This is a genomic window from Nostoc sp. 'Peltigera membranacea cyanobiont' 232, assembly GCF_002245985.1.
GTDB lineage: Bacteria > Cyanobacteriota > Cyanobacteriia > Cyanobacteriales > Nostocaceae > Nostoc.
This window is the reverse complement of record NZ_NOLK01000059.1, coordinates 1-48,924: the sequence shown is the minus strand read 5'-3', so window position 1 is coordinate 48,924 and position 48,924 is coordinate 1. Positions and strand designations below refer to the sequence as shown.

General features: G+C 42.5%; 43 protein-coding genes and 3 pseudogenes. 19 read left to right on the top strand and 27 right to left on the bottom strand.

Features of this window, described 5'->3' with window-relative positions; all coding sequences use genetic code 11:
- Window positions 1-126: 126 nt before the first annotated feature.
- Together CDG79_RS19985 and CDG79_RS19980 are read right to left on the bottom strand one after the other, a co-directional pair.
- The gene (locus CDG79_RS19985) at window positions 127-900 is read right to left on the bottom strand and encodes an SDR family oxidoreductase (RefSeq protein ID WP_094343679.1); all 774 of its coding nucleotides are present in this window, start codon (window positions 898-900) and stop codon (window positions 127-129) included.
- 201 nt (window positions 901-1,101) lie between these two features.
- Window positions 1,102-1,938, bottom strand: a complete 837-nt coding sequence (locus CDG79_RS19980) for a hypothetical protein (protein WP_094343678.1) — start codon at window positions 1,936-1,938, stop codon at window positions 1,102-1,104.
- 84 nt (window positions 1,939-2,022) lie between these two features.
- On the opposite strand from CDG79_RS19980, the gene murG reads away from it, so the two are divergent.
- Both murG and CDG79_RS19970 read left to right on the top strand, forming a co-directional pair.
- The gene (gene murG, locus CDG79_RS19975; protein WP_094343677.1) at window positions 2,023-3,096 is read left to right on the top strand and encodes an undecaprenyldiphospho-muramoylpentapeptide beta-N-acetylglucosaminyltransferase; all 1,074 of its coding nucleotides are present in this window, start codon (window positions 2,023-2,025) and stop codon (window positions 3,094-3,096) included.
- 52 nt (window positions 3,097-3,148) lie between these two features.
- Entirely contained in the window at window positions 3,149-4,468 is a 1,320-nt protein-coding gene (locus tag CDG79_RS19970; protein ID WP_094343676.1) for a hypothetical protein, read from the top strand.
- 523 nt (window positions 4,469-4,991) lie between these two features.
- Here the strand turns inward: CDG79_RS19970 and dnaA are convergent.
- Window positions 4,992-6,374, bottom strand: a complete 1,383-nt coding sequence (gene dnaA / locus CDG79_RS19965) for a chromosomal replication initiator protein DnaA (protein WP_094343675.1) — start codon at window positions 6,372-6,374, stop codon at window positions 4,992-4,994.
- Window positions 6,375-6,538: 164 nt separating this feature from the next.
- On the opposite strand from dnaA, the gene CDG79_RS19960 reads away from it, so the two are divergent.
- Entirely contained in the window at window positions 6,539-7,789 is a 1,251-nt protein-coding gene (locus tag CDG79_RS19960) for an HhoA/HhoB/HtrA family serine endopeptidase (protein WP_094343674.1), read from the top strand.
- A gap of 114 nt (window positions 7,790-7,903) precedes the next feature.
- Entirely contained in the window at window positions 7,904-8,434 is a 531-nt protein-coding gene (gene def / locus CDG79_RS19955) for a peptide deformylase (protein WP_094343673.1), read from the top strand.
- Between the two features lie 145 nt (window positions 8,435-8,579).
- On the opposite strand, the gene CDG79_RS19950 is transcribed toward def, so the two are convergent.
- Complete coding sequence (locus CDG79_RS19950; RefSeq protein WP_094343672.1) at window positions 8,580-10,271, bottom strand: NAD-binding protein; 1,692 nt, start codon at window positions 10,269-10,271, stop codon at window positions 8,580-8,582.
- Window positions 10,272-10,472: 201 nt separating this feature from the next.
- Here CDG79_RS19950 and CDG79_RS19945 point away from each other — a divergent pair, with 201 nt between their 5' ends.
- The 3 genes from CDG79_RS19945 (at window position 10,473) to CDG79_RS19935 (ending at window position 13,029) form a co-directional block, all read left to right on the top strand.
- Entirely contained in the window at window positions 10,473-11,573 is a 1,101-nt protein-coding gene (locus tag CDG79_RS19945; protein ID WP_094343671.1) for a D-alanine--D-alanine ligase family protein, read from the top strand.
- Between the two features lie 202 nt (window positions 11,574-11,775).
- Window positions 11,776-12,432: a hypothetical protein gene (locus CDG79_RS19940; RefSeq protein ID WP_223278220.1), complete on the top strand. Its 657-nt coding sequence runs from the start codon at window positions 11,776-11,778 to the stop codon at window positions 12,430-12,432.
- Between the two features lie 189 nt (window positions 12,433-12,621).
- The gene (locus tag CDG79_RS19935; protein ID WP_094343680.1) at window positions 12,622-13,029 is read left to right on the top strand and encodes a hypothetical protein; all 408 of its coding nucleotides are present in this window, start codon (window positions 12,622-12,624) and stop codon (window positions 13,027-13,029) included.
- 10 nt (window positions 13,030-13,039) lie between these two features.
- Here CDG79_RS19935 and CDG79_RS19930 read toward each other — a convergent pair whose 3' ends face one another.
- On the bottom strand, window positions 13,040-13,729 hold the full coding sequence (locus tag CDG79_RS19930; RefSeq protein ID WP_094343670.1) for a hypothetical protein: 690 nt from the start codon (window positions 13,727-13,729) through the stop codon (window positions 13,040-13,042).
- 605 nt (window positions 13,730-14,334) lie between these two features.
- Here CDG79_RS19930 and CDG79_RS19925 point away from each other — a divergent pair.
- Together CDG79_RS19925 and CDG79_RS19920 are read left to right on the top strand one after the other, a co-directional pair.
- Entirely contained in the window at window positions 14,335-15,108 is a 774-nt protein-coding gene (locus CDG79_RS19925; protein WP_094343669.1) for a hypothetical protein, read from the top strand.
- Between the two features lie 162 nt (window positions 15,109-15,270).
- Entirely contained in the window at window positions 15,271-15,549 is a 279-nt protein-coding gene (locus tag CDG79_RS19920; protein ID WP_094343668.1) for a hypothetical protein, read from the top strand.
- A gap of 275 nt (window positions 15,550-15,824) precedes the next feature.
- Here the strand turns inward: CDG79_RS19920 and CDG79_RS19915 are convergent, their stop codons facing one another.
- The 7 genes from CDG79_RS19915 to CDG79_RS19885 all read right to left on the bottom strand — a co-directional run bounded on the left by CDG79_RS19915 (window position 15,825) and on the right by CDG79_RS19885 (window position 25,288).
- Complete coding sequence (locus tag CDG79_RS19915) at window positions 15,825-16,511, bottom strand: PHP domain-containing protein (protein WP_094328146.1); 687 nt, start codon at window positions 16,509-16,511, stop codon at window positions 15,825-15,827.
- Between the two features lie 462 nt (window positions 16,512-16,973).
- Complete coding sequence (locus tag CDG79_RS19910) at window positions 16,974-18,110, bottom strand: AIR synthase related protein (protein ID WP_094343667.1); 1,137 nt, start codon at window positions 18,108-18,110, stop codon at window positions 16,974-16,976.
- 87 nt (window positions 18,111-18,197) lie between these two features.
- Window positions 18,198-18,404, bottom strand: a complete 207-nt coding sequence (locus CDG79_RS19905) for a hypothetical protein (protein WP_094343666.1) — start codon at window positions 18,402-18,404, stop codon at window positions 18,198-18,200.
- Between the two features lie 258 nt (window positions 18,405-18,662).
- A complete protein-coding gene (locus CDG79_RS19900; protein ID WP_094343665.1) occupies window positions 18,663-20,789 on the bottom strand; it encodes a cytochrome-c peroxidase in 2,127 nt (708 codons plus the stop codon).
- Window positions 20,790-21,237: 448 nt separating this feature from the next.
- Window positions 21,238-21,840 (bottom strand): superoxide dismutase, encoded by a 603-nt coding sequence (locus CDG79_RS19895; RefSeq protein WP_094343664.1) that lies wholly within the window; start codon window positions 21,838-21,840, stop codon window positions 21,238-21,240.
- Between the two features lie 473 nt (window positions 21,841-22,313).
- Complete coding sequence (locus tag CDG79_RS19890; protein ID WP_094343663.1) at window positions 22,314-23,921, bottom strand: bifunctional pantoate--beta-alanine ligase/(d)CMP kinase; 1,608 nt, start codon at window positions 23,919-23,921, stop codon at window positions 22,314-22,316.
- Between the two features lie 263 nt (window positions 23,922-24,184).
- Complete coding sequence (locus tag CDG79_RS19885; protein ID WP_094343662.1) at window positions 24,185-25,288, bottom strand: septal ring lytic transglycosylase RlpA family protein; 1,104 nt, start codon at window positions 25,286-25,288, stop codon at window positions 24,185-24,187.
- 896 nt (window positions 25,289-26,184) lie between these two features.
- Here CDG79_RS19885 and glsA point away from each other — a divergent pair.
- Complete coding sequence (gene glsA, locus CDG79_RS19880) at window positions 26,185-27,168, top strand: glutaminase A (protein ID WP_094343661.1); 984 nt, start codon at window positions 26,185-26,187, stop codon at window positions 27,166-27,168.
- Between the two features lie 52 nt (window positions 27,169-27,220).
- Here glsA and CDG79_RS41150 read toward each other — a convergent pair.
- From CDG79_RS41150 to CDG79_RS19860, 5 genes and pseudogenes are all read right to left on the bottom strand, one after another.
- A pseudogene (locus CDG79_RS41150) lies at window positions 27,221-27,376 on the bottom strand (Uma2 family endonuclease); the annotation flags it as partial.
- A 107-nt stretch (window positions 27,377-27,483) separates the two neighbouring features.
- Window positions 27,484-28,299 (bottom strand): DUF1838 domain-containing protein, encoded by an 816-nt coding sequence (locus CDG79_RS19875; protein ID WP_094343660.1) that lies wholly within the window; start codon window positions 28,297-28,299, stop codon window positions 27,484-27,486.
- 94 nt (window positions 28,300-28,393) lie between these two features.
- Window positions 28,394-28,567 (bottom strand): annotated as a pseudogene (locus CDG79_RS19870) (phosphoribosylanthranilate isomerase); the annotation flags it as partial.
- A gap of 37 nt (window positions 28,568-28,604) precedes the next feature.
- Entirely contained in the window at window positions 28,605-29,789 is a 1,185-nt protein-coding gene (locus CDG79_RS19865) for an AbrB family transcriptional regulator (protein ID WP_094343658.1), read from the bottom strand.
- 156 nt (window positions 29,790-29,945) lie between these two features.
- Window positions 29,946-30,284: a hypothetical protein gene (locus CDG79_RS19860; protein WP_094343657.1), complete on the bottom strand. Its 339-nt coding sequence runs from the start codon at window positions 30,282-30,284 to the stop codon at window positions 29,946-29,948.
- A gap of 1,163 nt (window positions 30,285-31,447) precedes the next feature.
- Here CDG79_RS19860 and CDG79_RS19855 point away from each other — a divergent pair.
- The 3 genes from CDG79_RS19855 (at window position 31,448) to CDG79_RS19845 (ending at window position 34,473) form a co-directional block, all read left to right on the top strand.
- Complete coding sequence (locus CDG79_RS19855) at window positions 31,448-32,053, top strand: DUF3038 domain-containing protein (RefSeq protein ID WP_012406938.1); 606 nt, start codon at window positions 31,448-31,450, stop codon at window positions 32,051-32,053.
- A gap of 252 nt (window positions 32,054-32,305) precedes the next feature.
- Window positions 32,306-33,919 carry a DUF4335 domain-containing protein gene (locus CDG79_RS19850; RefSeq protein WP_094343656.1) on the top strand — a complete coding sequence of 538 codons (1,614 nt, stop codon included), beginning with the start codon at window positions 32,306-32,308 and terminating at the stop codon, window positions 33,917-33,919.
- 269 nt (window positions 33,920-34,188) lie between these two features.
- A complete protein-coding gene (locus tag CDG79_RS19845) occupies window positions 34,189-34,473 on the top strand; it encodes a YiaA/YiaB family inner membrane protein (protein WP_094328132.1) in 285 nt (94 codons plus the stop codon).
- A 125-nt stretch (window positions 34,474-34,598) separates the two neighbouring features.
- Here CDG79_RS19845 and CDG79_RS19840 read toward each other — a convergent pair whose 3' ends face one another.
- The 4 genes from CDG79_RS19840 to CDG79_RS19825 all read right to left on the bottom strand — a co-directional run bounded on the left by CDG79_RS19840 (window position 34,599) and on the right by CDG79_RS19825 (window position 36,716).
- A complete protein-coding gene (locus tag CDG79_RS19840) occupies window positions 34,599-35,060 on the bottom strand; it encodes a ferredoxin (RefSeq protein ID WP_094343655.1) in 462 nt (153 codons plus the stop codon).
- Entirely contained in the window at window positions 35,060-35,446 is a 387-nt protein-coding gene (locus tag CDG79_RS19835; protein WP_094328130.1) for a DUF1257 domain-containing protein, read from the bottom strand. The genes CDG79_RS19840 and CDG79_RS19835 overlap by 1 nt, the downstream gene beginning before the upstream one ends.
- A gap of 39 nt (window positions 35,447-35,485) precedes the next feature.
- Window positions 35,486-35,695: a DUF2997 domain-containing protein gene (locus tag CDG79_RS19830; RefSeq protein WP_012406943.1), complete on the bottom strand. Its 210-nt coding sequence runs from the start codon at window positions 35,693-35,695 to the stop codon at window positions 35,486-35,488.
- Window positions 35,696-36,176: 481 nt separating this feature from the next.
- Window positions 36,177-36,716 (bottom strand): HD domain-containing protein, encoded by a 540-nt coding sequence (locus tag CDG79_RS19825; protein WP_094343654.1) that lies wholly within the window; start codon window positions 36,714-36,716, stop codon window positions 36,177-36,179.
- Between the two features lie 51 nt (window positions 36,717-36,767).
- On the opposite strand from CDG79_RS19825, the pseudogene CDG79_RS19820 reads away from it, so the two are divergent.
- Window positions 36,768-36,866 (top strand): annotated as a pseudogene (locus tag CDG79_RS19820) (DUF2442 domain-containing protein); the annotation flags it as partial.
- A gap of 101 nt (window positions 36,867-36,967) precedes the next feature.
- Here CDG79_RS19820 and CDG79_RS19815 read toward each other — a convergent pair.
- Both CDG79_RS19815 and CDG79_RS19810 read right to left on the bottom strand, forming a co-directional pair.
- Window positions 36,968-37,237: a DUF4926 domain-containing protein gene (locus CDG79_RS19815; protein ID WP_094343653.1), complete on the bottom strand. Its 270-nt coding sequence runs from the start codon at window positions 37,235-37,237 to the stop codon at window positions 36,968-36,970.
- Between the two features lie 101 nt (window positions 37,238-37,338).
- Window positions 37,339-37,980: a ribonuclease H1 domain-containing protein gene (locus CDG79_RS19810; RefSeq protein WP_094343652.1), complete on the bottom strand. Its 642-nt coding sequence runs from the start codon at window positions 37,978-37,980 to the stop codon at window positions 37,339-37,341.
- A 185-nt stretch (window positions 37,981-38,165) separates the two neighbouring features.
- Here CDG79_RS19810 and CDG79_RS19805 point away from each other — a divergent pair, with 185 nt between their 5' ends.
- From CDG79_RS19805 to bioU, 3 genes are all read left to right on the top strand, one after another.
- Window positions 38,166-38,411: a UPF0175 family protein gene (locus CDG79_RS19805; RefSeq protein WP_094343651.1), complete on the top strand. Its 246-nt coding sequence runs from the start codon at window positions 38,166-38,168 to the stop codon at window positions 38,409-38,411.
- A complete protein-coding gene (locus tag CDG79_RS19800; RefSeq protein WP_223278219.1) occupies window positions 38,408-38,758 on the top strand; it encodes a hypothetical protein in 351 nt (116 codons plus the stop codon). The genes CDG79_RS19805 and CDG79_RS19800 overlap by 4 nt, the downstream gene beginning before the upstream one ends.
- A 178-nt stretch (window positions 38,759-38,936) precedes the next feature.
- The gene (gene bioU / locus CDG79_RS19795) at window positions 38,937-39,941 is read left to right on the top strand and encodes a (S)-8-amino-7-oxononanoate synthase BioU (RefSeq protein ID WP_094343650.1); all 1,005 of its coding nucleotides are present in this window, start codon (window positions 38,937-38,939) and stop codon (window positions 39,939-39,941) included.
- A gap of 87 nt (window positions 39,942-40,028) precedes the next feature.
- Here bioU and CDG79_RS19790 read toward each other — a convergent pair whose 3' ends face one another.
- The 4 genes from CDG79_RS19790 to CDG79_RS19775 all read right to left on the bottom strand — a co-directional run bounded on the left by CDG79_RS19790 (window position 40,029) and on the right by CDG79_RS19775 (window position 45,418).
- Window positions 40,029-40,589, bottom strand: a complete 561-nt coding sequence (locus CDG79_RS19790) for a hypothetical protein (protein WP_094343649.1) — start codon at window positions 40,587-40,589, stop codon at window positions 40,029-40,031.
- A 120-nt stretch (window positions 40,590-40,709) separates the two neighbouring features.
- Window positions 40,710-41,933: a type II secretion system F family protein gene (locus tag CDG79_RS19785; protein WP_094343648.1), complete on the bottom strand. Its 1,224-nt coding sequence runs from the start codon at window positions 41,931-41,933 to the stop codon at window positions 40,710-40,712.
- 188 nt (window positions 41,934-42,121) lie between these two features.
- Window positions 42,122-43,276, bottom strand: coding sequence for a type IV pilus twitching motility protein PilT (locus tag CDG79_RS19780; RefSeq protein WP_442937468.1), 1,155 nt, complete (start codon window positions 43,274-43,276; stop codon window positions 42,122-42,124).
- A gap of 135 nt (window positions 43,277-43,411) precedes the next feature.
- Window positions 43,412-45,418, bottom strand: coding sequence for a GspE/PulE family protein (locus CDG79_RS19775; protein ID WP_094343646.1), 2,007 nt, complete (start codon window positions 45,416-45,418; stop codon window positions 43,412-43,414).
- 451 nt (window positions 45,419-45,869) lie between these two features.
- Between CDG79_RS19775 and grpE the strand changes: the two genes are divergently transcribed.
- Entirely contained in the window at window positions 45,870-46,619 is a 750-nt protein-coding gene (grpE, locus tag CDG79_RS19770) for a nucleotide exchange factor GrpE (RefSeq protein WP_094343645.1), read from the top strand.
- A 227-nt stretch (window positions 46,620-46,846) separates the two neighbouring features.
- A complete protein-coding gene (gene dnaK / locus CDG79_RS19765) occupies window positions 46,847-48,805 on the top strand; it encodes a molecular chaperone DnaK (RefSeq protein ID WP_094343644.1) in 1,959 nt (652 codons plus the stop codon).
- Window positions 48,806-48,924 lie beyond the last annotated feature (119 nt).

Sequence of the window (48,924 nt, the reverse complement as noted above, 5' to 3'; positions counted from 1 at the left end):
GGGGAGCAGGGGAGCAAAGGAGAGTTATTGTACAAGTTCTTTCCCCTCTGCCCCTCTGCCCCTCTGCATTTCAAGCTTGTGAGAAATGCGGGCAAGGAACGGGGATCAACCTGCCCCCTGCCTCCTTCAAGTTCGCCGATTAACTAGGGTAGCGCTAGCTTGGTCAACAGGCATCAGCACAACTTCATTAATATTGACATGGGGCGATCGCGTCACGCAGAAAAATATCACATCAGCCACATCATCTGCTGTCAGGGGTGTAACTCCCTGGTAGACTTTGTTGGCGCGTTCAGTGTTCCCGTGAAAGCGCACCTGACTAAATTCAGTTTCTACCATCCCAGGGTCAACGGAAGTTATACGTACCTGCGTCCCTAACAGGTCTTGTTTTAAACCTTCAGAAATTGCTCTGACAGCCGCTTTGGTAGCACAATAGACATTACCACCAGGATAGGTTTGATGTCCGGCAATGGAACCTAAATTTACTACATGACCGCGATCGCGACTCACCATTCCCGGAATGACATAACGCGAAAGGTAAAGTAAACCCTTAACGTTAGTATCAATCATGTCTTCCCAGTCTTGAAATTTACCTTCGTGCAACTTGTCTAAACCACGACTTAAACCAGCATTGTTGATGAGAATATCGATGTCAGACCAGGCAGACGGTAGAGTAGAAATAGCAGATTCTACAGCGTTGCGATCGCGCACATCTAGCTGTAATAAATGAATTTCAGTATTAAATTCTTTACTGAGACTATCTCCTAGCTGCTGCAAACGTTCTAGCCGTCGTGCCGCTAAAATCAGTTTTGCACCCGCACCAGCGAAGATTCTCGCACAAGCAGCACCAATACCACTACTTGCACCAGCGATCAAAATAATTTGATTTTGTAGGGAAGTCATTAGGATAGTTAGGAGTGAGGAGTTAATAGTTATAAATTATGAATTAGGAACGTGGATTAAATAAAGTGTAAAAGTAGGGTGTGTTAGCAAGGAGAGTACGGCACCATTCTCCGTTCCATCAGAATTGCAGGTTATTAAGTTTGCATTCCTAACTCCTAACTCCTGTAGAGACGCGATTAATCGCGTCTCTACTCCTAACTACTACTTCACCACTTGTAGGCGCTGAGTTACCATCGTCATCCCATTACCCCGCAGGATGACAGCAGAAACCCATTGGCTACCAGGGGTAGATGGTGCTTGTGCCGTTTTAAATAGTCCGCCAGATGTCAGTAATTCCAAATCTACAGGTGTGGGGTTGAGAAACTTATCTGGTTGGATAGATTCTTCTAGCGCCGTTCCTAGTAGAAAATCATCACCAAGTGGCTCTTGAACGATCGCATCAAAGTTATACTTCTGACCAACTCGTACTTGCTCTGGTAATTTAATATCAATTTGGGGTGGCTTACTGCCAGAGGTAAGTAGGGTGCGTTCTGTCAAAACATCTTGGCGGACGATTTTGCCGCCTTCAATGCGCTGACGCGATTTAATGGTGGCATTGAGAGCCAATTTATTACCGTTACTGGAGGGTAAGCCAGTTATCTTCGTTTCTGTTTCAGCAATAATCCCATTCCCTTCAGATTTTGAAGATAGCAGTTTGGTACTGTATTGCAATTTGGGATATCGTTGCCAAAGTGAAGTCAAAGACTTTTCCAGAGTTTGGAAGTTTAATCCATCCCCATGAGTGAAGGAAGGGCTGTAAAATTGCAACACCCCTTTGACATCGCCCCGACTGGCAGCTGCATCAACTTGTGTCAACAGATTTTTTAGATCGGCTGGTGCATTTTGAACTGTACTAGCTTGGGCTAATTGCTGTGGTATCGTCGCTTGAGTGCGTTGCCAACCACTTGTTAAACCAAGGGCGATCGGGAACAAAACCAACCAAATACTGGCTTGAAATCTGAGTTGACGTTTCACTAAGGCTGTAATAATTTTAGTCATTGAGAAGAGTTTACTGATTTGATGAGAGAAAGTCAGGAAATTGTTTTATCTTAGTTAAGCTAGACGCTAAACGGTAGAGGTTTGATGGCAAACGCACCGATACGATTATTAATAGCTGCCAGTGGGACTGGTGGACATTTGTTTCCAGCGATCGCACTGGCACAAAAACTTCCAGATTATCAAATTGAATGGCTGGGAGTACCCAATCGGCTAGAAACTCAACTTGTCCCTAAAGAGTATCCCTTGAATACTATTGCAGTTGAAGGGTTTCAGCAAGGGTTTGGACTCGCCTCGATTCGCATCTTCGGTAAACTCGCCCTTTCGATTCTAGAAGTCAGACGAATTCTCAAGCAGGGAAATTTTCAAGGGGTATTTACCACAGGGGGTTACATTGCCGGGCCAGCTGTGATTGCGGCGCGTTCCCTCGGTTTACCCGTGATTTTCCACGAATCTAACGCCTTACCCGGTAAAGTAACTCGCTTTTTTGGCCCTTGGTGTAGTGCCGTAGCCTTGGGATTTGAAGTTGCTGCTAAATATTTGCCCCGTGCCAAAAATGTCTGTGTTGGTACTCCCGTAAGAGCGCAATTTCTGGATGGGGCAATTAATCCACCCCTAGATTTAGCCATTCCTGATGGTGTTCCTTTAATTGTCGTCTTTGGTGGCAGCCAGGGTGCAGTTGCGATTAATAAATTGGTGCGCGAATCTGCAAAAGCTTGGTTTGATGCTGGTGCTTATGTAGTACACTTAACTGGCGATCGCGACGAGGAAGCAGATACTCTCAAACATCCACAGTACATAGCCTTGCCTTTTTACAACCTTATGGCGGCATTGTTACAACGAGCAACTCTTGCCATTAGTCGTTCTGGTGCAGGGAGCTTGACAGAATTGGCAGTGTGTGGAACGCCAGCGATTTTGATTCCTTACCCCTTTGCCGCAGAAGACCATCAATCTTACAATGCAGACGTATTTACTTCATCTGGTGCGGCGTTAACGTTGAAGCAATCAGAGTTGACGGCCCAAGAATTGCAAAGTAATGTGTTGAATTTGTTGCAGTCACCACAAGAGTTAGCAAAGATGAGGAAAAATGCAAAGGCGATCGCAGTTCCCGATAGTGCCGAAAAATTAGCGCAATTAGTGCGTGAGGTGGTAGAAACTTAAAAAATTCAAAATTGAAGATAGTAAGAGACAATAGGAATTTATTCTCTAGGTTATGAATATCTTATTTAACCAAAAATTCCGCCTCACAGTAGGTTTTGCTGCCTTATTACTTGTCAGTTTAGCCAGCAACTATCTATATACTCAGCCAAAAACTAAACAGCTAGTCCAACAAAATCAGTCCTTGACTCAGCCCGACAAATTTGCCCCACTTCAATCACAGATTTCTCTCACCTCAAAGTTTCAAAATTCTTTTGTAGCTCAAAAAATATCTTCTGATGAAATTATTGGGAAGCAAAATGCTATTTTGTCTCGGCAAGATTTGATATCAGCTTCTGCACCTTATTCAGTTGTCGATGAGTTCAAAAAATATAAATTTAGCATTAATGGCAGCCAGGTTGTTACCCCAAGCAAACTACCAAGTAGTAAGGTTAACTTCGAGCAAGAAGATTTATTAACTGTTCTTGTTAATACTAGAAAATATTTTCAAGACCACTCCTCAGAAGATCCAGATATTCTCCGTACAGGAATGCTTGCAACTCAAGGTGTAACTGTGCCAGATGTTCTCAATACTTTGAATTTCATGATTGCTGTCTTAAAGGAAGATATTGCTAATAATCGAGCTACTCGTTTACAAGATCCTAACTTTATCAATACCAATTTTCGAGTTATTAAATGGTCTGCATACAACCCAAAGAATAAACAGCAAAAACAATTACGAATTACTAAATATGCTGTTTTCACTCATCCTGGTTCTCGCAAGAAAACCTCTACTTTTAATACACCAATTTATAGCTTAAAAGAAAACGCTAATAACGATAAATTCTACACTAAGTATACAAAGCAAGACGTTTTGTCAGGTATTTATGAACCAGGTGGTAGAGAATTTGGGAAAGTTACCAGTCTTGCTTATCTAACTAGAAATGGCTTAGAAGAAGCAATTATGGAAGGAACAATACTGATTAATTTTACAGATGGTTATAAGGCATTTTTTAATGTAGACAGAAATAATGGAATGGCTTATATTCGCGGATTGAAGGCAACAGCACAAAAGCGTTACTGGTATTTTAGAGAAGTTGATGCTATTAAAGGCTATGGATATAAAATAGATGCAAAAATTTCTATCAAACCCGGAGTCACTTTTGCTGGAGATGTTTTGAATATCGGTTTAGGTAAAGTGGTTGTAATTGAGCATACTAAAGGTGGTCGCAAATATCTGCGAATGGGAGTCATTGCTGATACAGGCGGAGCCTTTTTACCCAATCTTTATCAACTTGATTTTTTGGCAGGTATATTTAAGAATAAACAAGAATTTGGACAAAATATCGCACAATTGCCAGAGTATGCTACAGCATATTTTTTAATCAAGAAGTAATGTAGTATTTTGATAGAAAATTGAAGAAGAATTTAGGTGTCAGAATGCAATCAGTCACTTAATTCTGACTCTTGATTGTTCCCATACTCCTAGAGGTAGAGTATGGGAACGAGAGAATTAACCTTACTAGGCGCAGAGAACGCAGAGAGGGAAATCAGAGATTTTCACGACTCATTTAGGATTGCTATATACATGACAATACTTGGTCTACACCGTAGCCTTACCAAAGAGAGGGATTAAAGTCAGGAATTTGTGTTCAATGGGATATGATATTAGGCAAGTTTACCTTGTGGAAAACTTGTGGAAAAACTTATGTAGTTTTCCACAAGGTAATTATACTTAATTAAGTTTTATCAGCAAAATATCAAGTTTTTCCCAGATTTATCCACAAAAAGTAAGATTTTTTCCCCACTTTAAGTTAAATTTAATCAATTTTTAGACGTTACTTAATATTTCCGACTAATTATTTAGCCGTCAACCCTAGCGATCGCAGTGCAGGTTGTGGAAAACTGAAAATACATCTTCAGGATGGTTTTTGAGAACGGCTAGTGAGATTGATGCGATCGCTCAGTTGGCGGAGAGTTTGTGCTAAAGTGCGATCGCTCTGGTGGAGTTGAGTAATTTTATCGCAACTATAGATTACCGTTGTATGGTCTTTACCACCAAACTCTTCCCCAATTCTCGGTAAACTCAGAGACGTATGTTGGCGCATGAGATACATTCCTAATTGACGCGCCCAGCTAATCTCTCTTCGTCGGGAGTTACTTTTGAGGTCATCTATTGAAACATCAAAATTATCCGCCACAACCTTTAAAATCGCTTCTGGGGTGGCTGCCATTTTTTCGTTAGGCGGTTCTAAAACTGGTGTGATATTTTCCACCGTCATGGGTAAGCCCCAAATAGAAATATAAGCCACCGCCCGAATTAAAGCTCCTTCTAATTCTCGAATATTAGAAGTATAGTTAGAAGCAATATACTCAATTACATCGCGGGGAAGACGAATATTTTCATCTTCGGCTTTTTTTTGCAAAATTGCCATCCTCGTTTCTAAATCCGGCTTTTGGATATCTGCGATTAACCCCATAGAAAACCGAGAACAAAGACGTTCTTGCAAACTAGGAATCTGGTTAGGAGGGCGATCGGAAGCAATCACAACTTGTTTACCAGCTTCATGTAAAGTATTAAAAGTATAGAAAAACTCTTCTTGGGTGTATTCCTTTCCTTCTAGAAACTGAATATCATCAACTAACAAAAGATCGGCGGCTCGATAATGTTCTCGAAAACTTTGCATACTATCCTTACGAATGGCTGTAATTAAATCATTAGTAAACTGCTCCGTAGAAACATAAAATATTTTACAATCAGGCGAAATTTCCCAGCGATAATGTCCAATAGCCTGCATGAGATGAGTTTTACCTAAACCCACGCCCCCGCATAAAAATAAAGGATTAAACTCTTTACCAGGAGATTCTGCAACTGCCAAAGAAGCAGCATGAGCCATTCGATTGTTGGCACCAACTACAAAGCGTGAAAAGACATATTTAGAGTTTAATTCAGTAGTTTTCTGATTGCGATGAGAAACAGCTTTAGGAATACTGCTAGAATTTTGCGATTCCCAAGAAATCTCTCGTTCACTAAAATGAGAAACCTCATCACCTTGAGCCACAGTAATGTAAATTCCTACAGGATGACCGAGAATATCTTGGACTACATGAGCAATGGTATTGATGTAATACTTCTGTAACCAATTACGAGCAAATGGGTTAGGAGTGCGGATTACCAAGCAATTATTTTCTAATCGCTCTGCACTAGCGGTTTTGATCCAAGTTTCAAAGGTGGGTCGGGATAGTTCAAGCTGTAGGCGCTCTAGTACCTGACTCCACAGACTTTCTATGGGAATTTCCATTATCCACCACCTTTGCTGCTAATCGTCACAATAGAAGATAAAGCATCAATTTAGCATTGACACACGCTAGACCTAGAATAAGCTTTTAAGTTGTAATCATTTTGGGACATACCCAGTAGGCAAGATCCTAACATCCACTGACTGACACGGAGAAGCAACGACACATGAAGACAACAAACCATGACTTAGCACCCAAAAAGATCGATCCCAGGGGTTTACCCCAGAGGTTCTGGATGCTCTTATATGGGGTAGCAGTGGTGTTCTTGGGAAGCTGCTCTCTTGTACCAACTAAGACCTTTGAGACTCGACAAAGCGACACTCAAGCCCCAAAAACAATAGAACCCAATCAACCCAATCCGGGAATTGTCCCCCCGCCGATTTTATCGTCATCTGAAGACCCTAATTTTGTGGTAAAAGTAGTCCAACAAGTAGGGCCTGCGGTAGTTCGCATTGATTCTTCCCGAACAATCACTTCTCGCGTACCAGACGAATTTAACGATCCATTTTTCCGGCGATTTTTTGGAGACGCAACGCCACAGCCTAGACAACGAGTAGAGCGGGGTAGCGGCTCTGGATTTATCATTAATTCTTCTGGTCAAATTGTGACCAATTCCCATGTGGTAGATGGTGCTGATAGAGTGACTGTCACCCTCAAAGATGGCCGGACTTTTGATGGGAAAGTACTGGGTGAAGATCCGGTAACTGATGTGGCTGCGATTAAAATTGATGCCAACAATCTGCCAACCCTATCTGTAGGTAACTCCGATGCTTTGCAACCAGGAGAATCGGTAATAGCTATTGGCAACCCGTTAGGCTTAAATAATACCGTTACTTCTGGAATTATTAGTGCTACAGGACGTTCTAGTAGCGATATCGGTGCTAGTGATAAGCGGGTTGATTACATCCAAACGGATGCTGCGATTAACCCTGGTAATTCTGGTGGGCCATTGCTTAATATTCGCGGACAAGTAATAGCAATGAACACAGCTATTATCCGAGGCGCTCAAGGTTTGGGATTTGCTATCCCCATTAACACCGTGCAAAAAATCGCCCAGCAATTAATTGCTACAGGCAAAGTCGATCATCCTTATTTGGGTGTTCAGATGGTGACACTGACACCAGAAAATAAAGAAAGAATAAAAAATATAGCAGGCGATCGCTTAAATATTACAGCAGATGACGGCGTTTTGCTCGTTGAGATTGTGCCGCGATCGCCTGCTTCTGTGGCTGGACTACGAGTCGGTGATGTGATTAAAAGCATTAATAGCCAGCCTGTTACTAAAATTGAAGAAGTGCAAAAGCTAGTCGAAAATAGCAAAATCGGTACTAAGTTACCAATACAGGTGGAACGCAATGGGCAAATTGTCCAACTAGGAATCCAACCTGCTGCTTTACCAGCGAGACGTGAAGGATAAAGTTGGTCATTTGTCATTTGTCATTTGTCATTTGTCATTTTAAAAGCAACTGACATACTTACTCTACTCCCCATTTTCCATTCCCAATTCCCCATTTATTAAAGGAGTTCCCCAATGAATGAATTAGCACCAATTATTCAATTAGGCAATCCAACATTGCGCCAAAAAGCTGCTTGGGTTGAGAATATTCAAGATGAGCATATCCAAAAATTAATTGAAGACTTAATCGCCACTGTTACCAAGGCTAACGGCGTGGGAATTGCTGCACCTCAAGTAGCACAATCCTATCGTTTATTTATTGTGGCTTCCCGTCCTAATGCCAGGTATCCCAACGCGCCGGAAATGGAACCTACTGCTATGATTAATCCCCAAATCATTGCTCATTCTAGCGAACTTGTCAAAGATTGGGAAGGTTGTTTAAGTGTTCCAGGAATTAGGGGGTTAGTTCCTCGATATAAATCCATTGAAGTGGAATACACTGACTATCAAGGCAATTTACAAAGGCAAGAATTAACCGATTTTATCGCTCGGATTTTTCAACACGAGTTCGATCATCTTGAGGGTATCGTATTTGTAGATCGGATAGAAAACACTCTCGATATGATTACTGAGCAAGAATATCAACAACGAATAGTTAACAAATAAATGGGAGTGGGCAAGAGACGCGATAAAATCGCGTCTCTAAGGAGTGGGGAGTAGTATATCAATTACGAATTACGAATTACGTTAGCGTAGCGGTAGCGAGTCCGCGAGCGTCATTACGAATTACGAATTACGAATTACGAATTATTTAAGCGTGTGTTTCGCAAACTCGCTCGTCTCGCCACAATTGATATAGCTGTGTTGCTGGCATTGTCATATACAAAACGTCACCAACACTAAGGTTAGTTTCTAGTAAATCCCAGCCATGAAGGGTTTGGTTGTTTGTTTCTACATACAAAGGTACACAGTCAGATGACATTGCTACATCTTTCACCCACTGCCCACAAAAGGCGTGTGAAGCTGTGATCGCGGTTGCAAAAGCTACCCAAAGACTATCGGCTGTGATGCCATTGCCAAGGATGCGTCCCCCTAGTGCAGCAGCAGCAAAAGCTGGGGCTGCTAGTTCAGCCGGACTCAGTACGGCCTCGAAGCCAAATAGCTGTTGCGCTATGCCGGCAAAATCGGGATCGGCATAATGAACAATCACCGGAATGCTAGGTGTCAAGCCTTTGGCTTTGAGGGCAATTTCTAGATTGGTAGCATCATTGCTAGTAACGGCAAGGACGGCTGCGGCAGAGTCTATATTGCTGGCTTTAAGTATTGTACGGAAGCTGGCATCGCCCTGAATTACGGGAATACCGAGTTCACGGGCGGTATTAATATATTTATTGTTGGAGTCGGGTTCAACTACTACAACTTCATATCCACTGGCGTGGAGTTGCTGGACAATTCTCACCCCAATACCACTCAAGCCACAGACGATGTAGTGATATCGCTGGGGAATTCGGGCTGCATCCCAAAATTGCTTAAAGCGGCTTCCCAAGACAAAATCGGTGAGCATTGCATACCAAATACCAATCACTACTGCTCCAACCAGCATCATCACAACGGTAAATAACTTAATACTGTTAGGAGCATTTTCTACTACTTTGTCATTACCACCGGCTCCCGTAATCATGCCTACAGAAAAATATAGAGCATCGACAGGAGACAAACTCAACTCAGCCGACATATAGGTAAATGTGGCGATCAGAATAACCGCCAATAGCGCAATAGCACCCACCAAGACTGAGCGCCCGTGTTGCTGAAACAGCCTAATATTAGTCAAGACTTTCAGCAATTTTCTAATCAACGATCGCCTGGGAGAACGGATGCGGGGTTGCGTACCAACAATTAAGCGATCGCCTACTTGGATCTCTTGGCCAGATATGACACCTGATATCAAATCCATCTCACCTTTTACTGGCAAGTAATAAATCAGCATCCGCGAGCGATCTTCCCACAATTCACTCAGCTTTAGACCTTTCCAGAAGTGGTTTTCATCAATGTACTCTTCGTGAATTGGCCAAGTTTGCTGAAATAATTTGATTTGTCCGATCGCTCGGTTTCCCAGTGCTGCAAAGGTGAATACAGGTGCTGCTAATCCGACAACACTCATACTCAAATGGTCTGGCAAACTTTGATCTAGGCGCTCACCCAAATTTGTATTATAAAAACGGTTGATAATCCGAATCTGGGGATTCAGCACCCGCGCTTGCATCATAATAGACAAATTCAAAGCATCTTTAGATCCGGCGATGACTAAAGTGTGTGCCTGTTGAATTCCTGCTGCTGTTAGGGTAGAAGCTGCTTGTAAATCGCCAACAATCACATCTCCTGCCGTTTCGCCAGGGATAGATTGGTGATGAATACCAACAACGAAGGTTCCCTGATGTCTCAGCAAACGAAAGGTTTTATATCCGGTACGTCCTAAGCCACAAACAATAATTCTGGGTTTCATGAAACGGCAGCATCTTTTACAGGTAGGGCTGCATTTCTAGTTATTTATCAATATTGTTGCCCATTTTGCTGAAATATAACTGTAGCTGACAACACGATTGTTTCAATTGGGAGCAGGGGGCAATAAAATAATCTAGAAAAATATGGCAATTTTTGTAGGTTGTGATACGCTATCTGCTTGAGAAGTGTGGAGGAACCGAAAATGACTAAGCTGCGCGTGGGATTACTGTTTGGCGGTCGTTCGGGAGAACATGAAGTTTCAATCAAATCAGCACAGGCGATCGCTAAAGCCTTAAGTGCAGAGCAAAATGCTAGTAAGTACGAAATACTGCCTTTTTACATCCAAAAAGATGGACGCTGGCTAGCAGGAGAAGCGCCCCAAAAGGTTTTAGGAACCGGCAATCCGTTACTAGAATCCGAACAATCAACTTCCGAAGGAAATCTGACATCCAACCCTCAAGCCCAAACCTTAAGCAAGTGGCAATCTCCCTCTCAAGTTGCCCAAGTAGATGTTTGGTTTCCCATTCTCCACGGCCCCAACGGTGAAGACGGAACAATTCAAGGGTTACTAACTTTGATGCAAGTCCCCTTTGTTGGTTCTGGGGTGTTAGGTTCGGCAATGGGGATGGATAAAATTGCCATGAAAATTGCCTTTGAGCAAGCGGGGCTACCACAGGTAAAATATAAGGCGATAACTAGAGCGCAAGTTTGGTCTAATCCTTGCATATTTCCGAAATTGTGTGATGAAATTGAGGCAGCATTAGGTTATCCTGCTTTTGTCAAGCCCGCTAATTTGGGTTCATCAGTGGGAATTGCCAAAGTGCGATCGCGCCAAGAATTAGAAGCCGCCTTAGATAGTGCTGCCAGTTACGATCGCCGACTAGTTGTCGAAGCTGGTGTCGTCGCCAGGGAAGTTGAGTGTGCTGTTTTAGGAAACGATCGACCCCAAGCCTCTGTCATTGGAGAGATTAGTTATGACAGCGATTTTTATGATTATGAAACTAAATATACAGAGGGTCGGGCAGATTTACTGATTCCGGCATCGATTCCAGATGCGATCGCCCGTAAAATTCAGGACATGGCTTTGCAAGCCTTTGCAGCTGTTGACGCTGCGGGATTAGCAAGGGTAGATTTCTTCTATGTGGAAGCGACACAAGAAGTTTTGATTAACGAAATCAATACTTTACCAGGCTTTACGGCGACGAGCATGTATCCCCAACTCTGGGCCCATAGTGGAGTCTCCTTTCCAGAATTAGTCGATCGGTTAATTCAACTTGCTCTTGAAAGGCATTCTCCTAGCTGACGGAAGAAAATAAGCAAACTAATTTCAGATTATTAGGGCAAGAAGTCACAATAAATACACAACTTTGACAAAAGTTAGCCGGATTTGGTAGCCTCTGTTTTACAAAAAAGCTACTGGAATCGGAAATTTTGTTACGGATACCCGATGCTTGACTCCTCCAGTACAATTTATTGACTAGAGGGGTACAAATCTGAAAGTAATCATGGAAAAAAGTCAGAGTGTACAGCGCGAGCCAACCCGACTCAGAAGGGCTACTCCAGAGCTGACAAACAGGAAATCGAGATTAAAACAAAGCTCGAATGTTCTGATATATCTGGTTGCACACCATCCTTGGCTATTATTAACTGGGTGTTTAGCCATGTTTTTAGGAGGTGGTGTTTTTGCCGTGTATAGCTTAGGTAATGCTGGCCCGGTAGCACAAGAAGAACCAGAAAAAATCCCAGTTATCGTTGAAGAACCAATCAGTATACCCTCTGAGAATAGCAATCCTACGCCTTTATGGATGGTGGCTGCGATCGTCCTCAGTTGTGGTGGTGGTTCCTTGCTCATTTTCAAAATGCTCAACCGGAAAAAGCAACCGCAAAAAGTCCAAAAACAGGTTAACCGCCATCAGGTACGCTTGGCACAGAGCAATTACCAAAAATTGGAACCACGCCTTCCCAAGAACCAGCCAATTTTTGTGCCACAGCCACAACTGATGACGATGCCGATGATGCAGATGCAACCGAAAGCAAAACATCTAGTTACGGTTCTACCAGCAGAACACAAACACCACTTGGATACGCGCCCGGATTCTTTGGCAGACTTGATGGATCTTCGTAAAGATAGTTCATTGTCTGCAATTTTACGTCAGTATTAAATTTCCTGTAAAGCAAAAACCTTTCAAAATAATACTTTTTGCGAATTAGGGCACGGTTCTACCGTGCCTTTACTAATTATATATCTAGCATTTATATAGCATAAGACTTAGTTACTCAATGCTAAAAAAGTAGCAGTTCGTCCGGTTAAACTGATAAAGAAGAAAATATCAGATTAGGCAGTGCATAAAATAGTGCGGTTAGTTTTGACGGCAATATTGCTGGTGCTAGTTACAGCTTGTGGCAGTATTGGACTGCTACCGACTAGCGAGTTAGTGCAAAAAGCGATCGCACTTGGGCTAGAGCAAACTCAACAAAAACTTAGCCAACAGTTGGATCTAGATTTTCAAGGATTTGAAATCAAGCGGCTATCCATTACCCAGCAACAACCCCTAACCATTGAAAACTTACCAGCTTTCCGCGTTCGGGGAACTTACGATTTGATTCTCAAGCTACCAAAACGGCGCTTAACGCAACCAAAACAACCCTTTGACGTTTACTTGCAAATTCAGCAAGAAGGTAAAACTTGGCGATCGCTAATTCCAGAAAAAGGTAGTAAAGGTACTCAATCAATTTGGCGCAGTTATTTAGTTGAGTAAACCTGTGTCATCAAAGTACTTTTTTTCGGTTGCGTAAGAATTGCAAACCATTAGCGTAAACACCAAATGCCAGTAAACCTGACATAAAACCGGGTTCAGGAATACTAGCAGTAGATACAGAATTGATACCTACAGCAAAATCTTTATTCAAGTCTACATTATCAGCAAATGAACTGTCGGCAGCACCAATAAATATAAATTTTGCATCAATCGGAACTTGTACAACAGCACCATTAAAATCTCCACGTGAGATGTAAAAAATACTATTGTCTAAACATTGAGACGGAAGACAACCGTTAGTAAGAATTGCATTAATAGCGCCAGGAACTCTATCAGTCGTTGCGCCATCATACTCTCCGGTACTTGGTAGCAATCTATTGTCAGCGCTGAAAGTAGCCCACATTGAACCAAAGTATTCGTCAGTCGGATCGCCAAAGGGTGAAAAACTGCCAAACCGTTCCAGTTTAATTGTGTCCCCTGAATTAATTCCCAAGTCTGTTAGAGAAAAAGGTACGCTATCAGGACTAAATGTATATGAAGAAATAAAACTTGCACTGGGGTCGATATTAAATTTAGCTGCCAAAGCTTGAGCCGAATCAATTTTGAATAGTAGTACTAAGCTGAAGGCAGTTTTAGCAGTTGCAATTGATAACTTGGTGAACAATTTAGAAATTTTTTGATTTTTCAAAAAGGCTGACATAATAATTTCCTCCAAATTGTTAATTACTGGATTCAGACATAAAGTGAGGTATCAAGTTATAAATCAGCTATTTTACTATTTAATTTATATTTGCGAGTATATTTAAATACTTAGTCGTTAAAATATATTATTAAAGATAAAATTGTCAATCTACCAAGAGCTAGTTGACAATTGATAACAATACTGAAAAATGGATTTTTATCTACGTTTTGCTTGATGAATTGAAATCTTCTTTTCTTAATAAGGGCAAAAGTTCTGCGCCGACTCTCCCAAATTCTGATAAACGATGCATGAGGCTATTGTTCCGAAGTCAAAGCTATGAACTCTTCGGATAGAGAAACTTTTCATCGGTAATTAACACTTAAAAAGTTCCTTTGTCGCAGTTGCGGAAGAACTACATTCAGGATTTTTAAATTTTGAATTACCTACAGTGGAATAATGTGCTGCTAAAAAAATTATCACAAGGATTCTGAACACAAAAATTTTTCAGTCTGAATTCTGCACAGTGTGATATGTGCAACTAGAAAAACCATCACAAATATATTTGTATAATTGAGAACCGATAGCCATAATCGAGGTGATAGTTTCACCGGAGACAGGGCAAGATGTATATTAACTTTTTCATCAGTTCCATCGCTGGAATTGTGGTTGTAGTGCTAGCGGCTTTTGGCTTACTGCAATGGTTGCACATCCCTGCTGGTAACTTTCTTGATTGGGTGATTGGTGGTGCAAGTTTTTGGTGGCTGTTAGTAATTGTTACCGTACCGTGGAATGTGCATTTTCAAGCCAAAGAAGTCTTAGCAGAAGCAGCACAATCAACTGAGAAAGGAATTCCAGTCGATGAGAAACAAGTGAAGTATGTCACATTATTAGCAAAGCGATCGTTCTGGGTTGCCATTGCTTTCCACTTATTCTCAGCCATTGGTCTTTATACCCTTGCTGCCACTGGTATTAGTACGGTGGGATATATAAGTTCTGGTGCAGCTTTGTTATTAACGATTCTGCGTCCAGCTATTCGAGCTTATGAGTATTTATATGCGCGGTTAGCGATGATTCGCCAACAATGGAAGTATCCGCGCGAAGATATTGTTGAACTGCGCGATCGCTTCTCGATATTGGAACAAAAAATCCAGTCGTTGGAAGATCAACTCAACCCCGAACAACCCTATTCCTTATCTGCAACTCAACAACGCTTTGCCGAAGAGACTCGCAGAGATTTAGCCCGGATTGCAGCTAATTTTGAGGAATTACGGGCAACAAATCAAACAGAACATGAGCGTTTGGCAAGAGAAGCCCGAACTGCGATCGCGCAACTTTCCACTGACGGGCAATTTCTCGATCATGTCCGCGAAATTATTCGATTTTTTAAGACTGCTTAATTATTACTTTCATAGCTAACTGAACTTTAAATTTTGGATGATGGTATTGAATATTCATCATCCAAAATTTAAAAAGTTTCTCCAAAGGGGATTGTTGAGGCGTGTACCTAACTAGAAGAGGAAAGGCTATAGTGAACTCACAAAACTTCAGGAGTACTCACAATGAATCAGATACAACTTACTTTAACTATTGGTTATCTGTTAATGACAGGCTATTTTTTTAGCAATTGGTTAATATTTTCTCTACGTCATCCTGTTTCCACTCCAGAAGATAAATTTTTATCTGTTGTGATGTTTATGGTGACAACTCTCTTCTGGCCTCTGATGATTCCGATATCTTGTTTAGAAATAGTTGAAAAAAAGCGAATAGACTTTAGTCAAATTATTCCTGTTCTCTTAGCAATATTTATATTTAGTATTTCATATTATTTTACCGAATAATTCATAACTAATCTTTGCCAATCACATCTCATCCTTATCATGATATATATTTCCTGGTAAGCAATTAATAAGAAAATAATTGTTGATTCGTCATACATCTAATATTTGTCTTTACTGTGTAAAAAATTAATATTAGATGCAATCCTTATCAACCGCCTTATATCCCGCCACTGATTCCGAGTACAGAATTCAGTGGGGGACTTACGGCGTAATAGTTAAAAAAGATAACCTCCTGGCGGATTGAACCAGGAGATTTAAAAAAAATTGATTCATCTCTACAAGCGTTGTAGCAGGCTCAAACCGTGGGTATCAGTACCACAGGTATTGAAAAGAAAGTATTCATCAGCCAGCTTTTGCACTTGTTCTGATTCCAATATGCTGGGTTTCCAAGGGTTAGGGTTGTTGTAAGCATAGAAAGTTTCCACGCCATCGATCCCTTTTTGGGATGCGGCTGGAATTAACTCAAAATGCGATCGCTTGTAACGCGCTGGATGAGCCAGAACTGCCAATCCACCAGCTTCGTGAATAGCGGCAATCACGTTACTTGCCTGATATTCTTGGCCTGTAGTTGGCCTTCTTTGCAGATAGGGTTTCATACTAGAGTGTTCTGGAGCAAAAGCATAAGCCAAAATATGAACTTCTATATCCAGAAGGTTTGCATTGATTTCCACGCCACTCCACAGATAAGGAGTTGTTGCACCAGAATTACTCCACTTCCAATCTTCTAACCAAGCAAGGGCCGCTTGATAGCCAAGAATGCCATGATGGTCAGTGATCGCCAACCCTTTTAGTCCAATTGCGATCGCCTGCTCCATCAATCCACTCGGCTTTAACCTGCCATCCGAGTAGATAGTGTGCATGTGAAAGTTGAATAACCTTGGACAACTATATGCATCAATGTTCTGGAATACTTGCTTCAAAAGTTCTGCTGAAGCAGTAGTCTGGGCCAAATTTATAGCCATAACCCCCTCTAAATAAAAATATATATTTTTAACACACTAAAACGCCCCATCTACAGATGAGAAATTTCCAACACTGTAAATTAGTATTGGTGGCTACTTTCTCAGCTTTCTCAGCAAATTTTTCAATATGTTAAGACTACGTTAGCAAATCTTAACCTCAGTAGTCATGGGTAATTTGTACTACTTTAAACGTAAGTAGCAACAAATATTACATATAAAATTTTGTAAATACACTTATACTATTTGTGCGAAATGACTTATTTTGAGAGATTTAGGAGGATAATTTTCTCTAATAAGCCTGAGATGTAAATAGATATCACGTGTCAAAAAAACCTATTGCTCAGTAATTGCACTAATTTTATTTAATCCAGTAATAAATTTAGCATAGGCGTAGCCCGCCGCAGGCATCGCATGAGTGAGTTTATAATGGTTCTCAAAAAACTAGCGATCGCTTGCGGCTGATTATACTTCCCGCGCAATCCCAAAAGAATCCCCCTTCAAAGTTACCCCAAGGGGTTCTATCACCACCTCGCGGCTAAGGGAGGCTTCAACCTTTCCAGCAATCACAGCCGTTAACTTATGTTCTCTCGCGAGGATGACAATCCTTTCTGCATCCGCCTCTGATTCTGTATAAAATGCAAATCCGGCTCCGTAGTTGAACACCGAAAGCATCGTTTCTGCCCCGCCCTCAAGATGACCCTCGACAAACGTAAATATCTCTGGTACTGGGAGCATCGTTTCGACAACATATCGGAGTGGCTTCACCGACCGCATCAGCTTTTGCCATCCATGTCCAGTGATATTCTCCATCGCGGTGGGGCGAATTCCTTCGCCAAGTACCGCCTGTACAAGCGGCGTGTAGAGATATGAAGCAGCATTCATCGCTTCCCAGAACTCCTGCCCACTTGGAAGCTTTGTTCTATACCCATCAGGAAGGGATTCAGCAAGCTTTCGCAGTGGGGTAAAGCCGTTCTCATGGGGGCCAGAACTCTCAACGAGAACAATAGTATTTCCGGCATCCAGACGCGAGCTATCAATCGGAGCAACACCAGGCGGCATAACCCCAAAAACCGAACCTGCAATGTCGAGCCGACCTGGAATCATCTTAGTTTTAAGTTGAGGAGTTTCCCCTGAGAGATAGACACACCCCACTCGTTTGCACCCTTCAACGACTCCATCCAGAAACCCATCAAGAAAGACAGGGGTAAAAATTGTTTCAGGAGTACTTGATGGCAGATAAAGGCCAAGAAGTAGAGTCTGCATCCCTGAAGTTGCTGCATCGTTCGTCAGACACGAGATGATTTTGATCCCGATGTTCCACCAGAATCGCCGAAGTTCTTCTTCGGAAAGGTCGTCAGGACGAGTATCGTCTGCCGTTCCTAGTCCTTCAGGGACAAGTGTTAGAGAAATTTCTGGAGCGCCCGCTTGAATAAATGGAGCGAGGTTGAAGCTGAAAGCGTTAGCACTTGCTCCAAGACCCGATGCGGGGACAGTACCATAGGCGCTTGCAAAGGTAAGCGTGCGTTTTGCAGCATCGATGAAGCATCTTTTTGCGGCATCGAGAGTATCGTAATCGACTTGATCGAGAGCTTGAGCCATCAGGTTGCGTTTTAAGTTAGGAGTAGAGACGCGATTAATCGCGTCTGTGCAAGAGTTAAAAGTTAGGAAAAGTCATAACTCCTCACTTTAAAATACCTCATCTTCAATACCGCGCCACCATTCCCCTAAATTCATCAAGTCTTGGTAAATATCTTCTAATTCTTTGGTGTAGATATCGTTTGTCAGGGTGGCTCGACGCTCTTGCAATTTCTTGAGGCGCAGTTGTACCAATACCCAAGGTTTAGTAATGCTATTCGTTGCTTCGATGTATTGCGCTAGTTCTTTGCTATCCATATAATATTTTAATTTTTATGCTACTACTTTTAAGATACAGGAGGCAGTTAAGGCTGATGAAAAAGGTTTTTGAAAAAGAATTATCAGAAAGATAATATACTGAAAACCCCACCTCGAAGAAGCGGGGATGAAAGCTATTTACAGAATTTATCGAGATAAATTTTAGATGCGTTTATCCAGGGTAAAGGGATAAAGTCGAGTTAAGAGGGTGTTTATAACACCCTCTTAAAAATGGAAATTAGCCCCTACTGTTTAACATTACTCAAGAAAGTTGGGACTACGACTAGTGCGACCATTACGACCAATAGCTGGAATCTCCAGTAAGGGGTTGATATCAGTAGCTTTCCCTGTACCGTCGTTGGTAACGGAGGTTTCGTTTCCTGGATGTCCATTAGGAACGAACAACTGCGGATGGTCGAAGGGCGCTTTCTCGTAACGAACTCGCTCGTCAGTGAGCGCCTTCAGAAAAGTTATCAGGTCATCTTTATTCTGATCGCTCAGGTTAAGATTCTCGATATCCGCATCTAGATTGGCAATGTTCTGCTCGTGGAAGTCGCCACCCCGATTGTAAAACTCAACTACTTGGTTGAGAGTTAACTTTCCACCATTGTGGAAGTACGGTGCGGTGAGTTCCACGTTGCGAAGTGTAGCTACCTTGAAGGCTCCGTCCGCGGCTATTCTCTGGTTGGGGCTGACCGTGATATTGGGATCTGCGCCGAGAAGCTGCTGGAATTTTCCTTGTTGAGCTACTCGTGACTCTGAGAGCGGATTACCAAAGGGGTCTTTACCACCTACGCCTAAGTCATCTGTAGTCGGTCTGACACCAATGTTGTAAAACCCGTTGTCATAGACCGCTTCTTGTCCATCCCCTACTATCATGCGTTCGAGTCGTTGACCCTGAACATTTTTCACGGAAGCGTTGGTGAATTCTGCACCACCGTGACAGTTGATGCATTTGGCAGCTCCCTCAAAGAGGTGTTTACCCCTTAATTGCTGTGCAGTTAAGGCGTTTTGGTTGCCATCAAAGTACTGATCGATAGGCGCATTGTCAGATACTAGTGTGGACTCATACAGTTGAATCGCCAGCCCGAAGAAAAGCGAAAAGTTGTACTCCATTAACGTGTATGCTTTCTTGTTTGAATCGAGAATACTCCCTAAACCCAAGAGGACAGGTTGCCGACTACCGTCATTTTTATCAACCTGAATTGACCATGTGGAATTCCACCACTCTGGCTGGAAGGCAGCTTCAATTAGCTGCTTGTAAGTCTTATTAAGACCTTTTCCATCAGGCGTTTTGTAAATACCCAAAACGCTATCATCAACAGCCACCTCCTGTTGTGCGAGTGGTTTTAGATTCGAGGAGAGTAATTTTTGACCAAGATCCCTTGGAAGCTTTAATCCTGTAGGAAGGCTTTTTAAGAGATTTATGATGTCACCCAGTAGGCTTGGCGTTCCAACTGCCTTTTTACCGACATCCTGAAACGTGCGACCATCAGCAGACATTTCAAATGAACTAAGCGGCGGGCCCACTGCCTGGGAAGCTAGAGATGAGTTCTTGAGCTTCACACTAACTGTTTGTGGTGGAGTTACAGAAGTTGCTGCTTTGTAAAGCTTGGCGTTGGGATCTCTTAACCCAAAGGGATTAACCCCATTGAAGGAGTTTTGAGCGCGTCCATCCCAGAAGTTGCGGAAGTTGAACACCGCATTGATCGTGGTTGGTGTATTGCGCGGCTCTACCCGACGCGTTTTGATGCCTCCAACGTTGAAGATTGGATCGTTGAGTTGAGTCACATTGTCTTGAGGATTACCAGGAGTGGTACTCACGAACTTGGTATTGAAGACTCCTTCGGAGGAAGCAACATCGTTAACATCAGAAATCACAGTAGACTTACGGTCGTTTACATCTGCCAATTTGTGAAATGGGAAATCTGTTGCCTTCAGCGTGTAGTTTGGCCCTCCGAACCTGAAGGTATTATCGGGATTCGGATTGCCGCTTGCATCCACACGCAAAATGCCTGGATTAATCTGGTTTTTAACCCTGTTGTCCGCTCCGGCATGGAAGTGACAAGTAGCACACGATGTCCTACCATCGCTGCCGACCTGCATATCCCAAAAAAGAGCTTTTCCCAGGGCGATCGCTTTGCTCTTATCTTTTACGTAGCCTGTATAGTCTGGCCCTGGAATCGGCACGGTCTTTAGTGAAGCTAGTGGCTGGGAAGGCGGCGTTATCTGTGCCGATACAGTATGTCCGGCTAGCACTGCGATCGCCACAAATGCTGCGATCGTCACACTGCTTTTTATTCTCCTTGAGAATCTTGATGCCAGATCGCGAAGTCTGGCTACCACAGCAGCCACAAAAGTGAGAGTAAGTTGGATTTTCCCCATATTTTATGTAAACGTTAATGTTGTCAAAAGTTGAAGCATTAATGCTCCCCTCTCAAATCTGAAAATTTGTTGTATCTCATGACACATAAATGTTAAAGTATCAGGTTTCTTATACTTAAGTAAGTAGGTAAGAATAAGTCAAACTATATTACGTAATATAAAATCATTAAATTAGCTCATAGTAAGGATTAAAGCGGCTTACTGTAACCTTTAATTATTCATACCCACTTACTTTTTTAAGTATAATTTTTCTTAATATAATTTTTTTTATGAATTAAGCCAGTGTTGCTGCGTAGCAGCTTAGAATATTCCACCACATCTACCCAGCAAATTAAAAACAGCCACGAATACTACTCGTGACTGCAATTATTGATAAATTAACAGGTTGTTTTTGCTTTACATATCTGGTAAAAGCTACTGTTACAACCGATTCAACACTGGTACATGATTAAGCTTTGGCCAAGTTTTCAGCAGCAAAGTCCCAGTTTACCAAGTTATCTAAGAAATTCTTGATGAACGCTGGACGAGCGTTTCTATAGTCAATGTAGTAGGCATGTTCCCAAACATCCAAGGTTAGGAGTGCCTTTTTACCATGAGCTAGAGGGTTTTCTGCATTGGGTGTTTTGATCACCTTCAGCGTACCACCATCATCAATCAGCCAAGACCATCCACTGCCAAATTGAGTTGCAGCCGCGTTAGAAAACTCTTCCTTGAATTTATCGAAGCTACCAAAATCTTTATCAATCTTGGCTGCAAGTTCACCAGTGGGTGTGCCACCACCTTTTGGTTTCAAGGAATTCCAGAAGAAGGTGTGGTTCCAAACTTGGGCAGCGTTGTTGAATATTCCCGCCTTAGAGGAGTCTTGGAAGGAAATTTTGATTACCTCTTCCAGAGACTTATCAGCAAGTTCTGTACCTTCAGTCAGCTTGTTGAGGTTGTCTACATAAGCTTTGTGATGCTTACCGTAGTGATACTCGAAAGTTTCAGCTTTCATGCCATCTGGCTCTAAAGCATTAATGTCGAAGGGTAGCGGGGGCTGTACAAATGCCATTGTGTCAAATCCTCTCTTTACCGGTTTCCAGTTTTAAGCTATTACAGAAGCTTGGGAAATTAACAGCTTTTATTTTTGAGGTTTTATGTCTTTAATGATTGAGCATAAAACTTAACATCGCCATTCTACTACCAAAGTGAAGATGAAAACAAAGTACTTCAGTGATAAGTAAAATCGCTAGGGATTCACGGTTATAAATAAAAATGGCTAATATCTTGTAGCAAAAGTCCAATCTATAATTAGCATTTAGCAATTAAAGCTTTCATCCTTCTATCTTTAGTAGGATTAATTGCGATGTGGAAAATCAGTCGAAAGCAAGATGATTTAATCCTGAAATAATTTAATATTTCTAGAACAAGACTTAATAAATCACTAATGAAATTATCTTATTTTTAAATACTGTTTTGAGGATGGTAAGTAAATAATCGCTCACCATCCTTTGAAACTAAAAAGCTAACAGTGAATACTGGTGATTACCACTGAGATAAACGCTGCTGGTAATAGTTAACAATTTGTGCTGTGACTTCAGACACATCCAAACCATCGGTTTGAACTTCGATCGCATCCGCCGCTTTTTGCAAAGGTGAAACTTTGCGTGTACTATCTTTCCAGTCACGTTCGGCAATATCCCGTTCCAGTTGTTCTAAATTGATTTCGGATTGACCTTGTTTATTAAAGTCTTCCTGGCGGCGACGGGCGCGTTCGCCCACAGAAGCGGTTAAGAAGATTTTTACTTCGGCATCGGGGAACACGTGAGTACCGATGTCTCGTCCTTCAGCGACTAAACCACCTTTTTTACCCCAGCTTTGCTGTTGTTTAACCAGTGCTTGACGGACAGCGCTTTGGGCTGCGATCGCAGATACAAGAGATGTTACCTCAGTGGTGCGAATTACCTGGGTAACATCAGTACCATTAATCCAAACCCGCACGGACGATTGTAAATCCTGGTTAGGAGTAAGTTCAATTTTAGATTGGTTAGTTAATTCAGCGATCGCACACTCATCATCAATAGCAATCCCCTTTTCCAATACTAACCAAGTGACAGCACGGTACATTGCTCCTGTATCTAAATAGACTAAACCCAGGTTTGCTGCCACTTGTCGCGCCACTGTGGATTTTCCAGCACCAGCTGGGCCATCAATGGCGATAATGGGTTGACGATCGCGCAATATCGTATTGTCAATCAAACGTGTAGCACCAAGACGAGCTGCGATCGCCAACATTCCTTCCTCCTCAACTTTTTCTAAAGACATCAACGTAGTCGGTTCAACTAATTCAATATATTCCACTAAAATTGTGCTGACCATTGCCACTTCTTGCTGTACCACTGCTATCAACTTGTTGCTATTGCGATCGCCTGCCCGAAACGCAGTTTCAGCTCGTCGCAAGCCGCGATATAATGCTGCGGCTTGCTCTTTTGCCGTTGCAGTCAAATATTGATTGCGAGAACTGAAGGCAAGACCCGATGCTTCCCGCACTGTTGGACAACCAACAATTTCTACTGGCAAATTCAAGTCAGCTACTAAGCGTTTAATAATTGTCAGTTGCTGACCATCCTTTTGACCAAAGTAGGCACGGTCAGGCTGTACCAAGTTGAAAAGCTTGGTAACAATCGTTGCGACACCTTGAAAGTGACCCAGCCGAGAACGACCACACAAGCCTGTCATCATAGCAGATGGTGGTATAACTTGTGTAACCTTTGATTCTTGTATACTCTTCTGGGGAACTGCCATCTCTTCAGGACTCGGTGCAAAAATGGCATCAACCCCAGCTTGTTCGCAAAGTTGTTGGTCTTGCTCTAAAGTACGAGGGTAGCGTTGATAATCCTCGTTGGGAGCAAATTGCAGGGGATTGACGAAAATACTCACAATCACCGTAGAATTTTCTTGCCGCGCCCGTTGGATCAAGCTTAAATGACCTTGATGCAAATTCCCCATCGTTGGCACTAAACCAACTGCCGTCTGATACCAGCCAGTCATCTCATCTAGTCTCAGATCCTCAGTAACTGCAATTAGCTTGTTTTCTGAGCAGCGTTTAGTTAAATAGCAGCGTAAAGCTGCGACTGTTGTCAGCAGGCGCACAAAAATACCCCTAGTTCTTATCGATCCCTCCCCCGCTAGTTTATATCTGAAATAGAGGGAAGAGTTGATTGAACTAGGGGAATTAAGTGATACGGAACTGGGGATTGGGATTGGGATTAGGGATTAGGGATTAGGGACTGGGGACTGAGGACTTTGTAGAGAAGGAAGAATTATTAAAAAAGTCTCTCATTTTTCTATCCCCAGTCCCTAATCCCCAATCCCCAATCCCTAATACCCAATCCCTAATCCCCAGTCCCTAATAATTATTTCCCCAAGACTTCAATATGTACTGGTGCAACGCCACTGCCCATCATTCCTAAAATCCGAGCCGCGCCAGCAGATACGTCAATGATTCGACCCCGAACGTATGGGCCTCGGTCATTAATCCGCAGTACTACAGAACGACCATTACGGGTGTTGGTTACACGCACTTGTGTACCAAAGGGTAAACTGCGATGGGCGGCAGTCATTTCTTCTGGGTTGAATCTCTGACCGCTAGCAGTACGAGTACCAGAACCGTCATAGCCATAATAAGAAGCCATGCCTCTCAAGGTGGCTTGCACTATTCCGACGGCAATTTGCCGGGGTAGCTTTGGTATTGATACTGGTAAATTCGCAATTTCTTTTAGGGGAGATGCATTGCCTAGTAGTCTCCGTAGGCGATTGGTTGCTTGCAATGCATCTTGCGCCAGATTGTTGGTGGAACCTGCTAGTCGTGTACCTTCGTTAATTTCGACCAATTCTTCGCCATTAATTTTGATTACATAGCGATCGCCATCTTGCTGAGGGGGAGCGCTTTTGTTTTGCGCTTGATTGGCATTAGATTTTTCCCCTGCTTTCCAACTGACGGTAATCTTACTGCCGTCAACATTTTCCCGATTCAACTGGTTGATCTTGGCTGCTATTACACCAGCTATCTGAACCGGGTCATTGTCATCGGAGCTAATCTGGTTACTCACATCTGTTAAGTTGCCAGTATTCAATGTATTTGATGAATTGCTAGCAATAAGGGCGTACGATTGTACGCCCCCAGTATTGACCATTGCACCAACTTTTTTAGTTTCAAGATTCGTATTTGATACAGAACTCAAAAAGGTGAGAACAGGTATATTTCGGATAAAAAGGGTTGCCGCCTTACGTCCTCTAATGTTGTGAGGATGAATTTCTGTAATCACAGCATCCAAGGTTTGTTTCCCTGCTCTGGATTGGTACTCTCCCACCTTAACCACTTCAGGGTTAGGTGATTTTTGGGAAGCTAGCGCATTTCCCTTGGTGGTTTGAGTGGTGGTTTGAGTACAACCGACTGAAGGTATGCCCAAAACAGCCATAGACAGGGCAACAATAATCCACAAATGTCTTTGATTCATGCGTCCGTTTTTGAAAGCGACTGTAGAACTTAAGTTTTATAAATTGCGGGATTTTTCTACTAGTGAATTAGTTGAAAGTTACTTCCCTTCTGAAAAACTCGAACTCGTTCCGTTTTCACTTTGTTCTTTATAACTGCAACAGACTAACACGAACCTTTTAGCTTGGGGATCAGGGTTTTAGCGTAATTATCGACAGCTTAATCAAATTAAAGTTCCAAATTTAAGGGTGAAACCTTTCTCAAGGGCGGACTTTGGCTATGTAACGCTTTTTTATGCAAGTCAAAAGTTTCTTAAAAAAACTTTACACTTATTGCAAGCCAAAGCAACGATACCCTATTGATTTCTCTTCTAAAGGCTCGCAACTATGCGTGTATTCTATATTACATTTATATTGCTATTTCCTATAAGAAGATAATATAACCTCAATTAAATAGCATCGGCATAAATACTTAAAATCATTTATTTAATTAAATATTTAGATTTCCCTATGAATAAGTCGTGATAAGAGTTACATCTGAAATAATTAGGCAAATTAGTTTGAGTTTAATATGTTTTTTATACTTAGATTAATGATGACTTTTATTCCCAATGACTAGACTGATACAGGCAACAAATGCAACCCATAACATCAGTATTACTGAGTATAAAATAAAGAAATATACTCAACTTAATATTTTTTGTGATTAACGATGGAAAAATTAAGAAATCTTTGCGATCGCTTGCACAAAAAATATCAGATGTGTTTAAAATAACAACTTTATCTTATAAACCTCAGTAATTGCTCAAGGATGATTTTTGACAGCAAGCTGTCTTTGACAAAATCTTTGTGGTTGTAAGTATGTACGGCTGCACCCCTACTATATATAGTGAGTATTTTGGAGAATACTATCAGTCTGATGACAAGCCAAGTAAATCAAAGAGATTTAGAAATAGATTCATCGCCATTATTAGCTGTTCTTAAGGAATTGCATTCCCAATACAAGTTACTGCAAGAGGGTGCAGTAGCTAAATATATTCCAGAACTGGCGAAGGCAAACCCGGATTTGTTCAGTATTTGCATTGTCACAGTAGATGGTCAGATTTACAAAGTTGGCGATTATGACCAACTCTTTACCATTCAGTCTATTTCCAAAGTCTTTGCTTATGGACTTGCCTTAGAAGATCATGGACTGGATTATGTTTTAACTAGAGTTGGCGTGGAACCGACGGGGGATGCATTCAACGCGATTGTTTTGGATGAGCAATCGAAGCGACCTTATAATCCAATGGTAAACGCTGGAGCGATCGCAACCACCAGCTTAATTAAAGGTTCTGGCCCAACGGAACGTCTTAATCGAACGCTGGATATGTTCAAGCGATATATTGGTCGCGATGTGTTCGTTGACATTTCAGTTTTTACCTCAGAACGCAGTACCGGACATCGCAACCGCGCAATGGCGCATCTGATGCTCAACTTTGGCATGATTGACCGGAATATTGAAGAGTCGCTGGATCTTTATTTCCAGCAGTGTGCTGTGATAGTGAATTGCCAAGATTTAGCAGTGATGGCGGCTACCCTGGCTAACAAAGGTATGAACCCCATTACCAAAGAACAGGCGGTAGATAAGCGTTACATCAAAGATATTCTGAGTGTGATGTACACCTGCGGAATGTACAACTTTGCAGGTGAGTGGGCTTACAAAATTGGGATTCCGGCGAAAAGCGGTATTTGTGGCGGGATTATCGCCGTTGTACCCAATAAGATGGGCATTGGAGTTTTTTCACCACTACTGGATGTGCGTGGTAACAGTGTGCGAGGGGTGAAGGTGTGTGAAGAACTTTCCCAACGCTTAGGTTTACATCTGTTTGATTGTTCAGGTCAAGAGGCGAAATTCGAGTAAATTAGAACAGCCAAAAAACTATAATAATTGGTGTGTATGGATGCAATATAAATTAGTTAGCCGCATTAAAAATCTGCTGTGCAGTTAAATTTAATTGAGGAAAAATAGGTGATGAAATCGTGGTGTTACCTTGAAATGGTGTCATTTGATATTCACCATCAACTCATTCGCATACAAAAATAGTGGGTTGTTTGGGATTGCCGATGAACTATGAGTAGAATTTTATTCTCTGTAGAGACGTTACAATGCAAGGTCTCTACAAGCGTTATCAATAGGTAACTTATCTTATCCTAACCGGATTGAAATGATTTATTCTCATAACTCTTCTGCTTGGGGAAGCGGGAAGATTTCACCAGCTAAGTAAGCTGGAAAGTGCTTTTGAAAGTACAACCAGGAAGTCATATCTTCACCATCTATCAATGCTTTTGGGGCTTGCTTATATAGAGGAATACGGTTATTAATTTCATCTTGCAGCAGTTGGGGCAGTTCTGTTAAACCATTGACTTTGCTGCCAACAGCACTATAGATTAGTTGACCGGGGCGATCGCCCATTTTCATCCAGGGAAGCCATTGACCAATCCGATCCCAACTCAGTTTTAGTTCAGAAACTGACGGAAGGGCTGTGTTAAATAAATCTGCGGTTGGCACAGTTAATTTAAACAATTCTGCTGCCTGATAAATTGGATTTGGGCTGTATTCGGCAAATTTGCGATCGTCTGCTAAGGGATTGGGGTAATAGGGAAATATATCAAAAACGAAGGTTGTACTGTCACTATCTACTTGTGCGGGAAAATTTCCCTCAAACCTACCCTGCACGGGATTATTGGCGACGTGAATTACCGGAACTGTCTCGCCTGTCCAAGGATTCTCCCATTTGCGTAAGACTTCATCTGTTTTTGGATTGAGGTAGTAAGTCAGTTCTCTAGAAGTAAAATCCCAGCTACCCTCTGCTGTGGGAATACATCGGCTAACACTCAATCCCAGCATCTTGAACAGGAGTTGTCTTTTCTCGCCAGGGATAAAGGCATAAATCTTACCTTTCCAAATCAGGAAAGTCGATTCGCTAGGGTCGAGGGAAGAACGAGTTTTAACCCAGTGCTGCGCTTCAAGTTCTTGGATTTGGGCAACCATCTAAAGCATCCTTAGTGTTTGGATAACAAAAGGATAAGCTAATCAGCATTCAAGTTGCATCTTTGTCATTGGTTAAAAATTAATGCCCGATGCCTTATTTTAATTGCTGGAAGAACAGCTTCAGCTTATTCTCATCTAATTTGCCGTTGGTGCGAACGGCATTAAACAAATCAAGTCCGAAAGGGGCAACTTGTTGGATTGCGATCGCAACATTTTCAGTTTTCAGCCCTCCAGCTAAGAAAATCGGCACGCTTACTTGCAAACAAGTATAAAAACTCCACTCTTTTGCCCAATTCCCTCATCAATTAAACTGATTCAGAAACTTGCTCATCCAGACGGCGAAACAAAAACACCCAAAGAGGTAGGGAACTATTAATCGCAATCAACCGCACTAAGTGACCAGTTGTGACAATTTCAACATTATGATTTAATGCCAGGGAAACCAAAATCATTTCTGCCGATCCTCCTGGTGCTGTGACTAAGAGACAGGTTAACCAGTCCCAAGAGGTTAATTGCATGGCAAGTATAGCAGCGATCGCTCCGGCGATGAGAGTCATTCCTACAGACATCAAGGTATAGCCGACAGTCCGCTTCTTAAAGTTGGGTTTGTCTCCCCAATATTCACCAATGGTAATTCCCAGCAGCATTTGACCCAATAAGTTAATTAAAGGCGGCGGACTAAAACTAATATCGCCCACAAAAGGCAGCCAATGTAGCAAAGGATTAAACCCAATACCAATCAACAATGCACCAAAGAAATCGCCTGCGGGAATTTTAAATAATATAGCTGGATAAACTACTAATCCAGTGATTAGGAGTACTAACAAGAGTAATTCTAGTTGAGATGGATCGAGATTGAGCCAAACGCCGTTGATTGGGAGTGGTTGGGGAGAGTAATTACTAGCTGATGTCCTAGCGATGAAGGGAATCAAAACAACTACTGAAGTGACGCGAATCGCCTGAACTAGAGCAACTAAGCTGACATTTTTATTGTAATCGGCTGCGATCGCAGCCATAATTCCGACACCACCAGGAACTGTCGCCAGCATTGCTGTCAATAGGTTGGTTTTACTGAGGCGGGCGTAAATATAACCAATACAGGTTCCACTCAGCAGCAGAAACAAGGTCAGAAAAATAAATATGGGAATACTAGAAGCAATACTAGCTAGATTACCGTGGGTATTGGAAGCGCCGACAGTTAAACCTACAAGTGCCATTCCCACTTTTCTAGCAGTGCGGTTAGGTTGGGGGGAATATTGATAAAAAATTCGACACCCTTGAAGAACTACTGTACCAGCAGCAATCCCGCCAAATATCCAGGCAATTCTACCAATTTGGAACTTGGCGAGGAGTAAACCCAGAGGTAATGCTAGAAGCATTTCTAAGACAAGGACAATTAGTTGCTTCGTAAATAGCTGTTGTTTGGTAACAACAGCATTTTCATGAGTGTGTTCTTCCAGGCTGGAAGCAACACTTGGGCTTTGATTCATCAATAGAAAGCTTTTTTATTAATTTAACTTATGTACTTGAGCTAACGCGATCGCATAAATCAACTTACACAAGAATCGCTATAGAGACAGGATAGGGGCACAACGATTATGATGCCCCTACAAATAATTTATATTCCTTTCTAATGGTTCAGCCGTTTAATCTTCATCAAGGGCTGGGAAAGCTTCTTCAAGCTGCCACAACCTATCTTTGTTTTGAACGAACCAAATACGAGTTTCGGGAGTTAATTGACTCCAAATGACTTCAACAGGGATGTGAGGAGATGCATATTGGTACTGTTGACCAAGGGTTCTGAGATTGTCCGCCACATCATGGGGAATTCCGAATTGTTCCCAGTCAACTGTTATATGTCTTCCCGAAACACCTGCTGTGGGGTCGAAAATCAATTGTGCCGATCTGACTAAATCAGCAAAGTGTTTCGGTTTGAGTTTGGTGATCTCTTGAATTTGGAGTGATTCGTTATACTCTTGAGACATTATCGCCGCAATGGTAAAGATTAGTGGTGTATTGAACTTACTGCCAGAGATTTTGATCCCAATATTTTTACTTTAGCGCAGAGCCGCTAACTCGATCGTGACTCAGATTTATAGATTAGGGATTAAATGTTGGGAATAATTCTGATTCCAATCCCCAATCCCCAGTCTCTAGTTCCTATTTTAGTGACGAGTGTAGGAACGCTCAAAGTGAGTTTTGAGTCTTTGTGCCATACGGAGTTCTCGTTCGCGCGGCTCATAACCGCAGTTTAGAATTCTGCGGCTATTGAAGTCCTCAATCCCCTTCAAATTCACGTTTTAAAAGCCAAATTACTAAAACTACCCAAGGTGTTAACAGTTAGTTGGGCGCTTGGTTGCGATCGCTCGTTTAGGCGGTTATATCATGTCTGGATAAATACTTGTCATTACGAACGCAGCGATAGCGAAGTGAAGTAATCGCAGAGTCCCCAGCGATTGCTTCGTTCCACTCCGTTTCACTCGCAATAACATATCGTAAGTGATTAAGCGGACTTGATATTACTTAGAATATCGACGTAATACTTCCATTGGCATCCAGGTACTGTGGCGAGGCTAGTTAAAATTGCACGATCTCTGTGTTCGCGTAGCGTCTCGTAGAGAGGGTTGGCAGCTTGCTAGAGAGACTTAACGGGAAAAATCAGATCGCGATCGTCCTGATGCTGCCCAGCGTGTCCTGAAATAACAGGCTGCACACAAGTGAAACTGCTCCTTAGCAGCAAGAAGCACCTTTAGCAAACAGCCAAAATATTTGTATAGTAATTATGTATACATTAAAAACAAGTAATAAGCATCAAGAAATTTCACAATTTCAAACTGCAAATAAATGTAGGAGGTATTCTACATAATTACTTAACGATAATTGGCAGTTAGCATTCAAAACATAGTTTATTTATACTCTTGTACGGAATTAGCAATGAAAGTTGGGTAAACCTTAATTAGAATTGATCCTTTTCTACTTTGTTGAAAATAAATTTTCATCTAGAGTAGGACAAAGATACATGCTGTTTACCACATAGAAAAAATCTAGCTGAAGCCTCTGGCTCATAGCTATGGGAAACCAAGCTTGATGCTTGAGAGTCTGGTTTCAAAATGGGTAACAGCAACATCCCCTATCCGCTCGATCACCTATGCTAAAAGTTATGCACTCGGCCGCCAACTCAGCCACTCCAAATTCCCAGTGGGAGGATTTAATCAAGCTTCCAGCCCCAAACACAGTTCAATGGGACAATATCAAAACCCAATTAGACTTGGTGCTGTTGGCGCTAGAAACCTTAACTGGGATTGGCTCAGAGGCTATGCTTTCGGCGGCAACCGATCTGAATTTAGAGTCAAGAGTGCCAGACCGCGTAGCTTTATGGCGACTGCGCCAGTCAAATCCCCTACGCAAAGGTCAAGGAGGGCGAAAAAAGCTAGATGTCGAAGAAGCGCGATCGCTTGTTCTGATTATCTGCTACCTAGCCAAACAGCACCAGGAATTGATTCGCCGCGCTGTCGGTCTGTTGGAACAAATGGCAGAAAATAACCGGGAACCTCACCAGGCTGCTTTACTTGGAGACTATATTGATGCTTTTTGCAACACCTACCAAGAACGGATGGAAGAGGACGAGAAAATCTCAACGGATTTACTTACCAACCTGGCACTAAAACTGCTTGTAGATTTACTTTTTTACAGCGCCCCTGGTGGGCATCGCCGTCTCTGGCTAGCACTTATAGACCGTTCGACAAAATTTTAGATTTGAAATTTGAAATTCCTCAATCAAAATTCGCTTGTGATTTGTTTGCTAGATCGGGAAACCTTTTTGATAGCCGTTAGCCCTTGGGCGATGCACTATCAGCACTGCTTCCTCCTGGCACAAGACTACACAACGGAAGAAACCTGACAAACTTCCTTGTGAGTGAAGGAATCCACCGTTTCAACTTTTCTTTGCAAGCAACTGGCTTAAATTTTTGCAAAATCCCAAATAGTCTTCCTCGCAGTTCCTGCTATGCCTCTATCAAATTCTGTAATTCGTCGCTACACCCCCCCTACTTGCACGCTAGAAGTATTCGCGCAAAGCTCGCCTCTGTCCCGTTGGATGGGGAAAACTGTCCTCAAACACCTCAGCTTTGAGCTACGTTTTGACGATCCCCGACTACCAGAAGAACACAGAATCCCAATTCGGGGCGATCGCGATCAACTTGAAGCTTTGTGTGATGCAGTCACAAATTACGTACAGCAATTTCTCCAACAGTCTCCAGAGAGCTTTTGGGTCAGTTTCTCCGGTACTCAAGAGTCAAGTACAGCATTGGGTGAGCCGGAATTAAAGTCCTCAATACAAACATTAAATTCTTTTAATACCCAACTTCCTGGGGCAAATATCCGCTTAGAACCAAGCAGCTATTTAACTCACAACTTAGTTCTCGGTTCTCTCGCCAACCACTCATCCGGCCCTGTAATTCAACTCACTCTGCTGCAATTATTCGATTTGGCCAGTGCTTTAGATGAATACTCAACTGATGTCATGGCACTCCCAACTCTCAACAGCACGAGTTCGACTCTGAGGTTCCCTGCTTGGGCACCTGTTGCCGCAGTATTAGTCTTAGGTGTAGGTTTCTTACCAGTTACTTGGCAATATGCTAATAGCATTAGAGAAAAGGAACAGCAGACAGCGAAAACATCAGATTCAGCAGCAGTAAAGACTGCTTTAGAACCTTCAACTTCACTAAACTTCCCTACACCTGAACCTGGACTCACCACTCCATCAGATAATTTGTTAGGTTCCACTCCTCCACTTCCCACATCGACTTTGCCCCAAGCACCTCTAACAGCCCCAGCCCCTAGTTCTAGTTTTGCTGCACCGCCACCTCTATTTCCAAATAGTGCAGTGACAACAACCCAGGGTAAGACTTCAACCTTTGCCACCAATCGAGCTAACGCACCATCTAGCAAAAACCCAGGCCAGGAGATTGCCATAATACCAAATTTGGGACAGAACTCTACAGGGTCAAATCCCCAAACTGGTAATCTCCCTCAACTGCGGAATTTGCCACCCAGACTATCTTCTAACGCAGGCAGCTTACCAACTAATATTTCACCAATCTCCCCCCCGTCTCTTAGCACTATTCCCAATAATGGTGGCAATACTCGTACCCAAGCCTCGCCACTAACTTCACAACAGCTAGACGAAAGAATCAATTCCCTACAGCAATCTTCTCCCGGCGAAAAACCTGTTTCACAACTTCCCTCCTCTAGAACTGCGGATAATAATCCATTCATCGATCAATTAGGGGACACACGCAAAACCCCTAAATCCAGAGAAGTGGCTACTGGTACGTTATTTGATACACCTCAAGTAGCAGAAGCTAGAGAATACCTCAAAAAGCGTTGGCAACCACCTACTGGACTAGGACAAACATTAGAGTACAGTTTAATAGTCAGTGTTGACGGCACAGTTGAACGAATTTTTCCTCTCAATAAGGCAGCAAGAGAATTCGTTGATAACGCTGGGATGCCCGAAGTTGGCAAACCTTTTGTTTCCGCTAATACACGCGGACAAAATGTCAGAATTCGAGTTGTTCTCAGTCCTGATGGTAAGGTACAGACTTTTCCAGATGAATAAGTAAATTAATCCGTTTAATGCCACTTATAAAACTGGTACAAACTTTGTGCCAGTTTCTATTTGCTTCAATTGCTCTTAAGCTTACTTTTTAGAGTCCAGTTACCAAACTGGTCTTAATGTTGATACCAGTAAACCTACCAATAACTACAATTACTTTTAACACCACTTTTCCCAAATTAAACCACAGATAGAAGTCTGGAAACCCAGATTGAATCTGATGCCTCTTAATTACGAATTAGTATAAATCACTTATATCAAAGGCAGGAGATATGCAAACAATTGGTACTCAAAAAGACAGTCCAGCTTGGGTTATTCAAACTTGGGCAGCTTTTGTGATTTCTATTTCTATGACCACCTTCGGTATTGTCAACTTACCTGTAAATGGCTGGGTGAAGGGCTTTATGGGTATGGGTATGGCTTTCTCTGTTGGCTCAACTTTTACTTTGGCGAAAACTACTAGAGACTTGCATGAAAATAGAAGATTAACTGCTAGATTAGACGAGGCAAAAGTAGAAAAATTACTTTCACAACACGATCCTCTAAATTTCAAATGAAGCCAACCATAACAATTTTGGATTAAAAGACTTTACCGAAAAGCTGTCAGAAATTAACTATATTACTAAAAGCAAAGGACTGGATATACCCAGTCCTTTATTTATATGAATTTAACGTTTTTATCTTAATAACGGGATTTTTTGGTCTTTAACTTTTGCTTTTTACGCCGACTTTCGCTAGCAGCAACCGCATGTTCCACCGGATAACCCACTATGGGAATTACCTGATATTTGCGCTCGTCTTCTAACTTTTTCAGTTCAGTGTAATCAACCCAATGAATGCAATCAACCGGACAAGTATCAATTGCTTCTTGGATAATTTCTTCAGCGTCCCCATCTTGGCGAACCACGCGCGATCGCCCGTAATCTGGTTCAATGTAAAAAGTGTTACGCGCAACATGAGCGCAATGCTTGCAACCAATACAGGTGATTTCATCAACATAGACACCATTTTGGCGCAGCAAACCACCCAATTCCGGTTCTAAACCAGAACGTTCCGGGGCATCCCGTAAAAAACCCCCTAATTCTGGTTCCAAACCGGAACGGTTGTCAACTTGTTCTTCCGGCGACGGCAGAAAATCAGCCATTACGCACTCCAGCGCTGTACTACCAGGCGAATTGAACCATCTTCATTTTTTTGCTGTTCAGAGACTTGAAAACCAACACGAGCGGTTTCTTTCACAACTGTTTGATAAGCATAGCGCTGTGTTACCTGGCGCAAAAATCCATCCACAGACAGGTTTTGCTGCCAATATTGCAAGTCAGCCACCAATTCATATTCCTTGCCATTCCATCTAAAACCGATATCGTAGCCATTTTCCTGCTCAATACTAACTTCCGCAGGATGGGTTTGACCCCGATAGCCACGGACTTCGCGCGGGCCGGGTTTCCAGTCTACGCCCAATTCAGTCAAAGCATCTTTCAAAGAATCAAGGTTACGGATTTGAGTCTTAATTTGGCTAAAGTGTGACATGGTGGTTGTGAATTAATTACACTAAACTACTGTGAAAACTTACCAATCGCTGTAAGTGGTGTGTGTATTCGCCACATTAGATTGCTGCACCTTCGCGGCGAAATATTCTGAGGTTGGCTCATGATTAAGTACTTGCCCCAGCTGTGCCTCTATTGCTGCTGTAACCTCAGCGCACGAAGCACCCACAATGCCAGTGACTTTTTCTTGTACCCGACCGTCTGGATAGATTATGAACTCTAATGTCTCCATGCTCTTGGCCAACCACGATAAGTACGCTTAAATTTTACTGCCTTAGCAGAAGGCTATAAATATAGCCGTAGGAACATTTTTACTTAGATACAAACTTGCCATTTGTTAACTAATGTTCCATCTATCAACATATATATCTCAGAATCTTTACAAAAATTATTAATTTTGTAAGTACACACATCAGTATTTAGTTAGTTTCTCTTAAACCTCATCGATTAGTCAAGGTAAAAAACTGAGTTGGCTAGGTAAGCGGCAAAAGTGCTAAGAATAAGCACTAGACGTACTATAGCCAGCTAGATGGTTACAAAAATATATAACTTATTGAAAAACTTTATCATTATTAAGTTTGTCCTATTCCTCCAGGGTTTCCTGCAAGATAGTGGCTATCATAAATTGTTGTAAATCCTTCCGGTTCACCAGTCATAATGCGATCGCTAGCTTTCTACTGATTGAAGCGTGCGTTTAGTGTAGCAAAATGTTATCACGCTTGACTACGTAACAACCTCGAATCACCTTCCGCAGCAATTATCTCAAAACAAGAATCCATTTCAAGAAATAATTCCCAGTAATCTTTTCTACACTGGTTAGCTAATCTTTTAATTACAATATCTTCAAGTTGAGTATTACGCTTACCTTTCCAAAGGTTATCAGCTAAAGCAACAAGTAACTCCTCAAGCGAGCATTCCATTGTTTGCCATTGCCCATGAGAACGACAACATCGTGCAAGGTTTGGATTAATACCATTACTAATTAGCAACTTTTCACCGTCGGCTTCGTGATTATTTCCTTTTACGACAAGCTCATCTGGATGAAGAATTTTTCCTGCATCATGAAACGCAACGCCAAGACGCACAAAGCTTTGATCGAATGGAACACGTAATTGTTGCAGTTTTGTAATCAACAAATCAGCAGCTTCACCAACTAACATAACGTGGAGAATCAGCTTTGATGAAGCTCCCAAATGTTGAAGGATATCGTAAGCATTTTCTAGTCTTTGAAAGGTTCTAATCTGGCTACTCATTTAGGATTTTTCACAGTAGATAAAATTTCACCTTGATTAAAATGGGAAACCTGCGGAGGCGGCTACGGTATTCATTGGGAAGAAATTGATGAAGACCTTAGCACAGAAGGAATGCTGCCTGGCGCACCTGCACCAAGAGGCAAAGTGTAAGTTAAGCGATGCCTACGGCTGGCTACGCCTACGCACTCAATCCTACATAATGCGATCGCACAATCTTCTCTGTGTATTATGTATAGAAAGCTTTCTATCGCTTACGCTGTCACCATTTCCGGGACTGAATCAGGGGATGCTGGCTCGAAATGTAACACCATTATTTGCTCTGGGCGTAAACCAACAGATTCATAAGTGCGTCCATTGCGTAGGCATAGCCCGCCGCAGGCATCGCTAAATTCCACTTCAAATGCAGCACCGCCAGCTAATAATTCTACTACTGTGCCAACTTGACCACGGTACAGGTTGTATTCAGGCAAATCAATTGTTAGTGCTACTACATCCAGCAACTTGATTGTATTTTTACTCATCTTCTATCACTTCCAAATATTTACAGAAGATAACAGGTTGTTAATCTTGGGACATCATAACCATTTTCTATAATATTGTTGCCTCACTCCTGGAGGCAAGCTTATTTACGACCAAAATCTGCTGGAATGTCGCCCCAAGAGACAGTATTCCATTTGAGAATACGATTAGTATACTCATTATTTTCCAACCACTTTAATGCTCTGTCTACCAAATTAAATATTTCTTCGTTGTCCGTGCTTGAGGTTAGCTTTGTTCTGACTCTCTTGTTGATTACCCAAAGAATACCTACCTCTGAATCAGAATAAATAGGTATATCCCTACCTTGTTTATTGAGGTATGCAAGAGCATGAACAATAGCCAAAAACTCTCCAAGATTATTTGTTCCGTTTGGCATTGGACTTTTATGGAAAATTACTTTCCGTGTTGCTGTATCAATACCTCTATATTCAACGTACCCAGGATTACCTAAACATGAAGCATCAACACAAACGCTATCCATAATTAACTCTTTTTCAGGAAAAATTTTTGTTTTTGTTTCTTGCCACTTTACTTCTTTCTGCTCACTTGTAATGATAAAATTCTGTTCTGCAAGCTCCAATGCTACTTCTGCTTCTTCTCTAGTCTTAAAAGATTTGTACAACGCACCACTAAAACCTGTGATATGTTCATCACATTCCTCCCAGCTTGTGAATATACCTGTCTTTCGACCTTTAAAAACGGCGTAGTATTTGTTGGATGCCATAATGACCCTTCCGAATAAGACGATGTTATAGTTCCCCTGAATACCTTTGAATTAGGATAAGTAAATTCAATTGATTAAAATTCATTTTTCCAGATTTAGCCAGCTATCCGTGTGGGAGTACTGGGTTTTGTCCCTTGGCGATCGCCAAGCAGCTTAGAATAGTAGTGATAGACAGGATTATAATTATGAACGTCGTCATTCCTAGTGAAATACTAACCGCAACTCGCATAACTGAAGGCGAAATGAAGCAGGAAATTGCGGTGATGCTCTTTCAAAAAGAAAAGTTAACCCTTGCTCAAGCCAGCCGATTTGCAGGCATGAATCGTATAGCATTTCAGCATCTACTCGCAAGTCGTCAAATTTTAGTGCATTACGGTGTGGAAGATTTTGAACAAGATATAAATAACTTGCGGGCGATGGGTAGACTGTGATTATTGTCAGTGATACTTCACCCATTAATAACCTCGCCGCCATTAACCATCTTCATTTACTACAACAGCTTTACGGAACAGTCCTAATTCCTGAAGCTGTCTACCGAGAACTAACTGATCCCAACTTTCCAGTTGCAGGTGCAACTGAAGTACAAACTTTTATATGGATTCAAACTCGTCCAGTTCAAGATCGTATACTTGTTGAAGCACTCAGCAATGAACTGGATATTGGTGAAGCTGAAGCGATGTCTGACGACAAGCCACTCCGTGTCTACGCTCTAGCAGTGGAAATGAAAGCAGATCAAGTGTTGATGGTATATTCAGATTTTTGCTGCTACTTCGCGTGAAAATTTGCTCAAGCCTAAATCACTCAACAAGAATTTCTGGTGAAAAAACTGATTTGGTTAGGGGAGAAATCAGGATAATGAAGCATAATTAACCTTTATAGCTAAAAGCTGTCAGCCATCAGCCACAAGCTGAGATGGTAAAGTTTGAAGGCTTGTGATTCAACTTAACTAATTGACTATGAGTACAGCAAATATTTCGTCAGCGATACGCATAGGAGTACTAGGTTTCGGCGGACTCGGACAAGCCGCCGCTAAAGTACTTGCTGCTAAACAGGAAATGATTTTAGTCGCAGCCGCAGATCAAAAAGGTTACGCTTACGCTGCTGAAGGTTTAAATACTCAAGATTGCATTGCAACTTACCAGTCCCAAGGTTCAGTAGGTTATTTAGAACCAGTTGGTACGTTAACAAATCAAAGTATTCAGGATGTAATTGCGATCGCTCAACCTGTGGATGGGTATTTTCTGGCTTTACCCAACCTACCAAATGATTTTATCCCCTCTGTAGCCAAAGAGTTTATTAAATCTGGTTGGCGTGGGGTGCTAGTGGATGCAATTAAGCGCACCTCTGCCATAGAACAACTACTGGCGATGAAAGAAGAACTCCTTGCAGCCGGGATTACCTACATGACAGGCTGCGGTGCTACACCCGGACTGTTAACCGCCGCCGCCGCATTAGCAGCCCAAAGCTACGCCGAAATTCATCAAGTCGAAATTACCTTTGGGGTAGGAATTGCCAACTGGGAAGCTTACCGCGCCACTGTGCGGGAAGATATTGGCCACATGCCTGGTTATACAGTGGAAACTGCTAGGGCGATGACTGACGCAGAAGTAGAAGCACTACTAGATAAAACCAATGGCGTGCTTACCTTGAAGAATATGGAACACGCTGATGATGTGATGCTAGAGGTAGCGGGAATAGTGGGGCGCGATCGCGTTACAGTTGGTGGTGTAGTCGATACTCGCAATCCTAAAAAGCCCCTCAGCACTAACGTTAAGGTAACAGGGCGTACCTTTGAAGGCAAGATTTCCACCCATACCTTTACTCTGGGAGATGAAACCAGTATGGCAGCCAATGTCTGCGGCCCTGCCTTTGGTTATCTCAAAGCTGGTAGACAATTGCACCAACGCGGCATTTATGGTATCTTCACTGCTGCTGAAATTATGCCGCAATTTGTTAGGTAATAGTTAGGAGTTAGGAGTTAGGAGTTAGGAGTTAAAAATAGAAACCTTCAAAACTTCAAAGACCTCACTATTAACTCCTAACTTTTTCTACGCTGGTGGAATTTCTGGGGAAAAAATCCCTGTAAAATTTTCCTCAAGTAGCAAATCTGGTGTTTGGATAATAAATGGAAGTTCGGCTCCTACGAGTCCTCGTTGGATGCGTTCTAAGGTATCACTAAAAACGACAAACAGAGGATATATTGTATTAGCTCCCTCACTCAAAATATGACTGTGGCGCAGAGGCATCAACCACTCATAATCATTATCTAGAAAAACTTGGGTTTGTCGCCAACGTCCTAACAAATCAGAAAAGTCTTCGTGAGCGCGATGAATAAAGACTAAGATTTCGGCTCCGGTTTTGATTTTCCATTCTGGATCGCACATCAAAATTGCCACATCACAGGGTAAACAGATTGTTTGTGGAGTTGTTGTAGCTGTGTTGCGAAGACGGACAATTGGCAAAGGGATAGTAATGACACTTTCATCGGGACGGCGCAAACTAGGAATCATCTCTAAGTATGGCCGATATTGCTTTAGTAAGGCGATCGCAGCTAGATGATTGCTGTACTCTGCCAAACTCGCTTCGTAGTAAGATTTTTGCACAGTCATAGTTTATTCAATAGTTAGGAGTTAGAAATAAAACCAAGTAGTTAAGAGTTAAGAATCAGGATGAGAAATAAAGAGCTTAAACTCCTAATTCCTAACTATTAACTCCTAACCTTTAATCCCCTATCCCAGCTTTTCAAATACCGCAAACATCGGCAAATACATTGCTAGCAAAATGGTTCCAACCATTCCCCCTAAAACTACAATCATCACTGGTTCCAAAATACTGGTCATTGCTTTTACCGCTTGCTCGACTTCATCTTCATAGAAATCAGCAACTTTCATCAACATTCCATCTAATTCTCCAGTTTCTTCTCCGATACTAATCATCTGAATTGCCATAGCTGGAAAAACGGCATCTTTTTGTAAAGCAATGCTAATCATACCTCCCTGTTGAATCTCCATGCGGGCTGCGTCTATGGCATTAGCAATTACTTGGTTTCCTGATGTATCTCGGACAATTTCTAAGCAAGTTAAAATTGGTACGCCTGAACGAGTCAAAGAACCAAAAGTCCGGCTAAAGCGGGCGACTGAAGATTTTTGAATTAAGTCACCAAACAACGGCATCTTCAGGGAAAGGCGATCGATTGTTATGCGACCAACAGGAGTTTTACCATATTGTGTAAAGGCAAATTTCAATGCTATAAGAATACCTAAAAGTACGAAAGCACCAGGACTTCTCAAAAATTTACTGGCATCCATCAAGAATTGCGTTAGAGGTGGTAATGAGATTCCAATTTGCACAAAAATCGTGGCAAAAATCGGAATCAGAAAAATAGTCATCCCGAGAAAGATCGAAACTGCGATAAAACCCACAACCGTTGGATAAGACATTGCTGATTTAATTTGGTTTTGTAACCGGGCAACATCTTCTAACAACTTAGCTAAACGATTCAATACTTCATCTAGAACACCACCCACTTCGCCAGCTTGAATCATACTCACATATAACCCATCAAAGCAGTCAGGATGCTTCCGCATTGCCTCTGAAAGGTTCATTCCGCTTTGAACATCAGTACTAATCTCAACTAGGGCTTGTTTGAGTTTAGTATTACTACACTGTTCAGAAAGTACACCTAGACTTCTAACGATCGCAACCCCCGCATTCATCAAAACGGCAAATTGACGGGAAAAAACAGCTTTGTCTTTCACAGAAACCTTAACTAAGGAATTCTGGAATTTTTTTAAGGCAACATCTGGCTGAAATCCTTGAGATTGCTTGAGTTCTTGGATTACAAGACCTTGTTCTCTGAGATTAGTCCGAGCTTGTGACAAGGATTCAGCAACAATTTTTTCTGTTCGGGATTTTCCTTGCGAATCCCGAACACGGGCAACAAAGTTTGGCATAAATAAATTCAAAATAGTTGTTATTTATTGGGCATGGAGCAATTTTATTTTGGATTTTGGTGAAGCAGCGCGGTCTTGGGGGTTTCCCCCATGAGTGACTGCTGAACCCGAAGGGATTGAGGATTTTGGATTAAATTTCAATCTAAAATCCAAAATCTAAAATCTAAAATTATTACTCCCCACTTCCCTTAATGGGCTTTGGCAGCTACACCAGGTTTCGCACCTGCTGCCTGGGGTGGTACAGAAGTACCGATGAGACGTTGGATTTCATCTGGCTTAGAAGTCTTAGACATCGCCGCTTCAAAGGAAATCGTTCCTGCTTTGTAAAAATCGGCTAAAACCTTCTCCAGAGTTTGCATACCCAATTTGCCGCCAGTTTGAATAGCTGAGTAAATTTGAGATGTTTTACCTTCTCGAATCAAGTTTGAAATAGCGGGAGTGACAATCAGAATTTCTTGAGCCATCACCCGACCATATTCACCAGGTTTAGGGCTTTTCTTGGACACCAAGGTTTGGCTAAATACTGCCACTAATGAGTTAGACAACTGCACCCGCACTTGGGTTTGTCTTTCATGTGGGAAAACGTCAATAATCCGGTCAACCGTCTGGGCGGCGGAACTGGTGTGTAGTGTCCCAAATACCAAGTGTCCTGTTTCTGCGGCAGAAATTGCCAAAGAAATCGTTTCCAAATCGCGCATTTCCCCTACCAGAACGATATCTGGATCTTCCCGCAAAGCTGCTTTCAACGCATTAGCAAAACTCTTAGTATCTTCACCCAGTTGTCGTTGGTGAACCAAGCTTTTAATTGGTTCGTAGACAAATTCAATTGGGTCTTCCACCGTTAAAATATGCTCTGCCTTAGTGCGGTTAATCAAGTCAATCATTGCCGCTAGAGTAGTAGTCTTGCCGGAACCTGTAGGGCCTGTCACCAGAATTAGTCCTCTGGGTTTATCTGTCATTTCCCGCACGATATCTGGCAAACCTAATTTTTCAAAGTTAGGAATCTTAGAACTTAATGCCCGTAAGCAAGCAGCATAAGAACCACGTTCTTTATAGACATTGACTCGGAAGCGAGCTAAACCTTTAACTCCATAAGAACAATCCAATTCCCAGTTCTGCTCTAAGGTTTTACGCTGGGTGTTGTTGAGCATACTAAAAATCAGCCTTTGACACTGATCGGCTGTCAATATATGCTCACCTATGGGGGTGAGTTTGCCACTGATGCGGAAGTAGGGAGGCAAACCTGCGGATAAATGCATATCCGAGCCACCCAATTCAATCAACTGCTCCATCAAATCTTCGATCATCATTTCCATAGTTCTGCTTCCTTTTAATGTTTTTATTTGTCATTTGTCATTTGTCAGTTGTCCTTTGTCATTTGTCATTTGTTTTAAGTTAGTAAGCATCAACTAATGACCAATGACTAATGACTAATGACTAATGACCAATGACCAATGACCAATGACCAATGACTAGTCTCAAAACCGAGATGTCATACAGTATGGACAATCCAGCCATTCTTGTTTCAATGTGGCCTCGCAACTCCGGCAGGTAAGACCAGTCTTGCGTTTGGCTTTTAACTCTGCTTCTAAACCCGTATCAGTAAACGTCACTCGTTCTACTTCTTCTAAAGTGGTGGAACCTTCGCGCACTAAATCCAAACTGTAAGCCAGCAAGGTTTTCATGCCCTCTTCTATTGCCACTTCCTTAATACGTTCGGTGGGTGCATCTTCGTTGATGAGAGTTTGGAGGTTTTCGGTGACTCGCATCACTTCATAAACACCACAACGCCCTTTGTAGCCGCCGCCATTACATTTTGGGCAAAGCTGATTTTTGGCTTTGGCATCGGCGATCGCATCTAATGTCAAGGTGTTAGCTTTATAGAAGGTAACTCCAACATCAGAAGAAGCTGATAAACCATACCGAGCCAGTTCCTCAGTTGTAGGAGTGTAGGGAATACGACATTCAGAACATACGCGCCGCACCAAACGTTGAGCTAGAACGCCAATTAGGGAACTAGAAACCATGAAAGGCTCAATGCCCATTTCTCCCAAACGAGCGATCGCACCTGGGGCATCATTGGTATGTAAGGTAGTTAATACTAAGTGACCGGTCAAGGCAGCCTCAATTGCTGTTTTTGCCGTTTCCTTATCCCGCGTTTCACCCACCAGTAGCACATCTGGATCTTGTCGCAAGAAAGCCCGCAGTGCGGTAGCAAAATCCAGTCCTTTTTCTCGAATCACCTGTACTTGAGTAATCCCTGGAAGGCTGTACTCAATTGGGTCTTCCACAGTACTGATATTAATACCGGGATCGTTCTTTTCTGAGAGTGCAGAATACAGCGAGGTTGTTTTTCCAGAACCAGTTGGCCCAGTCACCAAAATTAGCCCAAAGGGGCGGCTAACCATATCCTGGACAATACGTAAAGTCTCTGGATCGGTAATTAACTTATTCAATCCCAGTTGGGTTGAAGAGTTATCCAAAATCCGCAGCACTACCTTTTCCCCGTAGCGACTGGGTAAGGTATTCACACGGAAATCCACTTTACGTCCCTCAAACAGCCGGCGGATGCGTCCATCTTGGGGTAGACGGCGTTCAGCAATGTCTAGATTGGAGATGATTTTAAATCGGGCTGTCACCGCCGGGATGATTTTTTTCGGTAGGGGATCGAAAGCTTCCTTCAGTACGCCATCCTTCCGAAAGCGAATGCGTAAGTTTTCTTCTTGCGGTTCGATATGAATGTCAGAAACGCCCTCATGCAAGGCTTTAGCAAGGATTCTGTTCACTAGGTTGATGACTGGAGCATCCTCTGCACCCTTCATCGCTGCTCCAAGATCGGCCTCCATTTCTTCAGGAGCATCCGAAATATCGAGATTTCCGAGGTTTTCTAAATCCTGATTAATATCTGTAAACTTTTCTTGTTCCAGATGCTTTTGCTTAACAGCCATTTCATCCAGATATTGGTTGATTAGCTGCTGGTAGTCTTCCTGTGTAATCACCATGCGCTGCAATGCCAAGCCTTGGGGGCGCAAGATGCGGTTCAGGTCATCGGAAGCCTCTAGATTATCTGGAGCGACCATCGCCACTAAAACTGAGGGCGGGGTTTGGTCTTCGTGTTTCGACAGTGGTACTAAACGATGGCGACGGCAGATATCTACTGGGATGAGGGTTTCAATCAGGTTCCCCATCATCGTGTTGCCAACAGAGCTGACTTCCGGATCGAGGAATTCAACACCGTATAGTATTTTAAGTTCAAATAGCTGCTGTTTTTTGTATTGCCTGAGCAACTCAGGTGATAGTTGTTGTCCAGTAATTGACTCTAGTACTTCCGTTAAGGGTCGGCCAGATTTGCGGCTTTCAATTAGTGCCTGCCTCATCTGTTCGGTATTGACATAGCCAGATTGCACTAGCTTGTTGCCGAAGGGCGAAAACTCTGTTCTGGTAGTTAGAGCGGTACTGCGCCGTTGTGGTGACGAGTAAGTCATAAATGAGCGAATGAGTAGGGGAACCTCTGCTTAAAGTATTCCCAGCCTGTGAGATAGAATTCTCATTTGCCAAAAAAGTCATTGAACTTCTGAGCAACAAAAACTGTTGTTCGGAGTTCTCGCTAAATGGTGAGTGAAAAATAAGTAATAGTAGAGAAAATATCAATTCCTAAATCACTCAAGCAACAAATTTTTAGTCACAGGGGCGAATGAGATTAAGCGCCACTCTTTCAAATTACTTACTCCTAGAGGTACACTACTCGTTCGGGTTCCCGCCTTGATGGTGTCTACGCTAAGGTATTCACCATTTGTCACAATAAGAAAACGGTTACATCACTTCCAGAAACTTGTCGGCAACAAAATCAGCCTTAGTTGCAAGTCGTGGATGACGACGGTTGCAAGCTATGGAGATACACTGCCATAAATAGCAAGCATCTGGAATGAGTGGACAATGATGGATGAAAATAAACAGATAAACAATACTAGCCAGCAATTGGGTGAACCAACAGAGGTAAAGCAAGCAATGAAGAGTGACTCCCCAGCCCAAATTAATTTCAATGAATCTGGTAATGAGGTGACAGAGCAAGTGACATCCCAAGCTAATGTACCGGGAGATGCGGCTACTATCAATGCAGAAACTGGCGTTGCTGCAACCGATAATACTGGTGTGGAAACGGCAGCTTTGGCAGAACTAACTCAACAAATTGAGTCTCTCAAAACGCAGTTAGAAGAGCGTAGTACTCAATATATGCGGATTGCTGCTGATTTTGAGAATTACCGGAAACGTACTAGCAAAGAAAAAGAAGAGCTAGAGACGCTGATGAAGCGGAATACGATTCTAGAATTGCTACCAGTGGTCGATAATTTTGAGCGGGCCCGATCGCACCTCAAACCGCAATCTGATGGCGAAATGACCATGCACAAAAGCTATCAAGGGGTTTACAAACAATTAGTCGATAGCCTCAAACGCTTGGGTGTATCACCAATGCGTCCTGAAGGCCAAGAATTCGATCCTAACCTCCATGAAGCAGTAATGCGGGAACCTACGGATGAACATCCTGAAGGAACAGTGTTAGAAGAGTTAGTGCGCGGATATTACTTGGGCGATCGCGTGCTACGCCATGCAATGGTCAAAGTAGCTGCTCCAAAGGAAGATACACCTTCTACGGAGGAAGATCAGTCGAGTCAAGCCTTCAGTTAAGCTGTAGTCGCTCGTCTCGCTGACCAAAAGTGCCTGGCTTCTAGCAAGGACGAGCATCGCGTACCTAAAACTTGGACAAGGCTTTGGATAACTCTCTGTGTTTCAACTTCTCTCTTGCTACCAGCAATATGGGTTCCACAGACGTTATCCGCTAGCCTTGATTCGGAGCAAAAAAGTTAGTCCGCGACATATTACAGCATAAAAAATCAGTAAAAATACTGCCAATTATGGGAAAAGTTATTGGAATCGATTTAGGCACTACCAACAGTTGCGTCGCAGTTCTGGAGGGCGGTCAACCACTGGTGATCTCCAATTCTGAAGGCGGACGAACTACTCCAAGTATTGTGGGATTTGGCAAGAGTGGCGATCGCTTGGTTGGTCAATTGGCAAAGCGCCAAGCCGTAACCAATGCGGAAAACACAATTTACAGTATTAAACGATTCATCGGGCGACGTTGGGAAGACACTGAAATAGAACGCGATCGCGTCCCCTACAACTGCATCAAAGGTCGAGATGATACCGTTGATGTTCAAATTCGCTCAAAAAATTACACGCCACAAGAACTATCCGCGATGATCCTGCAAAAGCTCAAGCAGGATGCGGAAAACTTCTTGGGTGAAGAAGTCACGCAAGCAGTGATCACGGTACCCGCATATTTCACAGATGCTCAAAGACAAGCCACTAAAGATGCTGGCACGATCGCCGGATTAGAAGTTCTGCGAATCATCAATGAACCAACAGCTGCGGCTTTAGCTTTCGGATTGGAAAAGCAAGACCAAGAGCAGCTAATTTTAGTATTTGACTTGGGAGGCGGTACTTTCGACGTATCGATCCTGCAACTTGGGGATGGCGTTTTTGAAGTTAAAGCGACTTGTGGTAACAACCACTTGGGTGGAGACGACTTTGATAATGCGATCGTGCTTTGGATGATGGAACACTTCCAGCAACAGGAGAAAATAGACCTTTCCAAAGATAAGATGGCACTGCAACGCCTACGGGAAGCAGCAGAAAAGGCCAAAATTGAACTCTCTAACATGGTCAATACCTCCATCAACCTGCCATTCATCACAGCTGATGAAACCGGCCCAAAGCATTTAGAGATGGAACTCAGCCGCTCTAAATTTGAGGAACTGGCAGGGAAATTAATTGAAGGTACTATTGAACCAATGATCCAAGCGCTCAAAGATGCGGATCTCAAACCAGAAGCGATAGATCGGATTATTTTGGTAGGTGGTTCTACCCGTATTCCCGCAGTCCAAAATGCGCTGATTAAATTTTTCAATGGCAAAGCTCCCGATCGCTCTATCAACCCTGATGAAGCGGTAGCATTGGGAGCAGCAATCCAAGCAGGGGTATTGGGTGGCGAAGTCGATAATCTCTTACTATTGGATGTCACCCCCCTGTCTTTGGGAATTGAAACCTTGGGTGAAGTGTTCACGAAAATTATTGAACGCAACACCACAATTCCCACCAGTAAGTCACAAATCTTTTCCACAGCCGTTGATGGGCAAATCTCGGTAGAAATTCACATTCTCCAAGGTGAACGGGCAATGTCACGAGATAACAAGAGTCTCGGTAAGTTTCTCCTAGCAGGAATTCCCCCATCGCCCCGTGGTGTGCCACAAATTGAAGTATCCTTTGAAATCGATGTTAACGGCATCCTGAAGGTTTCTGCCCAAGACAAAGGCACAGGTAGAGAACAGAGTATCAGGATTACCAATACAGGTGGTTTAAGTACCAACGAAGTCGAACGGATGCGCCAAGAAGCCGAACTGTTTTCCGAAGAAGATAGAAGACGTAAAGAACTGGTTGAACTCAGAAACCAAGCAGATAATCTCTTGTTCAGTTACGAATCCACCATCAAGGATAATAGCAGCTTTATCGGCGACCAGATAAAAACCTTGGCTAGTGAAAAAGTTTCACAACTCCAAGCTGCAATGATTGACTCCAGCATCTCCACGGTGGAATTTAAGCAGCGTTTAGACGACTTCCAACAAACTTTGTTTGCCATTGGTGCTGATGTCTACAATCGAGCTAACAGCCAAAGTGATGAGATTGAGGAGGCTTCAGCTAGTGCTTTTACTTCAGAAGGAGACTCACCAATGAACGGTACATTAATACCACAATTCAACTTTGATTTTGACGAAGAAAGTACCGCACAGGCTGATTATGAGGCTATAGATTAGGGATTGGGGATTGGGGATTGGGGATTGGTTACTGGGGACTGGGCACAGTATCTGGAGATTAGAGGTTTAGTGGAGAAGGGTTCAGAGGGATTTTCGCTCTGCTTTCCTGCTTCTTTCCC

Excerpts from the sequence above, each read along its gene's own strand:
- bioU (WP_094343650.1), top strand. The coding sequence starts at position 38,937 with ATGAGTACAGCAAATATTTCGTCAGCGATACGCATAGGAGTACTAGGT.
- dnaK (WP_094343644.1), top strand. The coding sequence starts at position 46,847 with ATGGGAAAAGTTATTGGAATCGATTTAGGCACTACCAACAGTTGCGTC.
- CDG79_RS19860 (WP_094343657.1), bottom strand. The coding sequence starts at position 30,284 with ATGTCTCAAGAGTATAACGAATCACTCCAAATTCAAGAGATCACCAAA.
- CDG79_RS19950 (WP_094343672.1), bottom strand. The coding sequence starts at position 10,271 with ATGAAACCCAGAATTATTGTTTGTGGCTTAGGACGTACCGGATATAAA.
- CDG79_RS19970 (WP_094343676.1), top strand. The coding sequence starts at position 3,149 with ATGAATATCTTATTTAACCAAAAATTCCGCCTCACAGTAGGTTTTGCT.
- glsA (WP_094343661.1), top strand. The coding sequence starts at position 26,185 with ATGACAAGCCAAGTAAATCAAAGAGATTTAGAAATAGATTCATCGCCA.
- CDG79_RS19930 (WP_094343670.1), bottom strand. The coding sequence starts at position 13,729 with ATGTCAGCCTTTTTGAAAAATCAAAAAATTTCTAAATTGTTCACCAAG.
- CDG79_RS19825 (WP_094343654.1), bottom strand. The coding sequence starts at position 36,716 with ATGAGTAGCCAGATTAGAACCTTTCAAAGACTAGAAAATGCTTACGAT.
- CDG79_RS19840 (WP_094343655.1), bottom strand. The coding sequence starts at position 35,060 with ATGGCTGATTTTCTGCCGTCGCCGGAAGAACAAGTTGACAACCGTTCC.
- CDG79_RS19900 (WP_094343665.1), bottom strand. The coding sequence starts at position 20,789 with ATGGGGAAAATCCAACTTACTCTCACTTTTGTGGCTGCTGTGGTAGCC.
- murG (WP_094343677.1), top strand. The coding sequence starts at position 2,023 with ATGGCAAACGCACCGATACGATTATTAATAGCTGCCAGTGGGACTGGT.
- CDG79_RS19815 (WP_094343653.1), bottom strand. The coding sequence starts at position 37,237 with ATGAGTAAAAATACAATCAAGTTGCTGGATGTAGTAGCACTAACAATT.
- CDG79_RS19985 (WP_094343679.1), bottom strand. The coding sequence starts at position 900 with ATGACTTCCCTACAAAATCAAATTATTTTGATCGCTGGTGCAAGTAGT.
- CDG79_RS19830 (WP_012406943.1), bottom strand. The coding sequence starts at position 35,695 with ATGGAGACATTAGAGTTCATAATCTATCCAGACGGTCGGGTACAAGAA.
- CDG79_RS19850 (WP_094343656.1), top strand. The coding sequence starts at position 32,306 with ATGCCTCTATCAAATTCTGTAATTCGTCGCTACACCCCCCCTACTTGC.
- CDG79_RS19920 (WP_094343668.1), top strand. The coding sequence starts at position 15,271 with ATGAATCAGATACAACTTACTTTAACTATTGGTTATCTGTTAATGACA.
- CDG79_RS19875 (WP_094343660.1), bottom strand. The coding sequence starts at position 28,299 with ATGGTTGCCCAAATCCAAGAACTTGAAGCGCAGCACTGGGTTAAAACT.
- CDG79_RS19855 (WP_012406938.1), top strand. The coding sequence starts at position 31,448 with ATGCTAAAAGTTATGCACTCGGCCGCCAACTCAGCCACTCCAAATTCC.
- CDG79_RS19790 (WP_094343649.1), bottom strand. The coding sequence starts at position 40,589 with ATGACTGTGCAAAAATCTTACTACGAAGCGAGTTTGGCAGAGTACAGC.
- CDG79_RS19915 (WP_094328146.1), bottom strand. The coding sequence starts at position 16,511 with ATGGCTATAAATTTGGCCCAGACTACTGCTTCAGCAGAACTTTTGAAG.
- CDG79_RS19905 (WP_094343666.1), bottom strand. The coding sequence starts at position 18,404 with ATGGATAGCAAAGAACTAGCGCAATACATCGAAGCAACGAATAGCATT.
- CDG79_RS19940 (WP_223278220.1), top strand. The coding sequence starts at position 11,776 with ATGGAAAAAAGTCAGAGTGTACAGCGCGAGCCAACCCGACTCAGAAGG.
- CDG79_RS19945 (WP_094343671.1), top strand. The coding sequence starts at position 10,473 with ATGACTAAGCTGCGCGTGGGATTACTGTTTGGCGGTCGTTCGGGAGAA.
- def (WP_094343673.1), top strand. The coding sequence starts at position 7,904 with ATGAATGAATTAGCACCAATTATTCAATTAGGCAATCCAACATTGCGC.
- CDG79_RS19810 (WP_094343652.1), bottom strand. The coding sequence starts at position 37,980 with ATGGCATCCAACAAATACTACGCCGTTTTTAAAGGTCGAAAGACAGGT.
- CDG79_RS19895 (WP_094343664.1), bottom strand. The coding sequence starts at position 21,840 with ATGGCATTTGTACAGCCCCCGCTACCCTTCGACATTAATGCTTTAGAG.
- CDG79_RS19980 (WP_094343678.1), bottom strand. The coding sequence starts at position 1,938 with ATGACTAAAATTATTACAGCCTTAGTGAAACGTCAACTCAGATTTCAA.
- CDG79_RS19885 (WP_094343662.1), bottom strand. The coding sequence starts at position 25,288 with ATGAATCAAAGACATTTGTGGATTATTGTTGCCCTGTCTATGGCTGTT.
- CDG79_RS19960 (WP_094343674.1), top strand. The coding sequence starts at position 6,539 with ATGAAGACAACAAACCATGACTTAGCACCCAAAAAGATCGATCCCAGG.
- dnaA (WP_094343675.1), bottom strand. The coding sequence starts at position 6,374 with ATGGAAATTCCCATAGAAAGTCTGTGGAGTCAGGTACTAGAGCGCCTA.
- CDG79_RS19865 (WP_094343658.1), bottom strand. The coding sequence starts at position 29,789 with ATGAATCAAAGCCCAAGTGTTGCTTCCAGCCTGGAAGAACACACTCAT.
- CDG79_RS19925 (WP_094343669.1), top strand. The coding sequence starts at position 14,335 with ATGTATATTAACTTTTTCATCAGTTCCATCGCTGGAATTGTGGTTGTA.
- grpE (WP_094343645.1), top strand. The coding sequence starts at position 45,870 with ATGATGGATGAAAATAAACAGATAAACAATACTAGCCAGCAATTGGGT.
- CDG79_RS19835 (WP_094328130.1), bottom strand. The coding sequence starts at position 35,446 with ATGTCACACTTTAGCCAAATTAAGACTCAAATCCGTAACCTTGATTCT.
- CDG79_RS19910 (WP_094343667.1), bottom strand. The coding sequence starts at position 18,110 with ATGGCTCAAGCTCTCGATCAAGTCGATTACGATACTCTCGATGCCGCA.
- CDG79_RS19775 (WP_094343646.1), bottom strand. The coding sequence starts at position 45,418 with ATGACTTACTCGTCACCACAACGGCGCAGTACCGCTCTAACTACCAGA.
- CDG79_RS19845 (WP_094328132.1), top strand. The coding sequence starts at position 34,189 with ATGCAAACAATTGGTACTCAAAAAGACAGTCCAGCTTGGGTTATTCAA.
- CDG79_RS19785 (WP_094343648.1), bottom strand. The coding sequence starts at position 41,933 with ATGCCAAACTTTGTTGCCCGTGTTCGGGATTCGCAAGGAAAATCCCGA.
- CDG79_RS19805 (WP_094343651.1), top strand. The coding sequence starts at position 38,166 with ATGAACGTCGTCATTCCTAGTGAAATACTAACCGCAACTCGCATAACT.